We start from the raw sequence: 57,671 nt of genomic DNA, 5'->3' as shown, positions 1-57,671 counted from the left end.
GTTCCACCAATCATTCCTAATTCTTTCATTTAGCTAACTACTCCTAAAATGACACTGAACCAATATAACCATGCCTCTGGCGGTAATTCATATAACCTCCGTTTACTTAATATCGCTAATAAACCGGCGCTGTATCACAAGCACAAGGTAGCCAAACGTAACGGCATTTTGGCAGTCAAATTTATTGTCTTGTTTTATACCATCATATATTATCGTACGGAAATGCCGTACATATTGAGGTCGCTATGGATACTGTAAGTGTAAATCAATTTAGAGATAAGCTGAAAAGCTTTGTAGAACAAGTTACTACAAACCACGAACCGCTAAAAGTTACACGTCGAGCAGGTGAAGACTTTATTGTAATGAGCGCCGACGACTGGGAAAGAGAGCAAGAAACTCTTTACGTTTTGCAAAACTCTAGCTTAATGCAACAAATTGCTGAATCGGCTGGCACACACGCAAATAGTTCAGGTTATACCCCAACCAATGAGGAAATGGATGAGATCACTGGTATTTGAAGGCAGAACCTGGGAAACATACGAAGAACTGCGCGAAAAAGATAAAAAGCTGCATAAGGCGTTATGTAAGTTATTAAAAGAAATGCTTCGTAATCACCCAAGCCAAGGAACAGGTAAACCGGAACAGTTACGGCACAATCTCACTGGATTTTGGTCTCGACGCATTTCTCATAAAGATCGATTAATTTACAAATTTGATGATAAATCGATCTACATTTTTGCCATTGGTGGGCACTACGATGATCGCTAACTAAAATGGTCACCTAACGGTTATGAGAGTTGCGCTGCTTTTCAAGCCAACCACTTATATTTTTTTACAAATGAGTCAGAATAGTTTGCTTCGCAATGAACTTCTGTGACTGAATATAGGAGGATTAGGGCTTATCTTTAGATGTACTCAATACACTAATTATTGCAATATATAGTTGGGGCCAAAAGGGATAGAATTATGAATTGGAATCAGCGTTATTGGTTAATCGAGTTACTTGCTTATTGGGAAGGAAAAATTAACTCTATTCCAATAAATGACGCTCTATTCAAGCAACTTGAAGATCACATGAAAACGCATGGTCGATTCTTCGATTGCATCAAATCTTTCAGAAAATACTTAAAGACCACCAGTATAAAATTACCTCAAGGACAGTCTTCACATGTTCTAAGGCATAGCTTCGCAAGCCATTTCATGATGAACGGTGGAAACATACTGACATTACAAAAAATTCTTGAACACTCAACGATTATAATGACAATGAGGTATGCTCATCTTGCTCCCGAACACCTTAATGAAGCAGTTAAGCTAAACCCATTAAATGACCTCTAAAATACACCGATTGAAGATACTTTTATTTTTTGCAAAAAAAATATCACGCTCTAGTATGATGTTTATAAAACTATAGTACCTTAACACTATGAATGTTCTTGATGAGTAAAAGGAATTAAATAATGAACCTAAGAAAAGCTATTGTGCATGAGCTAGTAAAAGAACAACACCAAGATATCCAAGAATCTAGACTAGCTAACGATTTATTGCCAATAGACAATATCAAAGTACAAAATTTTGCTAAAAAAATTATCGATATATATGGAAAGCGCCAGAACTCAGCTCAATATGGTGTTTTTAACTCACTTGAACGGCCCAGTAGCTTCGGTCAATTTTTTAATGATTTATCTGAAAATATCGAAGATCTTAGTGACTTAAAATTTATCGAATTAACAGAATTCATCATGGGAAGATTATGGGAACTTGCTTCAGACTCTACACCTGCCAGTGGCGGATATATAGTTTTCTTAGAATATGAAGTTGATGCAATTATCTTTCTCTTAGTTGCAATGGTAAAAAAGACTGATGGAATGAACATAGATGATGAGCTTCACATAGAAAGTCTAGAATACATTGACTTGGCTAAGCTGACTCAAGCACTCAAAATAAACACGGTAAGATTCAGAGAATTTCTTGTTGCAGATGAAGTTGAAAAAAGTGAAATAACTTATCTTAGTTTCGTTAGCCCCAGAAACAACGTATCCACTGCTGGCTATTTCGTTACCGCTCTTGGATGTGATAAAGGTCCTTCATCTGCAAAAGCTGCCGAATCCTTGTTCACAGCTTCAGATGAATTCTTCAGAACAAACCCTCTAATTGCTGATAACGCAGATGAAATGCATAGCGCGTTATTAGAATATGTAATCAGTTGCTCTAGAGCTGATGGTGGAAACGTTCGCTTATCCGAGGTAGAAAATATAGCTCGAAGGTTTGTTCCTGCTGAAGATCAGGAGATATCAGATACAACACTTAATGATTACATTACATTTCTGAATAACGAAGACAATAGAGTTCCAGTCGAATTTCCTGTCAATAAAAAAATAGCAGATAAATATTCTCATATCAGTTATAAAGATGACGACTATCAAATTTCAATCAAACGAGATTTAGTATCAAAAGATGAGCAGGCTGCCGTTTACCTAACGGAAGATGGCAAAGTTATTTTTAATCGTCCCCCTCAAGAGCTTGTAATAATTCTGGAGCAAGCTTTAAATGAGTAACACAAAAAAGATTTTTCTCACTCTTCTGACAGCTCTAAAAATAACGAACCAAAATAGAGCTTCCCTAGAAGCTCCCAAGGAAATTGAACTCAAAGATATCCTAAATTGTATTTTCACATACGGAAGTGAGTTGAGGATTAAAATTGAGGATATTCTAATTAATGAAAAAAGCTTAAAAGTTCCGATGAGTGCTTATGGCGGTTTTATTGAAAAGAATATACAGAACATATGTGAGAGAGCAACCTCATCTGATATCTCCATTAATATCAGCTACAGTTTTGATAGTAGTGGGGGAATATTTACAACAGTTAATGAGTTTTACGATTTAATAGCTAAAGCCAAAAAACCTAAAGTCCCTAATAACTTTTATATTTTAGATCGTCATACTGGTAGGGTTGGGGAAGACTCTAATGATGACAAGTTTATTAACGCTCTAAATAAGTTTGTTGATTTTATTAACTACTTTTCGAATCTAGCACACTATTACGATGAAAAAAGCTCTCAAAATATCAAAAAGTTAATCTTTATATCAGAAAGAGATAAGCCAATTGAGGTTGAAGTATCGCTTGATGAGGAAATCATAGAGAGAATGCACTCTATAGACCTTTCCCTACTCAAAGAGTTGTGTGAAGAACAACAAGCGGCTTTGAAATTGAAAGAAAAGAGAGCTGTATTTTATAGCAGTTTAAGTGAGTTTTGTGGAAACTACTCTCCATCATCGGTCTTAAACAAAATAACTTCTGAGTGGATTATATTTGAAAATCTCTTTCTTAATAATTTTTCAGCATACCTTAACGATTTCAAATTAGATAAGTTGAAAAAAGAGCTAGCAGAATCTGAGCTGACTTTTTCTTCTAGTATCTCTGATGTCATCAACGACTCTGTAACAAAGCTTCTTGCAATTTCAGCATCTATTGCTGCTATCGCCTTGTTAAGAAGATTTTCGTTCCCAAACTTCGATGAAGGAAAATGGTTAGCTATAGTTAGTATATTGGTCTTCATACTAGGTCTGGGATTTGGCTCTTGGCTTGTCTATAGAATTATTTTAGCTCAACAAGATAAGCTCGAATCAGTAGAGAACGCTAAAAATATGTTATTCAGTGTTTTAAGAAACAAAGAACGCCAAGTTTCAGAACTAGCAAGAACAGAACTCTCTTCTGTGATCAACTCTTTGGACACTAAATTAGATAATGCTCGTAGATCGCTATCTTTATTTTCTAGGTTATCTTTCCTTCCAGTATTTATTTATGTATTGGCGCTAATGTTTGCTTACGGTGGCCCGCATATTTCTGGTAATAACGATACTGCACAATTAGAAACGCATAAAGAAAGCACTAAAAATAACTAAAGAAAAATGAGTGTAGTCGAAAAGTAGTCATTTTCTATCTAAAATAGACAGCAAATAAAATAAAACATATATAAATCAAGTTCTTGAATATTAATAAATGGCACGCCCGAGAGGATTCGAACCTCCGGCCTTCGCCTCCGGAGGGCGACGCTCTATCCAGCTGAGCTACGGGCGCATGACTGTGGCTAAGGTGTAAAAAAGCCAAGTAAGAAATGAAGTGCGTATTCTAAAGGAAATTCGTCAGGATTCCAGTGCTTAATGGCGCTTTCGCTTGAATCGGCTGAACTTTCTAAGCTTTGATTTGTCTTTAAGGCTAAGCATTTAGCTTAACTAGGATACGTCTATCAAGGTAACATTTTTTGCTCACTGCTCCCCTCTGTTATGCTAAGCCAATTCTTACCTTTAGGTGACCTGACAATTATGCGCACTCGTTTTCTTTCACACCTTGCTTGGCCGCTGATAGCTATAAGTTTTGCCTTCACTAATAACGCCCTAGCAGAGCGCAGCGGTGAGCAGGTGGTAAATACTTTTTGTGTCGCTTGTCACATTAGTGGTGTGGCGGGGGCGCCTCGTATTGGTAATAAAGCCGATTGGCAACCAAGGGAAAACAAAGACTTAACGGAACTATTAGCAAGCGTAACCAACGGCTTAAATGCTATGCCCGCCAAAGGCTTATGTGCTAATTGTACCGAGCAAGAGTTAGAAAACGCCGTGCGTTATATGCAGGAAAAAGCCTCTCAGTAACAAGGCGTATCTGAAGAAAAACCCATGACTCTCTATTCAGATCATCATGGGTTTTACAAACCGGCCTTAAATTGAAAAGGCGAAGATCAAAACTAAGCCAAGCATCAAGTACACAACGCGTTTTATCTTAGCTAACGGCGCAATTAGCGCCATCGAGATAAAGTAAAGCGCAAGCGCTATCTTAAATGCTGCCAAAATCGCGAGCAAAGGGTTTTCCGCTAAATCCAATAACGACGGGTTACTAACCATAGCCAGCGGAATAAGGTACAAGCCCACACCTAGCATCATGGCGACACCCGCTACCTTCAGCCAGTTCTCCTTCACCATCCCTGCGGCAATAAATACGCTGCCACAAACCGGCGGCGTGATGGTAGACAACAGAGCAAACCAAAACACAAACAAGTGTGCTTGTAATGGCGAAAGGCCAAGTTGTGACAGAGCAGGCCCAGCAACAGAAATACAAATCACATAGGCCGCCGTAGTGGGTACTTCCATACCCAGAATGAGGCATGCTACCGCAGTTAATAAGATGGCCAACCAAAGCATTCCGGAAGAACCGGCAATGATTAGAGAGGTAATTTTCACCCCTAGTCCAGTTATCGACAACACACCCACAACAATCGATGCGCAAAGGATAATAGAGGCGATCATAGCAATCTGCTTGCCTGCATTGGTGCCTACATCTTCAATGCGGCTAAGAATTTCTGCCTTTCCTGACAAGCCCTTAGGGTTAAACAAGAGTAAAAACGCCGCACCAAAAATAGCAATACTGGCAGCGAATTGTGGTGTATAGGCAGGCCCGAACATGCCCCATAGCAAGAGTGCGAAGGGCACCATAAAGAAGCTACAAGTAATCAACAACTGACGAGCACTAGGTCGTTGATCTTTACTTACCGCTTTTAGGTCGTAACGTAGCGCAAAAGCGTCTATCCCAACCCACACCGCCCAGAAGTACAAGATTGCCGGTAAAATTGCGGCAAACATAATGCTTTGATAAGGAATACCCGTAAGTTCCACCATCACAAACGCGCCCGCGCCCATGAGCGGAGGCATAATTTGCCCACCTGAAGAAGCAACCGCTTCGGTGGCGCCTGCTAAAGATCTGGGATAACCCAATTTGGTCATGGCCGGTAAGGTAATGGCGCCTGTGGAAGCCACGTTAGCCGAAGCTGACCCAGAAATAGAACCAAATAAAGCAGAGGAAATAACTGACACTTTCGCCGCGCCACCTTTTAAACGCCCTGCAGCGGTGACCGCGAGATTCATAAAGCCTTGGCCCGCTTCACCGGCATTTAGCATGGCGCCGAATATCACGAAGATAGCGACAATACTGACTGAGACACCCGTTAATTTCCCCCAAATACCGCCTTCGGCAATAGTTAAGGTTCCTAAGAAGCTACCAATAGGTAAGGATGGGTGGCCAAATTCACCCGGTATATGCTGGCCAAACAAACCATAGGCCAGCGCTAGCGCGGCCACCATAGGCAAAGGCCAACCAATACAACGTCTCGCCATTTCTAACACACACAAAAGCAAGATCGCTGCTATCCACAGCTGGTACTCTTGGCTGATATAACCATATTGATCCCCGAGCACATCAGCATTGTAAGCCACCCAAAGCGTCGCCAGTAAACCTAACAGGGTAAACACATAGCCGGTATAACGCTGCCATGGGGTATTGCTTAAAAAGATGAAAGCCCAAGGCAAAGCTAACGCCATATGCAAAGGTCGGCTAACAAGGTTGGGAACCAAGCCAGAAAAGATTAACGTTAGATGGAAAATAATGCTTACAAAGCCAAAAGCGGCCCAAAAGTACTTATTAGGCATGAAAAATCGCCTGTCAAAATGAGTGAGAAGAAAAACGAGAATACTGAAATATGGTCTGAATAGAGTCTGACGTTATCTCGCCAGACTCTATTCCATAACGCTAACAGGCAATAAAATTATTGCTGTTCTGCGCTCAATGTCACACCCATTTCACGATAATATTTCGCAGCGCCTGGGTGAACTTTGCCATTTATATTGCTTAACATGTCTGTAGAAACGCCTTTCCACCAAGGGGAAGTGTCCGACATGGCCTGCTTTTGCCCCCAAAATGCTTTGGTAAGTGCATAAGCCGTCGCCTCGTCCATAGCGCTACTTGTGTAGGCCACAACAGGTAAAGATGTGGTGGTAATGTCTTGTTGCTGGCCTGTGTAAGTGCCGGCGGGAATGACTAACTTAGTACGCTTAGTCTGGGCGATTTGCTCATCCGACAAAGACAACACTTTTACCCCTGTTCCCGCGGCAGCTTCAATCACGTTAGGTGCAGGGAAAGAGCCTGCGGTCACAAAGCCATCAATTTGGCCATTTTTCAATGCCGATACAGCATTAGAAAGCTCGACTTTAGATAAATTGATCTTGCCCTCTAAACCAAACATCTCAATGTATTTTGCGCCTTCATTGGCACCAAACGAGCCTTTACCTAACAGAATGTCTTTACCTTCCATCTGCTCAAAGCTTTCAATACCGCTTTTATCGGATACAACAAAATGCATGGTTAACGATGGGATAGGGAAAAGCGCACGAATTTCGTCGAACTTAGGGTTGTTTCGGCCCTTAAACATCGCCTTACCGCTTTGCGCTAAGCCAACTAAGGCTGGCGGAGTGGTAAAAACATAATTCGCCCCACGAAAAGCCGATTCCATCACGTTTTGTACAGAGCCTTGGCTTTCTTCTACGGTAAGAATCAGTTCACTGTTGGTGTCTTTTTTAACTGCTTGGGCAATCTCAACCGCCATCTGATAATAAGATGAACTGGTCTTAGCGGACTTATAAGTGATTTGTGTTTGTGCAAAGCCTAGCTGAGAGACAGACAAACCAATTGCGGCACTGAGTAATACTTTAGATAGTTTCATTGGGGCGATTCTCTGGTGGTTTATTATTGTTTCCTCTGCAAATTTTACCAAGATCTGAAGAGTAATGTACATTTTTGTAACACAAACAATAAGATTCGCCTTACTCAACTCCATTCTTTTCAACTAATCATTCAACATGGCTTTCAAGGCAGATAAGGAGGCTTTGCCGCGCTCTTTTTTAACGCTTTCGGTTTCATCGCCACGGCCTTCCCAAACCAGATCTTCTTCTGGCAGTTCGTCTAGAAAACGGCTCGGCAGGCAGTCGATCTCTTCCCCATATTGGCGGCGTTTGGCGGCAAGGGTAATGCAAAGGGTGCGTTTTGCGCGGGTAATGCCCACGTAGGCAAGGCGCCTTTCTTCTTCTATGTCGTCGTTTTCGATGCTGTTACGGTGAGGTAGCAGTTCTTCTTCACAGCCGATCAAAAATACGTGTGGGTATTCCAGCCCTTTCGAGGCATGAAGCGTCAGTAGCTGAACCTTGTCTTCATCTTCCTCTTCTTCTTGTCGCTCTAGCATGTCGATCAATAACAACTTGCTGATGGCTTGATCGAGGCCTGCTGTCTCGTCTTCTTCCCAGGCGGATTCCATCATGCGCTGGATAGACTCCAATAGGAAACGGACGTTTTCAATACGGCGTTCGGCCGCTTTAGCCGAAGCGGTTTGCTCCTGAATCCAACCGTAATAATCCATATCGTGGATCATTTGCTCGATCACAGGCACAGGGGAAGCGCCTTCTAAACGCTGGCGTAGGTTAGACATCCAGCGTTCGAAATCTTGTAAGCTTTTTAACGAACGGCCCGAAACGGTTTCTTCGAGCTCTTTGTAGCCCGCCGCTTCAAATAAGCTCACGCCACGCTCGGTCGCAAGGTTTCCAACTTTCTCTAACGTGGCTGGGCCAATTTCACGACGGGGTAAATTCACGATACGTAAGAAGGCGTTATCGTCCGCTGGGTTCACCAATAAACGCAGATAGCCCATCAGATCTTTGATTTCGGCCCGCGAGAAGAAAGAGGTGCCGCCATTCATTTTGTAAGGAATACGGTAGGCCTGCAGTTTAATTTCGAGCAAGCGCGCCTGATGGTTACCTCGATATAAGATGGCAAAATCACGGTAAGGAATATCATGGCGCAAATGGCGGGATTGAATTTCCGCCGCCACCCGTTCCGACTCGGCATCTTCATTTCGAGTCACCATGACACGAATCGGATCCCCCACACCTAGATCACTCCATAGGGCCTTGTCGTAGACGTGGGGGTTATTGGCAATCAAGGTGTTAGCAGCTTTTAGGATGGTTTTTGTGGAGCGATAGTTTTGCTCCAGTTTGACCATTTTTAAATTCGGGTAATCGGTCGACAGGCGTTCAAGGTTTTCTGGGCGCGCGCCACGCCAAGCGTAGATGGACTGGTCATCGTCTCCTACTAGGGTAAAGCAACGTCGAAAGCCCGCTAACAAGCGGATCAGTTCGTATTGGCTGGCGTTGGTATCCTGACACTCATCCACCAGCAAATAACGCACGCGATTTTGCCAACGATCTCGCAGCGCTTCATCGGCCATTAATAGGCTTACTGGCAAGAGAATTAAGTCATCAAAATCCACCGCATTATAGGCACGTAAATAACGCTGGTATTGGCTATACACCTGAGCAGCCAACAGGAACTCTTCCGTATCGGCGTTCACCATGGCTTCGTTCGGCGTAGTTAAATCGTTCTTCCAATTGGAGATGGTGTTCTGACAAAAGTTCGCCGCATCGACCTGTTCATTAAATTCTTTGTCTAGTATCTCTTTCACCAAGGCTAGCGAGTCTTGCGAATCAAATAGGGTAAAGCCCTCTTTTAATCCTGCTCGATGGTATTCCTTGCGTAGAATGCGTAAGCCTAAGTTATGGAAAGTCGAAATACTCAGACCACGACTTTCGGATTTCGACAGCATGCCCACTACCCGCTCTTTCATTTCACGAGCAGCTTTGTTGGTAAAGGTTACGGCAATGATGCTACTAGCCTTAAAACCACAGGTTTGGATCAGATAGGCGATTTTCGTCGTAATTACACTGGTTTTCCCTGAACCTGCCCCAGCCAACACCAACAAAGGACCATCAATTTGCTTGACGGCATCCAGCTGACGATCGTTAAGGCTCTTGAGGCGATGAGTGATGGATAATTGCGGCTCAGACATAAATAACTCGAATCAAAAAGAAGATAATAATTAGACGCCAAGTGTACCCGAGATACCCAAGGCTCGCACAATTTCCCGATCAAAAGCACAAAAAAAAGAGCAATGCTGAATTCTGCATTGCTCTTCCTAACAACTCGACAAGTTTTCTTAACGCCTATCTGCTAAGGGCAGACAAGCTTTGCTGATTACTCTGTGTCCCTGTCTTTCGCTGCAAGGGGCTTGCGGCTCCAATAACTGGCCAGTAACGAACCAGAAATATTATGCCAAACACTAAAGATACTTCCTGGCAGTGCTGCCATTGGAGTGAAGAACTTAATGGCTAGGGCTGCGGCCAAACCTGAGTTTTGCAGACCCACTTCAAAGGCAATAGTGCGGCATACGCGCGCATCAAAGCCAAGCAAGTAAGTGACCCAGTAGCCAAGCAACAAACCAATCGCATTATGCAGAACGACGGCAGCAACAACGATCAAGCCAACTTCAACCAGCTTAGAAGAACTTAACGCCACCACGATAGCGATGATCAAGACAATGGCGAACATAGAAACGTACGGTAGCACAGGCTCGGCCTTACGAATCACATTACCAAAGAAGGTGTTAATCAATACACCTGCCGCAACAGGCAATAAGACAATTTTGAATAAACTCATCAGCATGGAGGCCACTGGCACATCAACACTCTGACCAATCATCAAGGACACAAGGAAAGGTGTAAGTACCACACCTAGCAAGGTCGAAATCGCAGTCATGGAAATAGACAAGGCGGTATCACCTTTCGCCAAATAACACATAACATTCGAAGACGTACCGCCCGCCACACTGCCCACCAGCAGCATACCGACGGTGAGCTCCGTGTTAAAACCAAAGCTTAGTGCCACAGCAAAAGCAGCAATCGGCATCACCATGAATTGCAGTAAAACCCCAACCACAACCGCTTTACGGTTATGCAAAACTTGCTTGAAATCTTTTGGACTCAAGGTAAGCCCCATCGCCAGCATAATGACGGTTAACAGGGGAACAATATAGGATTTTAGCCCTACGAATAAATCAGGCTGAAAAAATGCTGCAACAGAAAGTAATAACGCCCATAAAGGGAATAGCTGAATAACCATAAATTAACACTCCATAAATGCGCTTGTTGTGCTTCTCATTGTCACAACGAACAAACGCGCAATAATTCATTATTATTAATTCCCATAACGCCATTCACTATGGCGGCTAAAAGTGAAAACTTGACAAAAGATAGGCACTTAAAAAATGGGAGATGAATTGTAACGAAATGTTAATTTTTAAAATAGTCTAAATGAAATAATTACTGGCAGGTTAATGGAACACCAAGCCTATAACAGAGAAATGACGTAAAAATGATTGTATATGGGAGAGCTTTTTTCTAAAAAGACAAAAACACCGCCACACCGTACTCATCTGAAGTATTTTTTGGCTCATACCAGCCTCCGCGACTGTTATAGGTAACTTGAGATTTTTCAATGTTCCAATGACGATAGAAAGGGTTTACTACAATTGCGCCTCCTTGGGCAGAAAGCGGTTTTTCAAACTCAAGAGAAAAGCGATAACCATGACCATAATTTTGCTCTAGCTCCACATCGCTATAGCCAGAAATAGTGCCTAAATAAGAGGTATTCCTCCCATAAAAAAAGTTATCGTATTCGGCACGACCGTTTACACGCCAGTCACTGCTGTTCAGCCGATTTTTAAACTCTATCCCAATAGGAACATAATAATAAATCTGTTTTCTTTCATAGCCATAATGCCCGGTGGAAGAAACAAGTCCGCTTGAGTCATCGTTTAGGTTTCGATATCCAAAGCCAATGAAAATAGTCAACAATTTGGCTTCATCAAGCAAAACACTACGTCCGAGCAACCCGCGAGTTTCCAAAAATGTATTCGGTATACCGTCTATTCTTCCAGAGCCGTTATAATCCATTTTGCCATCTGCATAGTCCACTTCTAGGCTCATCATGGCTAGGCTCTCATAGAGCGTGATTCGTCCAGCTAACCCACTGAGACTGCCCTTCTCTTTCATAAAGCCAGGTTCTTCATACTCAATATTAGAGATATATGGCCCAAGCCTAAACTCCAAACTTCCTACGGCCGCCCATAAAGGCATGCTTAAGCATAAAGTTAAACTGGTGATTAGTATCCGATGCAGGGCATTTAAGCGTTGATACATAAAAACTAAACCTATCCTTGTAATGCGTTGGATGTGCATTTTCTATGAAACAGCATTTAATTTGCACTTTACTACGTATTTAGGCTGATATGTAGTGAAATAATTAAAGAGCATCCGTGTGATTTAATTCATTCCTCATAAAGTATTAAAAATACTTGATATTCAATTCTTTAAGAATAGTAAATGCTACTCAGCTATCTGACTGGGATAAAATCTTCTCCATTTTACGATAACTCAAAGATTCCATTAAATGCTCACGGCAAACAGGTCTGGCATTTAAATCTGCTAAAGTTAATGCTACTTTTAATACTCGATGGTAAGCACGGGCAGAGAGTTTCAAAGACTCTAACGCTTGCTGCATGAATTGTTTGTCTTCATAACTTAAAGCACAGATGCTTTCTAGCTGTCGGCCACCTAGTTGTGAATTCAAAAAACCTTGCCGCTCCCTTTGCCTAGCAACGGCCAACTCAACCCGAGCACGAATCGACTCACTGCTCTCGCCTACCTCCTTTTCATCCACCAGCACTTTAGATGGTAATGGCGGTACTTCCACATGCAGATCGATACGATCCAAAAATGGGGCAGAGAGCTTTTTTAAATACTTTTGGCTGGCACTGGATTGGTAGTATTCCATCCCGCCGCTGTAAGCCTCATTACTAGCATTCATCGCCGCGACCAACTGAAAGCGAGCTGGGTAACTAACTTGCCCTCTGGCTCGGGACAAATGTACTTCGCCACTTTCTAACGGCTCCCGCAATACTTCCAAAACCTTACGATCAAACTCTGGCAACTCATCTAAAAACAAAACCCCACAATGGGCCAAAGACGCTTCCCCCGGTTTAGGAATCGAGCCGCCCCCTACCAAGGCAGCGGCGGAACAAGAATGATGAGGTGATCGAAATGGCCGCTCGGACCAATGCCAATCGAAGCCCATTTTACGGCCAGCAACCGATTGAACTGAGGCAACGGCCAAGGCTTCTTGTTCCGTCATTTTGGGCATAATACTGGGCAATCGAGAAGCCAACATTGTCTTGCCTGTTCCAGCAGGCCCAACAAACAAAAGGTTGTGACCACCCGCTGCCGCGACTTCCAATGCTCGACGAGCCTGATATTGGCCTTTCACGTCCTGCATGTCTTTGTGAAGCGCCCCCTCTAAGACATCATTGCTAGACTCGCACATAGGCAGATTGGCTTGTTTTAATAAATGGGCGGTCACTTGGGTCAAGTGGGAAGCGTGAAGCGCATCACTGTCTACCAGTGCGGCTTCTCTTTGATTACCACTGGGTAAAATTAATTGTCGTCTAGATTGATGGCTGGCAATGGCCGAAGGCAGTAGCCCCGACACACCACGAATATCCCCAGATAAAGCCAGCTCACCAATAAACTCGAAGGCTCTTAGGTTAATATCACCCAGCTGACCTGAGGCCGCTAAAATACTGATCGCAATAGCAAGGTCGTAGCGGCCACCTTCTTTGGGAAGGTCTGCAGGGGCAAGGTTTATCGTGACCCGCTGGGTAGGAAATTCGAAATGACTATTAATGATGGCGCTGCGCACGCGATCTTTCGATTCTCGTACCGCAGCTTCAGGCAACCCCACTATGTTTAGTGCTGGAAGGCCATTTGAAATGTGGGTTTCTACTGTAACAAGCGGGGCAACAACACCCACTCTTGCTCGACTATATAAGATCGCTAAGCCCATGATCACTCCTTGATCAGAGAGATAAAGACCTTAGTATAGTCAGCCTAACAGGATTTATTTATCCAATTCACTCAAACGTGCTTCAAGCGCTACTAGACGCTCACGGTACTTTTTCAACATGGCTGCCTGCACTTCAAACTCTTCGCGGGTAACCAAATCCATTTTTGATAAGGTGTTTTGCGCCACTTGATGCAATTGCGCTTGTATCTCTTCTTTAGGCAATTTACCCAAGGTATCAGCCGCTTGCTCCAACCCCGTGCCGAGCTGTTTAATAAATTGATCTATCATCTGGCATAGCTCCCCAACTTTATCTTTTAAAAAGGCAGCTTATTGAAGCTGCCTAACCTTTTCTCACGCTAGTATAAGAGCCTAAATCCTTGCTGTCTCGGGGAATATTCTATCAGTGGTTTTTCCGCTGCACTAAATAGGACCTCAAGACTGAACAAGAATTTTCCATCGCATCAAAAATGTGCAAAAAAACATTTCACTTAAGCCCCTAAAGACTAACTCACCCACCATAGAGCACAATAAAAAAGTCAATTAAGGATAAAAAATACCAATATTAATCAATTACTTACATATTAACATTACAAAAAATTGACAGTATCGCTCCAAATGAGTGCGCAATATTAGCCATTCACCCCAAGATGCCGCACTAAATAAAGACAATCGCACTATTTATTCATTCGTCCCACAGCAAACACGCAGAATGCCTAGTGTTCAAAGATATGGCACGCATATTGAATAAAGGATTCTACCTGCAATACATAAGACATAACGAAAACTAGACTGACTTTAACAGGAGACAGTGGGTATGAAACTTATAACAGCCATCATCAAGCCATTTAAACTCGATGATGTTCGAGAAGCACTTTCTGAGATCGGTGTACAAGGTATTACCGTTACGGAAGTTAAAGGTTTCGGACGTCAGAAAGGCCACACAGAACTATACCGCGGTGCGGAATACGTTGTGGATTTCTTACCTAAAGTAAAAATCGAACTAGCCATTGCAGACGACATGAGCGATCAAGTGGTTGAGGCTATTACTAGTGCCGCAAACACAGGCAAAATTGGCGACGGTAAAATCTTTATCGTTAACCTTGAACAGGCGGTTCGTATTCGTACCGGCGAAACAGGTGTAGAAGCCGTTTAATAACGACTCGAATCTTACAAGCCTTTAGGGGGGCAAAACATGCAAGATCAAATTTTTCACTTACAATATGCCATGGACACATTCTACTTCCTAGTATGTGGCGCACTGGTTATGTGGATGGCAGCCGGCTTCGCAATGCTAGAAGCAGGTCTTGTTCGTTCTAAGAACACAACTGAAATCCTAACGAAAAACGTCGCTTTGTTCGCGATTTCCTGCATCATGTACCTAGTATGTGGTTACTCAATTATGTACGGCGGCACTTGGTTCCTAACAGGTATTCAAGATGTTGACGTTGCTTCTACTCTAGGTGATTTCGCTGGCCGTGAAGACGGTTTCGAAGGCGGATCTATCTACTCTGGCGCTTCTGACTTCTTCTTCCAAGTAGTATTCGTTGCGACAGCTATGTCTATCGTATCTGGTGCTGTTGCTGAGCGTATGAAGCTTTGGGCTTTCCTAGCATTCGCTGTTGTAATGACTGGTGTTATCTACCCACTAGAAGGTTCTTGGACTTGGGGTGGCGCGGATGTATTCGGTATGTTCAACCTAGGCGACCTTGGTTTCTCTGACTTCGCAGGTTCTGGTATCGTTCACATGGCCGGTGCTGCTGCAGCCCTTGCTGGTGTACTTGTACTAGGCGCTCGTAAAGGCAAATACGGTCCTAACGGTGAAGTACGTGCGATTCCTGGTGCTAACCTACCACTTGCTACACTAGGTACATTCATCCTTTGGATGGGCTGGTTCGGCTTTAACGGTGGTTCTGTATTGAAACTTGGCGATATCGCTAACGCGAACTCTGTTGCTATGGTTTTCCTAAACACTAACGCTGCGGCAGCAGGTGGTGCAATTGCAGCACTTATCCTAGCACGCATCTTGTTTGGTAAAGCTGACTTAACAATGCTGTTGAACGGTGCACTTGCTGGTCTTGTTGCTATCACAGCTGAGCCTTCTACTCCGACTGCACTAGGTGCAACACTAATCGGTGCTGTAGGTGGTCTAATCGTAGTTATCTCTATCTTGACTCTTGATAAACTGAAAATCGATGATCCAGTGGGCGCTATCTCTGTTCACGGTGTTGTTGGTCTTTGGGGTCTTCTAGCAGTTCCTCTAACAAACGATGGTGCTTCTTTCTCTGGCCAAATCGCCGGTGCAATCACTATCTTTGTATGGGTATTCGCTGCCAGCCTTGTGACTTGGTTGATCATTAAAGCCATCATGGGTGTACGTGTATCTGAAGAAGAAGAGTACGAAGGTGTTGATATCTCTGAATGTGGTATGGAAGCATACCCAGAATTCAAGAAGTAAAATCTTCGACCTTACTTTATAAGCTCAAACTTAGCTTATAACATCAAAACCCTCGCCTCGGCGGGGGTTTTGTTTTTCTAGCCTTGTTGCAAGTTTTACTTCGTTTTCTATAGAGACAAGGTATCATTCTAAGCCATGAAAAGACGCGAGCCGTTGCAAAGTAAATGATTGCACAGGCTCCACCGTCGCAACCTATACTGCCTAAATTGGAAACAACTTAAAGAGAGCAAGATGGCTAAAGCAAAAACTGCCTTTGTCTGCAACGAGTGCGGAGCAGACTACGCCAAATGGCAAGGCCAATGCCAAGCATGTAAAGCGTGGAACTCCCTCAGCGAGATCCGCTTAACCTCCAGCAAAACCTCGGCACGCGTTTCCGCTACCCAAGACCCTAGATATCAAGGCTACGCTGGCGCCACCACAGGCATACAAGATTTATCCGATGTGGACCTAGGTGATGTGCCACGTTTTAGCTCTGGCGCCAGTGAATTTGACCGCGTACTGGGCGGTGGCCTAGTCCCCGGCGGCGTGGTGTTAATTGGTGGTCACCCAGGGGCAGGTAAAAGTACCCTACTACTGCAGACCATGTGTTGGTTAGCGCAACAACAAGCAGCGCTCTATGTGACCGGGGAAGAATCGCTACAGCAAGTAGCCATGCGAGCTCAACGCTTAGGGCTTCCGGCACAAAACCTAAAAATGCTCTCGGAAACCAATGTTGAAGCCATCCTCAACATTGCTCAGCAAGTGAAGCCAAAGGTTATGGTTATTGACTCGATTCAGGTAATGCACCTTGATGGTATCGAATCCGCACCGGGCAGTGTTTCCCAAGTGCGCGAAAGCGCTGCCGTGCTGACCCGCTTCGCAAAACAAACCCAAACAGCCGTACTGTTAGTCGGCCATGTCACCAAAGATGGCTCCCTTGCAGGTCCAAAAGTTCTAGAACACATGGTGGACTGCTCTGTGCTGTTAGAAGGCTCGGAAGATTCACGTTTTCGTACCCTTAGAGGTATGAAAAACCGTTTTGGCGCCATTAACGAGCTGGGTGTTTTCGCCATGTTGGAAAATGGTCTAAAAGAGGTGAAAAACCCTAGTTCAATCTTCTTGAATCGCAGTAATCATCCTGCGGCTGGTAGCTTGGTAATGGTGGTTTGGGAAGGTACTCGCCCACTACTCGTAGAGTTACAAGCCCTAGTAGACGACTCTGCGTTAGGCAACCCCCGTCGGGTCACGGTTGGTTTTGACCACAACCGACTCGCCATGCTGTTAGCTGTTCTCCACAAGCACGGTGGCTTACTCACCTCGGATCAAGATGTTTATCTAAACGTCGTGGGTGGGGTAAAAGTTTTAGAGACCAGTGCCGACCTTGCAGCCATTGCGGCAGTGGTATCGAGTTTTCGAGATCAAATCCTTCCTCACGATTTAGTGGTATTGGGTGAGGTGGGGCTATCTGGCGAGATTCGCCCTGTGCCTTCAGGTCAGGAGCGTATTAGCGAAGCGGCCAAACATGGTTTTACCCGTGCGGTGGTTCCCAAGGCTAATTGCCCTAAAAAGCCCATCGAAGGCATGACAGTGATAGGTGTTGATCGATTGTCCGAAGCATTGGAACAAATATTCGGCTAGGGCTTGTTGATGGCTAATTCTGCTGGGAGGTGAGGGTCGAAAACAAATCGGCAATTGGCTCATCTTCCATACCATAAGGCAATGCCTTATCAGAATTGGCCTCTAGTCTAGCTTGGCGGGCTTTTAACAGTCGAGCTTTACGCTGCTTACAAAGATCCAGCACATGGTGTTTGTCTTCGTTACTTAAAGAAAACCAGTGAAACCTCTCTTCACGGCTGCGCAAGCAACCTTTGCAAAATCCTTTAGCACTGTTTTCACATACGCTAACGCAGGGGTTCTCTATGCTAAATAGCTCAATCTGCTGCATGCTTCCCCCTCCGGTGTAATAACACAGTTAATGTGTAGCCATTTGAAAGTCGTACACTTCTTCCGGTGATAAGAAATAAATGCGACTTGCTGGAGCGGCACTTAACGAGAACCAATAAAAGGATTCTGGTATCCCCATTTCCAAGTAGAAGTTCACATAAGTGGCATGTATTGGATCCGCCATATTTAGCTCCGAAGCCTTCACGCCACTGCCGTCCGTCCAAGCATGAATACCAACCCCTGCCCCAGCGCCAATCGTCCGTTCTACACCGCCTAAAAACAGATCCACACCGCCAGATAATACATACCCTGTGTGGGCAATATGAGTATTTAACCCTAGCTGACGAATAAGTCTTGCGCCATCCATCGTTGCTTGCTGATCAATAGAGCCTGGGATATCCACCAGCACCAAATCGGTAACATTTGGATTTTGTCGAATAAAGTCCTTCAGTGTGGTCACTAAATTGCTGTCTAGCACCCCAGACAAAAAAGCCATGTTATTGTTCACGCCTATGGTCAGGGTACCTTCGTACTCGCTGGTATCCGCGGGTTTGGAGTTCGTAGATTGGCAGCCAACTAGAGTCAACACAGCCATGACCAAGGAAATTTTGAACAGACCTATATAGCTCATACTAAGTACTTCAAGCAATGAATGGGAAAATTTTCTTTGATGAATAAATAGTAGAGTAAATTACTAGGCCATACCATAGCCGAGGGCAGGAAAAAAAATGACCACGACTAATGTTTAGCCGTGGTCATCGAATGGCTTCCTCCCCTGTCAGCAAGGAAGAAAACGTCTGGGACTAGGATGGGAAGGAGAAGTGGCTGCCTTCTCGCAGATCCGCGGAAGGCCAGCGCTGAGTGATGGTTTTACGCTTAGTGTAAAAACGCACAGCATCTGGGCCATAGGCGTGCAGATCACCAAATAATGAGCGTTTCCAACCACCAAAGCTGTGATACGCCACGGGCACTGGCAGCGGTACGTTAATACCTACCATGCCTACTTCGATGTGATCGGAGAAGTATCGAGCCGCTTCGCCATCACGGGTAAAGATACAAGTACCATTGCCGTATTCGTGATCATTGATCAGCTGCATCGCCTCATCCATGGTGTTCGCACGAATCACTTGCAGAACAGGACCAAAGATTTCTTGCTGGTAGCTGTCCATGTCTTTCGTGACGCCATCAATCAATGTCGCCCCGACAAAGAAGCCATCTTCGAAGCCCGTCACTTTTGGTTGACGACCATCTACTACAACGGTGGCTCCTTGAGCTTCAGCACTATCGATAAAGCCGACCACTTTTTGCTGATGCTCTTTAGTGATCACAGGACCAAAGTCATTATCTTTATCGGTATGTTCGCCAACTTTAAGAGGTTGCATGGCAGCAGACATTTTTTCAATTAGGGCATCACCCGCTTCTTGACCAACCGCCACGGCCACAGAAAGCGCCATACAACGTTCACCAGAAGAGCCAAAGGCAGCACCTAATAGCTGGCTAACAACGTTATCCATGTCTGCGTCTGGCATAACAATGGCGTGATTTTTCGCCCCACCAAGTGCCTGACAACGCTTACCGTTGGCGCTGGCTTTGCTATAAATGTATTCCGCAATCGGGGTAGAACCCACAAAGCTTACCGCTTTCACTGTTGGGCTCTCTAGTAGGGTGTCTACGGCTTCTTTATCACCATTTACTACGTTAAAAACGCCATCAGGCAAACCCGCTTCTTTCAGCAACTCGGCTAAAAACAATGCCGTACTTGGGTCTCTTTCAGAAGGTTTTAAAACAAACGTATTGCCACAAACGATGGCCATAGGAAACATCCACAGTGGCACCATGGCAGGGAAGTTAAATGGCGTTATGCCCGCCACAACCCCTAGTGGTTGGAATTCACTCCAAGAATCGATATTTGGCCCAACGTTTTTACTAAACTCGCCTTTAAGCAATTCCGGGGCACAGCAAGCGTATTCAACATTTTCGATACCACGCTGTAGCTCGCCTGCCGCATCGTGACAGATTTTACCGTGCTCAGCGCCGATCAATTCGATAATACGGTCGGCATGTTCTTCCAGTAGGCTTTTGTAGCGAAACATAACCCGCGCTCGCTTCAAGGCCGGTGTGTTACGCCACTCAGGGTAAGCCGCTTGTGCAACCTCAATCGCCTCTTCAACCGTAGCCCGAGGGGCAATGGCGACTTGCTTTGCCACCTGGCCTGTTGCTGGATTGAACACATCTTGTGTGCGTGTTGCCTGTGCAGATAACTGACCGCCAATCCAATGTCCGATGGTTTCCATATGCGCTCCTACTCAATGCTGTGAAACTTGCTAATTGTTCAAGTTGAATGTTTTAAATGAATCATTGTTGACAGACTATGCCCATAGAAATAGATTAGTAAAAGACGATTTTATTAATTCTTAGTTAATCATTTAGTTAACTATAAAAATATCTAATGTAATTGCTTAGGCAAGTTGGGAAAAACCACCATGAAAGAATTTAAAAGCCAAGTCAGTGATGCAGACCTACGTATTCTCAGGATCTTTAAAACGGTCGTTGAATGTGGCGGTTTCTCAGCAGCTGAAGTTGAGCTCAACATAAGCCGTGCCGCCATTAGCATTGCTATTTCAGATTTAGAAACGCGACTGGGCTTTCGTCTCTGCCAGCGTGGGCGCTCGGGCTTCTCCCTGAGCAATGAAGGCAGCCAGGTGTATGAGCACACCCTACAGTTACTTTCATCCATAGAAGACTTCCGTACACAAATCAATGCCTTACACCAAAACCTACAGGGTGAACTCAACATTGGCATTACCGACAACCTAGTAACGCTGCCCTACACTCGTATCACCAAGACGCTCGCAGCACTCAAAGACAAAGGGCCAAATGTTAAAATCAATATCCGCATGATCCCACCGAACGAAGTGGAACGTGGCGTACTCGACGGCAAGTTGCACATAGGTATTGTGCCGAATCTCAAAATTCTACACGGATTAGATTACCAGCCCCTTTATGAAGAACGCTCGCAATTATATTGCAGTGATATGCACCCCTTGTTTACTGAAAACGACGCGCTACAAAAAAGTCATCTAAAAGACTTTGATGCAGTATTGCCCGCTTATGCACAAACCCCTGAGATAAAAGCCCAGCATCAACCCCTCACCTCAACCGCGACCGCCACCGACCGAGAAGGCATTGCGTTTCTTATCCTGACAGGTCGTTACATTGGCTTTTTACCTGATCACGTAGCGGAACGCTGGGTGCGTGATGGCCGCATGCGCAGTGTGCTGCCCGACGAATGTCATTACGTCACTCAGTTCTCTACTATTACTCGTAAGGGCGCTCGTCCGAACTTGGTTCTAGAGACTTTTTTAAGCGAATTAGAGAGCACCAGCACACACCTCGACAGTCATTAAACCGATAGCATTGCATGATAATCGAACAAGATATAAACAAATTACATATCAGTCATATATGTATTAAAATTTATATCTTTCTCTAAGAGATATAAAATAACGGCATTGCCAATTTTATATCTAATACGGAGTCATCAATGAATCGCCTTTCAGGTAAAACACGCCTATTCGGTGCAATGTTGCTCACCACGGTTGCCTTAGTAGGTTGCTCTGGAGAAGAGGATGCCCAAACCCAAACCACAGAAGAGATTGTCCGCCCTGTCAAACTACTGACCATCGAAGCGACAAATGCCGTGAATATTCGTCGCTTTCCTGCTGAGCTACAAGCCAGCGAAGAAGCTGATTTAGCTTTTCGTGTAGGCGGTCAGATTATCAAATTAGATGCGATCTCGGGTCAACGAGTGAAGAAAGGCCAGTTGTTGGCAACCCTAGACCCAACCGATTACCAACTCCAAGTGGAATTAGCAGAAGCCAACCAACAGTTGGCTCAAGCCCAGTTTGAACGTATTCAAACCATGCTCAAACAGAACGCCGCGACCCGCTCCCAGTTTGATAGCGCGAAAGCAAACCTAGACCAATCCAACAACGCGCTACAAACGGCTCGCAACCAGCTTAAATACACTAAGGTTTATGCGCCTTTTAGTGGTGTTATTGCCTCTGTCGATACCGAAAACTTCCAATATGTCAGTGCTACTCAGAAGCTAATGCACATTCAAGATATTGATAACCTTGAAGTGAGTTTTCAAATTCCTGAAAACCTAGTGGCCAGCATTCGCTCAACCAAATCTGGCTATACCCCACAAGTTACGATTGATGTTGCACCAGAAGATGTTCTTTATGGGAAATATAAGGAACATAAAACAACACCAGATGTGAGTACGAAAGCTTACGATGTCACCCTTAGCTTGTTGCGTACCGGCCAAAGCCAGCACACTTTATTACCCGGTATGACCGCCAACGTAGACATTGATCTTGAGCAGCTACTGGGTAGCGTTAAACACTTCACTGTCCCTGTTGAAGCGGTACTGCGCCAAGAAAACACCACTACTGGCGAAGCAGAAAGCGCGGTTTGGGTGTATAACAAAGCCACTCAAAAAGTCGAAGCTCGTGCAGTGAAACTGGGTGTTTTACAAGGCAATTCCATTGAGATTGTTGAAGGACTGAAAGTCGGCGATCAAGTGGTAACGGCTGGGGTTCATACCCTGACAGCAAACATGATGGTACGCCCATGGACACGTGAGAGAGGCCTATAATGGATATCGCTGCCTATTTCATTGAACGTAAAGTCACTAGTTGGATGCTTACCCTGATCTTATTGATCGGGGGAGCGATTGCCTTCACCAATTTGGGCCAACTGGAAGACCCTGAGTTCACCATCAAAGACTCATTGATCATTACTACTTACCCAGGAGCATCTCCTGAGCAAGTAGAAGAAGAAGTGACTTACCCGATTGAACAAGAACTACAAAACCTGCCCTATGTGGATAAGATTACTTCCACCTCGAAATCAGGTTACTCTCAAGTTCAACTAACCATTAAAGACAGCTACCGCGCAGCAGAGCTTAAGCAAATCTGGGATGAAGTTCGCAAAAAAATCCGTGATATCGAAGGCGGCTTCCCTAGTGGCGTAAGCTCGCCGCTGGTATTTGATGATTTCGGTGATGTATACGGCGTCATGCTGGCGGTACACGGCGAAGGCTACCCCTATAAAGATCTGGAAAACTACGTTGACTACATTAAGCGCGAGCTAGTGTTGGTGGATGGTATTGCCAAGGTTACCGTAGCGGGTGAACAAAGCGAGCAAGTCACCATTGAAATTTCTCGCTCAAAATTGGCCAATATGGGCATCGCCCCGAGCCAGTTGCAGTCCTTGCTGGCCAATCAAAACAGTGTTTCCAATGCGGGCAGCGTGAAAGTCGGTAGTGAATACATTCGCATTAGCCCAACTGGGGAATTTAAAGATATTTCCGAATTGGAAAACCTGATTGTGGGTACACCAATTGATGGCAACCTCATACGTTTAAGCGATGTGGCAACAGTGAAACGCGAATACGCAGACCCGCAAAGCCATTTAGTAAACTTCAATGGCGCTAAGTCGCTATTGCTTGGGGTGTCTTTCTCTTCAGGTGTGAACGTGGTGAAAATCGGTGCGGATTTGGAAAAACGCATTGAGGAGCTAAAGTATCAGCAACCCGTTGGCATGGAAATGGACGCCATTTACTTCCAATCTAAAGAAGTGGATCGCTCCGTTTCTAACTTCCTGCTAAACCTAGCCGAAGCCGTAGGCATTGTTATCCTAGTGTTATTGGTCTTTATGGGCATTCGCTCTGGTATCTTGATCGGTTTGATCTTGCTACTGACCATATTAGGTACTTTCATTGTGATGGATTACTTCCATATCAATTTGCAACGTATCTCTCTGGGGGGACTCATCATTGCATTGGGGATGCTGGTCGATAACGCCATTGTGGTGACCGAAGGCATACTCATTGGCTTGCAGCGAGGTATGACCAAGTTGCAAGCAGCCAGCTCAGTGGTTAAACAAACCAAGTGGCCTTTGCTAGGCGCGACCATCATCGCGATAACCGCTTTCGCCCCCATTGGCTTGTCTCCTGACGCCGTAGGTGAATTTGTCGGCTCACTGTTTTATGTATTGTTAATCTCTCTATTATTGAGCTGGATTACGGCCATCACCCTAACGCCTTTCTTCTGTGACTTATTCTTCAAAGAAAGCATCGCTCAGGGTACAAGCGATGAAAATGTAGACCCTTACAAGGGCTTCTTATTCACTGGCTACAAATGGCTTTTGGATAAAGCGTTACGTTTTCGTTGGTTGACCGTGATACTACTGTTAGGCAGTTTGATTACCGCAGGTTGGGCTTTCCAATTTGTGAAGCAAGCCTTCTTCCCACCTTCAACGACTCCCATGTTTTACATGGACGTGCAGATGCCAGAAGGCACGCACATTGAAGACACTTATGCGAAAGTGGAACAGATTGAGTCTGAGCTGTTAGGGGATGAGCGTATCGAGTACGTAACCTCGACAACAGGCCAAGGTGCTCTGCGTTTCATGCTGACTTATAACGCCGAGCAAACCAACTCCAGTTATGCTCAATTTATCATTCGTACCACATCAAAAGAGGTGATTCCGGATCTGCTCACCGAGCTTTATCAAAAGATGAAGGAAGGTTACCCAGAGTTGGAAGTGAAGCTGGAAAGACTACAGCTTGGGCCTGCTGGTGGCGCTAAGATCGAAGCCCGTATTAGTGGTCCAGATCCAAAACTCTTGCGTCAATACAGCGCTCAGATCCAAGAGATTTACCGTGCTGATGGTGGCCTTGAGAACATTAAAGATGACTGGCGACAACCGGTTAAAGTGTTACGCCCTATCTTTAATGATGCCCAAGCTCGTCGTTTAGGCATTAGTAAAACCGATCTAGACAATGTGTTATTGACTAACTTCACTGGCTCACAAATTGGTTTATACCGAGAAGGCACAGATCTTTTGCCAATCGTACAAACTGTACCAGCCCACGAACGCGTATCGATTGACCAAATCCGTGACCTGCAGATCTACAGTCCTTCGTCGGGCTCTTATGTAACGCTGTCTACGCTCGTTTCTGGCTTTGAAACCCGTTGGGAAAACCCGATCATAGAGCGTCGTGACCGTAAACGTACCATCACTGTGATGGCAGACCCGAACATTCTTGGCGACGATACCGCTATGGCCGTGTTTAGTCGTATACGTGGTCCAGTGGAAGCCATTGAGCTACCCGCTGGCTACAATTTGGAATGGGGTGGTGAGTACGAAAGCAGTACAGATGCTCAAACGAACATTTTTAAAGCCCTACCAATGGGTTACCTATTTATGTTCATCATTACCATCTTGCTGTTTAACTCTATCCGTGTGCCGCTCACCATTTGGTTCTGTGTACCCTTAGCGTTGGTGGGGGTGTCATCTGGCTTACTTATCATGAACACAGCATTCGGCTTTATGTCGTTGCTTGGTTTCTTAAGTCTGTCGGGGATGATAGTGAAAAATGGCATAGTGCTGGCGGATCAGATTAATTTCGAGCGCGACCAAGGCACCGAGATTTATCAGGCAATCTTTAACTCAGCTGTCAGTCGTGTACGCCCTGTGTGTATGGCGGCAGTCACCACTATCTTAGGCATGGTGCCATTACTCTACGATGCTTTCTTCGAAGGCATGGCAGTGGTGATTTCCTTTGGCCTTGGGTTTGCGACCATTTTGACGCTAATTGCCGTGCCCGTGTTCTACGCTATGTTATTCCGTGTGAAATACAGAAAGCATGCGGAATTCGAATAACGATAAAAACCAACTAACTGCACAAGGTTAGCCTGTTATAAGGAAGGTCTATAGGGCCTTCCTTTTATGTTGTGAGGGAAGTATGAATCTTAACGAGATACTAAAACTGGACATTAAGCTATTGGTGGCTTTCATTACCATTCTGGAAGAAGGTAGTGTGTCTCGTGCCGCGGAGCGATTGGGGGTTACACAACCCGCCTTAAGTAAAAGCTTGCAGCGTTTGCGAGAAACGTTCAAAGATTCACTCTTCACTCGACAGGCTTATGGCTTAAGCCCAACCGCACGGGCTATTGAACTGAGTGACATGATAAAGCCGATACTTAACTCCCTATCGGATCTTATGCACCCTTCTGCCCTCAATTTGGAAACTCTAGATAGAAAGTTTCGAATTAAAGTCAACGAAGGGGATTTAGAAAGCTTCATTGAGCCCCTGTTAGCCGAATTACAATATAAGGCACCAGGTCTTCGACTGTCTTTAAGCAGTAACGATGAGCTGAACTTTGATGATTTACTGTCTGCGCAAACCGACATGAGCATCATGCACGCCAGTGAAACTCCCGGCAATATCCGCTCTAAACTGATTGGCTACATGGATTCCTGCGTGATCTTAAGTGAAACCAACCCGCTGTTTCACCAAAAGGAAGTGACCTTCGAAGATTTGCTCAACCATAGAAGTGTGACCCACCACTTACCGTTAAACTGCATCAACAGTTTATCTGTGACGGCGAACAAGCTTAAGAATCAGGGTTATTGTATTGAACCGACTTTGGAAACCGATAGCTTAATGGTCGCCATGCAAGCGGTGAAACGTGGCATGTCCTTCTTTGCACCGCGCTCCATTGGGGAATTATTCTTAAACGTGATCAGTACAAAACCGAATTTTTATCCGGTAAGGCTGATTCCGATGCCAAAAGAAATTATCGAACTAGATGAGCATGGCGGTAATCGCCCGCTACAGATATGCTGGCATGAACGTTCGAACAATGATCTTGCCCATCGCTGGTTGCGTGAGCGGATCATTTATTTCATGCGTGAGTCACCCTGGATGCAAGTACCAGAATAACTCCCGACTCTAAGAAAGCTTAAGGTGAAACTTAAGCTTTTTCTTTTTCCGCTCTGACCCAATCAAAACGGGGAATACTCTCACCGTTGATCTCAACACTTTCACGGAACATTGACAAAGGTCTTGCCCACCAGCCAAACTCACCGTACAAAGCCTGATAAATCACTAAACTTTCTTCTGTTTCACTGTGTTTTGCAACTCGCTCAACCCAGTACTCTGCCCCTTTATAGTGACGGTAGACCCCTAATTTCATTTCTCTCTCCTGCCGTTTTTATAAAAAACCGACCATTTTCACCTTAAAAGCTAAAATAATGTCGCAATTTAGTAATTCACACTCTTACTAGTCGCTTCACTCTTCAGCCATAATAGACCCATTCCAAATAGCGTCACTGTATTTTTCATAGGGCTGTTTATGTATCTAGTTAGACCTGTTGATTTTGCCGATCTGCCCGCTCTAGAGCGACTTGCTCAGCAAGCAGGCATTGGCTTCACCAATTTTCCAGCCAATCGAGAACGCCTTAACGATAAAATTGCGTCTTCACGCCGCTCTTTTCAAACCGACGTCGTCTTGCCAGGCAACGAATCCTACTTGTTTGTGCTAGAGGATACTAGTAGCAATGAAATAGTCGGAACCTGTGGTATGGAAGCCATGGTAGGAACGGAGACGCCTTTTTACAGCTACCGTATTGATGAAGTCGTTCACGCGTCGCCTCAGCTGCAAATCCATAACCGTATTTCTGCGCTGTTCCTATGCCATGACTACAGTGGCACCAGCCGCCTAATGGCCCTCGTGATGGATAAGGCCCATCAGAATCACGAAGCCATGTCTCTGCTTTCTCGAGCACGCCTATTGTTTATGGCTCGTTACCCTGAACGCTTCACTAAGCGCTGTTTCGTTGAGATCCGCGGTGAAAGTGACAAGCATGGCTATTCCCCTTTCTGGGAAGCGTTAGGCAAACACTTTTTCACCATGGACTTTCAAAAAGCGGACTATTTGTCAGGCATCAGTAATAAGCACTTCATCGCGGATCTGATGCCAAGATACCCAATCTATGTACCGACCCTTCCCGCTGAAGCCCAAGATGTCATCGGTGTTGTCCACGAAGAATCAGGACAAGGCACTGATATTTTATTGGAAGAAGGTTTTGAATTCCGCGGCTATGTGGACATATTTGATGCAGGCCCGACCATCGAGTCCCGCGCTGAGAACCTACGCACGGTTAGCCAACAAAAAACTGGCAAAGCCTTGCTACAGCCATCAGGCACAACGGCCAACAAAAATGCACAAATGCACCTAATCGCAACCGGTCATTTAGAGAATTTTCGTGTCACTGCTGCCTTAGCTGAGCCTCAGGCAGCAGGACTTTCGATTAATCAGGCGACCCAAGAAGGTTTAAATATTTCCTCTGGGAGCCAAGTTCAGTGGGCTATTCTTTAATGGCTAATGACAAACAACCCTTTATTTACTCATCCATCCTGTGGAGGTTTTTCTTATGATGGTAATTCGCCCCATCCAGCAAAGCGATCTAGATTCCCTGTATCGCTTAGCCGAAAAAACAGGCATTGGCTTTACTTCACTAGTAGCCGACACAGACATACTGCAAGCTAAAATTGATGCTGCGATTCGCTCTTTCTCGAAAGAATATGTCAGCAAGCCTGCTAACGAAGACTACTTGATGGTACTCGAAGACACAGAAACCGGTGATGTTGTGGGTACCACAGGCTTACTTGCTGCGGTTGGCTTAGATGAGCCCTTCTACAGCTACCATTTAGGCACCATTACTCATGCATCCCGTGAGTTGGGCGTACACAACATTATGCCAACGCTCATATTGAATAATGACTTCACAGGGGTCAGTGAGATTTGTACGCTCTTCTTAGAAGAAGGCTACCGTCATTCTAAAAATGGCCAGTTGCTCTCGAAATCTCGTTTCATGTTTATGGCTCAATACCCTGAACGCTTCACGGATAAGATCTTCGCCGAAATGCGCGGTGTTTGTGACGAAAATGGCGTTTCTCCGCTTTGGGAAAGTCTTGGTCGTCACTTCTTCTCTATCGATTTTGACCGTGCCGACGAGCTGACTTCCCTAGGCAGCAAGCAGTTCATTGCCGAACTGATGCCAAGCAACCCAGTGTACGTGAACTTGTTATCAGCAGAGGCTAAGGCCGTCTTGGGTCAGGTACACAAAAACACTGTGCCTGCTCGCAGACTGCTAGAGCAAGAAGGCTTCCGCTTTGAAAACTATGTGGATATTTTTGATGGCGGCCCAACCCTTGAAGCCCGCGTACAAGATATTCGTGCGGTACGAGAAAGTCGCTTATATCTCGCCAACATTGGCCAACCTAAGAGCACTGACCAAGGCAACTATTACATTGTTGCCAACACCAAGGTCAAAGATTTCCGCTGTATTTTAATTCAGCGACCAACGGCTCCGAACAGCGCCATTGTGCTTAGCCAAGATGAAGCCGACACCCTGTGTATCGTCAATAAGGACCCTGTACGTATCGTTGAGCTTTCTCCCAATTAATCACCCAATCAAGCAAGGTAACATGATGAAACAAGCAAATTTTATAAATGGACAGTGGTTGATTGGTGAAGGTCAGCTGTCAAAATCTATCGACCCAAGCGATGCGAGCCTAGTATGGCAAGCCAAAAGCGCTTCTACCACTCAGGTCGACCTCGCCATTGACGCAGCTCGCCAAGCCTTTCCTACTTGGGCAAATTTAGCCCTCGAAGAACGCTTAGCAATTATCGACGCCTTCGGTGAGCTACTAAAAGAAAACAGCGAAAATATCGCGCATATCATCAGCCGTGAAACGGGCAAACCTATTTGGGAAACTCGCACAGAAGCCGCTGCTATGGTGGGAAAAATCGCGATTTCTAAACAGGCTTACCATGAGCGTACAGGCGAAAAGAGCACGGCTATGCCCGGCGCTACGGCCCGTTTACGTCACCGTCCTCACGGCGTAGTAGCCGTATTTGGCCCTTACAACTTCCCGGGGCATTTGCCAAACGGACACATAGTTCCGGCCTTAATCGCGGGAAATACCGTGGTCTTCAAGCCCAGTGAACAAGCGCCAGCGACGTCCGATCTTATTATTCAATTATGGCAACAAGCCGGCCTACCTGATGGGGTACTAAACTTAATCCAAGGGGAAAAAGAAACCGGCATCGCCTTGGCAAATCACGCCGGCATTGATGGGCTTTTCTTCACCGGCAGCCCTCAAGTTGGTCACATTTTGCACCAAAGTTTTGCGGGCCATCCGGGTAAAATCCTGGCATTGGAAATGGGCGGCAATAACCCTTTACTTGTCTCTGATAAAATTGCCGATGCCCGTGCCGCGGTGCATGAAATCATTCAGTCAGCCTTTATTTCAGCAGGACAACGCTGTACTTGTGCCCGTCGCTTGTTGATTCCTGCAGGGGAATTTGGCGATAAGTTGCTAGCGGATCTTGTTAGCGCCACCAAAGCCTTAAAAATTGACCGTTTTGACGCTGAAGACGCACCTTTCATGGGGCCTGTCGTGTCTGCCGCAGCAGCCGACGGCCTGATAGAAGCCTATCAAAATCTTGTTTCGCTTGGTGCTGAGCCAGTGTTACCAATGCAGCGCGGTGAAGCGAACACAGGCTTTGTAACACCCGCCATTGTGGATGCCACCAAGATGCTTGATCAGCTTCCAGACCAAGAATACTTTGGCCCAATCTTAACCGTCATTCGCTATAGTGATATGTCCCAAGCCATGACCATCGCCAACAACACCAAGTTTGGCTTATCGGCGGGTATCTTGTCGGACGAAATCAGCGAATACGAGTGGTTCTTACAACATAGCCGTGCTGGCATCATTAACTGGAACCGTCAAACTACTGGCGCATCCAGTGCAGCACCTTTCGGTGGTACAGGGGCGAGTGGTAACCACAGAGCAAGTGCTTACTACGCGGCTGACTACTGCGCTTACCCTGTTGCCAGCATTGAAGCTGACAGCTTAAGCATGCCAGAGAAGCTACTACCTGGGCTAAGTTTATAGCCTAGGTCCGCGTTTCGCGGTATCGCCAGCCCCAGATTAGACGAGTTTAGAGGTATTTATGAAAACCATGGCAGAAGCCAATTTTGACGGCTTAGTGGGTCCTACTCACAACTACAGTGGCCTTTCCTATGGAAATGTGGCTTCACTTAACAATTCGGCGCGAGCCTCCAACCCTAAAGCCGCGGCTAAGCAGGGTTTGGTGAAAATGAAAGCGCTAGCTGATATGGGGTTTGTCCAAGGTGTTCTAGCCCCCCATGAACGCCCTCATATACCTTCTTTACGACGTTTAGGCTTTACCGGTAGCGATGAGAGCATTCTTGCTAAAGCCGCTCAGCAAGCGCCTAAGATCCTCGCTGCTGTGTCTTCTGCTTCGTGTATGTGGACAGCCAATGCAGCAACAGTCTCCCCCAGTGCTGACACTCAAGATGGCCGAGTCCATTTTACTCCTGCCAACTTGGTGAATAAATTCCACCGCTCGATTGAACATGAAACCACTGGCGCTATTTTGCGTGCGACCTTTAGAGACAGTGACTACTTTGCTCACCACTCAGCTCTACCAGGCGTCGAGCATTTTGGTGACGAAGGGGCTGCCAACCATACCCGTTTCTGTGATGGCTATGGTCAAGCAGGCATTGAGTTCTTTGTTTATGGGATGGAAGCCTTTAATACCCAAGCACCAAGACCACAGAAATTTCCCGCTCGACACACCCTAGAAGCTTCTCAAGCGGTGGCTCGAAGCCATGGCCTTAATGAAAGCCAAGTTGTCTACGCACAACAAAACCCAGAGGTTATCGATGCCGGGGTGTTTCATAACGATGTTATCGCGGTCGGTAATGGCAATGCGCATTTCTACCATCAAGAAGCCTTTCTTGATACGGCAAAAATGAAGCAGGATTTATTAGCAGCTTGGGGGGATCGTCAGAACGAATTCCACCTTATTGAAGTGCCTAGCCAAGCGGTTTCAGTGGATGACTGCATCCACTCATACTTGTTTAATAGCCAGCTTTTAAGCCGTGGCGACAACGACATGGTGTTGATCGTACCGGGAGAATGTGAAAACAACCCTCGCGTCTGGGCTTACTTGAACGAACTCGTTGCTAGCCGAGCACCGATTAATGAAGTCAAAGTGTTCGACCTGAAGCAGAGCATGAGTAATGGCGGCGGCCCTGCCTGCCTACGTTTACGTGTCGCTCTTAGTCCAGAAGAGCAAGCCGCCGTTAACCCAGCCACCTTGATGAACGATCGATTGTTTGAGCGTCTAAATACTTGGGTGGATAAGCATTACCGTGACGAATTATACGAAGCAGATTTAGCCGATCCTAAACTGCTCATAGAAAGCCGTGAAGCGCTGGATGAGTTAACTCAGATCATGAATCTGGGCAGTGTTTACGAGTTCCAAAAGGTCTAAAAAAAAGCCCCAGCACGACATTAAGTCATGCTGGGGCTTATTTATTCAGGGCTTATTTCTAGTTAGAAATGCTCACCATTTTCATAATAGTCCTGCCCCTTAATATCTCGAAACACCACCGTAATATCTTTGCCTACATCCGTTAATGGACGCACTAGGTCTTCAACCGCTTGCACCACTTTGAGTTTTATTTCTGGCCCACGGTCGAACCATAGCATTTCAAAGAATGGATACGCAGGGGAAGCACCGCCCATCACCAAATAAGTGCTGGCTTGGTACTCCAGGGTAAAGTGCGAGTTAGGGGTATCCGTAATGACGGCTAAGCGTTCGATAAGTAAATCCCCTACTGACTCTATATCTTCAAATGGTAATCCACGAACACGTAAATGAGGCATATTAATCCTTAAACAATAAAGGGCATAAACAAAAAAAGGGACTAGGTCCCTTTCTATTTTTGTGACATTAAAATGGCTTAATAGTCATCCACATAATCAAAAGAGTGGGTTTCAATGACCTGACCATCACGGATAATGTCGACGCTCCAAGTGCCATCAAAGCCAGGCATGAGTCGCTTACTAGACCAGACACGCCAGCGGTCGCCACCGATTTCAAAGCCAACATCCGCTTGATCGATACCGTCCAGTTTCCAACGGTGAGTCACCAAACTGCCTGACATGCCACGCAAATCTGTAAAGAAATACACTCGCTGTATTTCGCCGTATTCTACTTTGATTGTGTTACCAATATCGTCAATTGGCTCACGATCTATAACATCACTCGAAAACACAGCACGGGCAACATTAGCGTCTTCTGCCCATGCCTGAGTCACCGCAGACAAGGATAAAGCACACACCACAACAAACTGAACAAGCACTTTCCACATAATCAAATCCTAATACGATTCTCAGTGTTCACAACCTAACAACTTATTCCCAACTTTATCCAGCATAGTGTTTTTTGCTAGAAAAAATAGCCTTATTAACAATAAAACACGATCTTTATTGTACATTAGGTGAACGAAATTAATTGCTAAAAGTTAGCAAGAAACACTTAAGTTACGTATTCAATTTGATGATAGCGATTATTTTCCTTGGCGATCTGCAAGAGGCGTCGAGAAGGTATATTCCATATCCCAAGGGAAGCGAATCCAAGTATCTTGGCTGACTTCAGTGATAAATGTATCGACTAAAGGTTTACCGGCGGGTTTGGCGTAGATGGTCGCAAAATGCGCTTTTGGTAGCATTTCTCGTACTTTCGCTGCGGTACGACCAGTGTCCACCAGATCGTCAATCAAGATGAAGCCTTCGCCGTCACCTTCCACACCTTTCAGTACGTTTAGCTCTCCTTGCTTCATGGCGGCGCCACCTTCTTCTGCGCTGTAACTCACCACACAGATAGTGTCGATTAGACGAATGTCCATTTCACGACACAAAATGGCCGCTGGCACCAAACCACCACGAGTAATGGCAATAATGCCTTTCCAAGGACCCTGCTCCAGTAAACGCCACGATAAAGCGCGGGCGTTGCGGTGTAACTCTTCCCAAGATACTGGAAAATCCTTTGAATACGGGGTCATGTAAAGCTCCTAAGCTTAGTTTTAATAAAGGTATTATCGGAATACTAAAATTTTAGCGGCATTGGTAGGCCGGCTGCAACTAAAGTTACCCGTTCGGTCAATTTTGCCAGTTGTTGGTTCAATAGTCCCGCTTCATCGGCAAAACGACGCGCCATGGCATTCATTGGCATGATGCCCAAGCCCACCTCACTGGACACTAACACTAGTTCCCCTTCAAAATTTGCCACGGCCTCTAACAAAGCGGCTTTTTCAGCAGCAAAACGGGCTTCATCTTCAAGGCAGATAAGGTTTGTCAGCCAAAGAGTTAAACACTCCACCAAAACACTTTGCTGGCCAGCACTTAAGGTATTTAGATGTGCCGCCAAAGCTATGGGTTCTTCTATGAGTTGCCAATGGCTAGGTCGACGATCTTGATGAATGCGCACTCTGGTCGCCATTTCTTCATCCCACACTTGGCTAGTAGCCAGATAACAAACCTCTTGCTCAGTGTCCGCTACGAGTTGCTCCGCATAGGCACTTTTACCACTGCGCACACCTCCTAAAACTAAATGTCTCATGCTAAATCCCGGCCTCCGGCACCTTTTAGTAAACCAATCAGCGCCTTATCCAACGGGCGCATTTCATCCATGGCAGGTAACGCTACGCGAATCCAGCCTTCCCCTAAGCGCACATGAACCCCAACCTGATGCAGCCATGCAAATACCTGTTGGGCATACTCATAGCTTTCTAATTGCCAGGTCGCAAACAAAGGCGTCATGGCATACTCTTGGCTGTCAAAAATCGTATTGAACTTAGGAACTAGGGTTTCCATAAAAGTACGCTGACGTTGCTGTAAAGACTGCAATGCACTCTGCTGCCATGCTTGGTCTGCCAACGCTTTACCGACTATATATAAACTAGGTGTTGCCACCGGCCAAGGGCCTAACAAGTTACATAAAACAGCTTGCCAAGCTTGTGCACAAAAAACAAAGCCGACTCGTGCCCCAGCTAAACCGAAGAACTTACCCACCGAGCGTAAGATGAACAGAGATTTATCCCCTTCATCGACAGAGTCTAAAAAACTTAATTCTGGCTGAGCGTCCACAAAGGCTTCGTCTATTACTAAGTGTCCGGCTTGAGCTTGCGCCTTAGCATGCACGGCTTGCAGATTTTTACGATCGTAACTTTGCCCTGTTGGATTATTGGGGTTAATCACCACCGCCACACTCCAAGTGTTAGATAGTAAATCTTCTAGAGTGTCGTAGAAGCGCACTTCATAGCCCCACTTCCGCCAAGCAAAAGCATGCTCTTGATAGCCAACTTTCGGCACCATCACAATTTGATTTTCTGTTGCCTCGGTCGTTTTTAACAACAAGGGCAACGCTTCGATGATTTGTTGAGAGCCACTGCCGATGGCGACGGGCTTAACACCAAAGTAATCACCGGCTTGAGCCATTAACAAGCTTTGATTTGGCAGTTCCATCCATAAAGTTGAGTCTATTTCAGGAATAGGCCAAGGCTCACGGTTACAGGCGGAAGAAAGGTCCAACCAATTTTGTGCAGTGTCACCGACTTGTTGTTGCCAAGCTACTAGATCACCGCCATGTTTGGGAGGTGTTAAAGTAAGAGACATATAACCAGCCCCCATAAATACACAGATTTATCCACCAGAGAAATGGCCTCTAATAAATGTTTGGGTTGCGGTTTTACCCCTTCGCCCAAAGTGGGACGCGATTCAGTTTTGCCAAAATAAATGGCATCGCCCCCAAGTTCAACACCCAGCGCACCCGCACCGGCAGCCATCACAGGCCCTGCATTTGGGCTTTTCCAGCGCGCCGAAGGACGACGAGCACTGGCTAAAGCTGTACGCCAATGACCACATGCCCCATAGCTATAGACCACCAATCGAGCGGGCAAGTAATTCAACACATCGTCAAAGCGCGCGGCAAACCAGCCAAAGTAGAGGAAGTTTTCATTTTTATAGCCCCACATGGCATCCAGGGTATTGGCCAAGCGATACAGTAAAACCCCAGGAGCGCCTAACATTAAGAACCAGAAAATAGGGGCAAAAATAGCGTCACTGCCATTCTCTAACACTGACTCAATACCAGCCTTGGCGACCTCATCTGCGCTCAAACTTTGGGTATCTCGACTAACAATGCGCGACACAGCCAAACGCGCCTCATCTAAATCGGCACTTTCTAAGGGGGTAGCATTGAGCGGCTTAGCAATGGCTAAACCATGTTCTCGTAAACTTTGCCAGCCAATCGCAAAATACAGCACCAGTACACTCAGTAGGTTTTCCAGCCAAGTTGGCAGGACGGCACAAACATAGGCTAATAGCCACACAGCGGGCACCACAGCAAGCCCCCAAGCTAAGACTCCTGCCCAGCGTTGACGGGCAGAATTTTCCGTTAAAGATAACTGGCAATATTGACGGCACAGATCCACCCAGCGCCCAAAAAAGATCAGTGGATGCCATGACTTTGGCTCGCCACAAAGACGATCAATAAGCAGTGCCAAGATGAGAATCCAACCCGTAGAAGAAATAAAGCCCGTAAGAGCGTCAAAAATAGAGGAGATCATGTTTATAAGTCGTTTTTTCACTTAACAAGCTAATAAGGTAGGGTAGAATTCTAACACCTTATTGATTTAAAACGTGATGATACTGAATGCCAGCTTTTAGTTTAATGGTCCAAGGGACCACTTCCGATGCCGGAAAGAGCACACTGGTGACGGCTCTATGTCGCCTGTTGGTTCGTCGTGGCATAGCCGTTGCCCCTTTCAAACCACAAAACATGGCTCTTAACAGTGCTGTCACGCCCGAAGGAGACGAGATAGGCCGTGCCCAAGCGGTTCAAGCTTACGCAGCAGGCTTAGCCCCCCATGTGGACATGAACCCTATCCTATTGAAGCCCAATACAGATACGGGCGCTCAGGTGATAGTTCATGGCAAAGCGGTAGGCAACATGAACGCTGTGGGCTATCACCAATATAAAAGCATCGCCAAACAAGCGGCGCTGACCTCCTACGAACGTTTGGCGGACCAATACCAAGCGGTCCTCATTGAAGGTGCTGGCAGCCCTGCAGAAATTAATTTACGCGCTCGAGATATCGCCAATATGGGCTTTGCCGAAGCGGTTGATTGCCCAGTTATTATCATTGCAGATATCGACAAAGGGGGCGTATTTGCTCATCTAGTGGGAACACTGGATTTACTCAGTGCTAGCGAGCAACAAAGAGTTATTGGCTTTGTCATCAATCGTTTTCGCGGCGACATTAGCTTGTTGCAATCTGGTCTGGATTGGCTAGAAGAGCGCACCGGCAAGCCTGTTCTAGGTGTACTGCCATTTTTACCCGGCTTTCACCTAGAGTCAGAAGATGCCGTCGCCCATAGCCCAACAAAAGATGATCAGCAAGCCTTGCTGCAAGTGGTCATTCCGATATTACCTCGCACCAGTAACCACACAGATTGGGATGCCTTACGCCTGCACCCTAACGTTCAAGTGACCTTAGTGGGTGCCAATCAAACCATTCCCCCTGCGGATTTAGTCATCTTGCCCGGTAGCAAAAGCGTACAAACTGACCTTGCTTTTTTACGTCAAGCTGGCTGGAGTGAATACCTTGCTAAGCACCTTAGATATGGCGGCAAGGTCATGGGCATTTGCGGTGGTTTCCAAATGCTAGGAGAAAAACTTTCAGACCCTTTAGGCCTTGAAAATAAAGAACTTAACTCGCAAGCAGAGGGCTTTGGTTATATCCCTATGAACACTGTGCTTGAAGCACAAAAGCAACTCAAACAGTGTGGAGGAAAACTTAATATCCAAGGCCAACAAGCCGAATTAAGCGGCTATGAAATACATTGTGGGGTGCCGCACTTTCACCAAGACATACAGACCTTCGCTGAACTCGACAACGGCCATCAGGATGGCTATGTATCTCCAGACGGACAAATCATCGGCACTTACCTCCATGGCGTGTTTGATCACCCAGAAGCGTTACAGACATTGCTAGAATGGGCGGGCGCAACACAGGCAGATCGTTTTGATTATCAAAGCTTTCGTGAGCAAGAAATTGACCGCCTTGCTGACAGTGCCGAAAAACACATGGACATCGATCAACTCATCGCACAATGCCGAGCCTTTGCCGAAGTCTAGCTACTCTCCTTCTTCTCAGTACTTAGAAGAACTGAGCGCCAAAAGTAATTATTACCTTTGGCGCTCACCTCCCCTTACCTTTTTGTAGATCAGCTGTTATAACAGAGGAATGGGACATTTTTGTCCAGATTCTGATTTTCTGCTGAGGAAATTCAAGGCCTAAAGTTGGCATTAATTTTTCATTAGCCCATAAACAATAATAACAATCAGGCAAAACTCTTATGAAGGCTTTTATCCCTTTATGGATCAAACAAATCGGCATTGGTGGGCGTTTATTTCTCGCTTTTGTGTTGATATCTTCAATCACATTACTGGCCAGTGTGCTGGTTACCCACACCTATTTAGACTTAAGTAATCGACTTACGTCTCTTAAACAACAAGATATTCCTGGCCTCGATGCGGCCGCACGCCTTAATGACAAAAGCCGCTTGATTGTAGCGACAGCTCCATTATTGGTAACAGCAGAAGCCAATGCCATTCGTAAAAATGCCATGCAAGAACTGCAAGTTGCCATCCTAGAAATGGACACTCTGATGCGTAATTTACCCGACTATAATCGCTATTTTGTTGAATTAATTACGCAAATTCATAATAGCCTTACTCTGCTGAATCGAAGCGTTGAACAAGGTGAGCAGGTACGAGCACAGATTTATCAGCAAAGTTTACATATCTACCCATCTTTTGAAATTCTAATGGCTGAAATCATGTCCCTTACAAATGCGGAACAGTTGTCATCTATCACTGAACGTTTGTATTACCTCTCTGGATTAATTGAAAAAGTCAGTAATGACACCTCCTTTAATGAGCTTGATTACACATTCTTGCGATTAGAAAAGTTGGGGGGCGAAATACAACAAGCTCTACAAAAACCAACAAGCATTCCTGCCTCATTAGAGACAAAAATCACTCAATTTGTTGCTCTCGGTTCACGCCAAGGTGAGCTATTTAAATTAAAAAATGAAGAGCTGGAACTACGCTACCAGCAAAGCTACTTTCTCAGTAATAGCCAAAACCATATTCAGCAATTAGCAGCGCAAGTTAACCAATATACGAATCAAACCAATGCTAGTATCCGTAGCTCCCTTGATAGCGCCCTACAATTAATGAATATTAGTGTGCGTAATGTGTTGCTGCTTTCCTTAATAAGTTTAACCACCGCTTGCGCTATTTCATGGTTTTACGTTCGCAAAAATGTCCTACAACGCATCTTAGCTCTGCAGAAAAACATGCGGGCTATTGCCAGCTCGCAACTGGAAACAGAGGTGCAAATTATTGGTCGAGATGAAATATCTTCAATGGCCAGAGACTTAAAGTTCTTCCAAGATACCGCTATTAAAGTAGAGCGTACCAACCAACAATTAGCTGCAGAGGTTGAAGAGCGTATTGCGGCAGAAAAGCAGCTAAAGACCACCCAATCAGAACTGGTTCAGGCGGGTAAGCTCGCTGCTTTAGGGCAGTTAAGTGTGGGTATTACCCATGAAATTAATCAGCCTCTTACTGCCATATCAAGCCATATCCATACCGCTAAACGCTATTTAGAAAGGCATCAATTCGACAAAGTGACAGCGAGCTTAAATAAGATCAATCATCTACTGAATAAAACCGCTGGGATTACTCATCACTTAAAAGCCTTTGCTCGTGAAGCAGGAACAGAATGTTATGCGGTTGATTTAAAAAAGGTAATTCAAGAAGCGGTCGATCTAATGCGTCCCCCAATCAATGAGAATAACTGTGAATTGAAGTATCAGCAGCACAATGACTTATGGGTGCTTGCTGAGCCAATACGATTAGAGCAGGTTTTGGTTAATCTACTCAGCAACGCTGTAGACTCCCTAACAGACAGCACTAGTAAAACAATCACGATTAAAACAGAAGTTTTAGAGACTAAAGTGCTCATCCATGTCATAGACACAGGTTGTGGAATCAAAAAAGAGCATTTGAACGAGATTTTCGACCCCTTTTATACCCAAAAAGAGGTTGGTGAAGGCTTAGGTTTAGGCCTGTCCATCAGCTACAACATCATCCAAGATTTTGGTGGCCGCATATTAGTGACCTCTACAGAAGGTGAAGGTAGCTGTTTTTCCCTAGAGTTAAAAAAATACAATAATTAAAAACTTGAGGTTTATATGCTAAGTGATATCTGCATCATGATAGTTGATGATGAACAATCCATTCTTGAGGCATTAACAGAAATGTTAGAACTTGAAGATTTCCATGTTGAAGTTTTCAAACAACCTGACAGAGCGCTGCAATCACTAAGAGAAAATAGCCCTGTGGTTGTACTAAGCGACGTTAAAATGCCCAAAATGGGCGGTTTAAGCCTATTAGCTCAAATACACTCTCTCGATAAAGACATCCCTGTCATTCTGATGAGTGGCCATGGCGATATTCCTATGGCGATTGAGGCCATGAGAGAAGGAGCTTATGACTTCTTGGAAAAGCCCTTAATACCAGATGTGTTAATTCAACAGTTACATAGAGCTATCGAAAAGCGTCAATTAATCTTAGAAAATCGCAAACTTCGCCAGGGATTACAACAGCATCAAGGTATAGAAAGCACAATCATTGGCGATTCAAGCGCCATCCAAGCCATTCGCCAACAAATACTTTCTTTAGCTCAAGCGAATGTAGATACCATCATTTATGGTGACACTGGTTGTGGTAAAGACGTTGTAGCAAGGGCTTTACACGAATACAGTGAAAGAAAAGAGCAACGTTTTATTGCCATTAACTGTGGCGGAATGAGTGAAAGTCTCATCGAAAGCGAATTATTCGGTCATGAAGCAGGCTCTTTTACTGGCGCTAGCAAACGCCATATAGGTAAGATTGAAGCTGCTAATGGCGGAACCTTATTTCTTGATGAAATAGAAACCATGCCTATTTCAGTACAAATAAAACTATTAAGAGTGCTACAAGAACGAGCCATTGAGCGCGTTGGTAGCACAAAAACCATTCCTTTGACCTTAACAGTTATTGCTGCCAGCAAAGAAAATCTCGCACAATTGGGAGATGCAGGCCTCTTTAGAAAAGACCTATTTTACCGTTTAAATGTCGCCAGTTTGACGATTCCACCCTTAAAAGACCGCCCTGAAGACGTATTACCTTTGTTCCACTTTTATGTCTCACAAGGGGCAAAACGCTATCAAAAGCCAGTTACAGAAGCGGATGCAAACACTCTCAATCGACTATTGCAGCATGATTGGCCTGGAAACGTCCGGGAGCTAAAAAATGCCGCTGATCGTTTCGTGCTAGGCATTAGTGAGGCTTCTATCGACTCGATCAAGGCTCAAGATGAAAGTGTTGGCTGCTATGAAGAGCGCATGGAGCAATTTGAAAAGCAATTACTTATTGATGGCCTAAGAGCGACCCAAGGTCAGCTTAATGATGCGGCAGAGCTTCTGAATTTATCCAGAAAAACCCTCTATCGAAAAATGAGAAAACACCAGCTGGATAAGCAAAACTTCAAACTCTCCGACGACTCAGGACAACTTTGACCCATTTACCAATTTTATGAAGACAAAGATGACCCAAAGAAAAGGCCCTCTAATATCTAAAAGCTATAAAGCTTTGATAAATATATATTTTTTATTTTTGGCATCCGCTTTGCTCTAGCCTATTACCCCACAATAGTTGGGCTAACGCATCTCCGTCTACGGAACCTCCCGACCGGTGATAAAAATAAAAAAAATGTGTTGAGGAAAGAATAATGTCTAAAAAAATACTAACAGGACTATTAGTTTCAGGATCTTTGTTGCTAACCAGCATGGCGCAAGCTGCAGATTGTAACCATCGCGGCGTGCTTGATGAAAAGTTCTGTGATGAAAACATGGATCTCGTTGCAGATACACCGAAAGACCCTAGCCAGTGGCGTGACCCAAGCACTCTTGTGTTTACTTATACGCCAGTGGAAGACCCTGCCGTTTATAAAGATGCCTTCCATGAATTCCAAGAATACCTCACCAAAAAAACAGGCAAGAAGGTCATCTACTACACAGTCCATTCTAATGCCGCTGAAGTTGAAGCAATCCGATCTGGCCGTTTACACATTGCTGGCTTTTCAACTGGCCCTACTGGTTACGCTGTTAACTTAGGTGGTTATGTTCCTATCGCAGTCAAAGGCACAGCAGAAGCTTTCCAAGGCTATAACCTAATCATAGTAACCAAGCCTGACAGTGGCATTAAAACGGTTGATGATCTAAAGGGGAAAGTGGTTGCTCACACCTCAGCTTCTTCTAACTCGGGTAACCTTGCACCTCGCGCCTTATTTCCAAACTTAGGCATCACTCCAGATAAAGACTACCAAGTGAAATACTCAGGTAAGCATGATCAATCCATCATGGGTGTACTATCTGGAGATTACGATGCTGCCCCAGTCGCGTCAGACGTATTTAAACGCATGGTTGATGCAGGGCGTATTAAAGCGGAAGACTTCCGTATTATTTATACTAGCCCACGCTTTCCTACTTCTGCATTTGGCTACGCTCATGATTTGAACCCAGAGCTAGTTGAAAAAATTAAAGATGCTTTCTTTACTTTCCGTTTCTCTAAAGAAATGCAAGACACCTTCGGTGGCGCGGATCGATTCTTTCCTATCACTTACAAAGAAGACTGGGCTGTTATTCGTGATATCGCACACGCAACAGGTACAGCGTATACAAAAACTGGTTTACAAAAACTAGCGGAAAAAGAAGCAGAGAAAGCAGCTAAAAAACGAGCAGCAGAACTGGCTAAACAAAACGGTTAGCCGCCTCCCGTAATCCTATTTAACTTTTTTGACCTTAATAAAAGGCTATGTGATGGTGAGAATCACATTGCATAGCCTTGCTCGTCTTTAGGAATTTATTATGCAAACAACTGCACCCAACTCTCTACTTTCCATTCGCGGCTTACACAAGGAATATGTTGCTGGTAACGCGATTTTAAAAGGAATTGATATCGATATAGAAGAACAAGGCATTATCGCCATTATCGGCCCTTCCGGTACGGGTAAAAGTACCTTACTACGCTGTATTAACCGTCTAATCGACCCAACACAAGGACAAATTTTATTAGAGCAAGAAGATTTGTCACAAGCCAGCGGCAAGCAGTTGCGCACATTACGCCGCAAAATCGGCATGGTTTTCCAAGAATACAATTTGGTTGAGCGCTTAACGGTTATAGAAAATGTGTTAACTGGCCGATTAGGTTATATGTCAGCGTGGGATGCTTGGCGCCGAAAATTTTCGCAAGAAGACATAAATACCGCGTTTCAACTATTGGAAGCCGTTGGCCTCGCAGAGCATGCTAAAAAACGAGCTGACAGCTTATCCGGCGGACAGAGGCAGCGTGTGGGTATTGCTAGAGCAGTCATGCAAAACCCTCGACTGCTACTAGCTGACGAACCAACGTCTTCACTAGACCCGAAAACAGCCGTCGAGATCATGGAGCTTCTAGAGCGTTTTGCTGAAGAGAAAAACATGCCTGCTCTCGTCAATATACATGATGTAAACCTAGCACGACGTTATGCAAAACGTATGATAGGCATGAGTAATGGTGTTGTTATTTATGATGGCGCTCCAGAAGGTATTACTGATGATCACCTAAAACAAATTTATGGAGGTGAATCATGGCTCGTTTAACACCCAATAACCAATATGAAGACCCATTCAAAGCAAGTTGGCTGATCCGCTTCGCCTGGCTAAGCGTCGCTGCTTATCTAGCTTACTCGTTCAACGCTATGGGTTTAGAGTGGGAACGAATTCAGCAAGGTCTAGGTCAAGCTGGAATCCTATTGGATCGTATGTTTCCACCTAACTTCTCTCGCTGGGAGCTACTTTTAAGTGGCCTGGCTGAGAGTTTGGAGATTGCGGTGATCGCCAGTATTACAGGTATCGTGCTATCGCTCTTCTTTGGATTATTTTCTGCCCGTAACTTAATGCCAAATTGGATCAGCATACCTATGCGAGGTCTCATCGCTTTATGTCGCACCTTTCATCCCGTGATCATTGCGATTTTGTTTGTTAAAAGTGTCGGATTTGGCGCCCTTGCGGGGATTCTTACTCTCGTTGTTGCCTCCATTGGCTTTATTGCTAAGTTATTTGCAGAAGCGATTGAAGAGATATCTTTAAAGCAAGTAGAGGCTGTACGTGCTACCGGAGCTGGCTTTGTCAGTGTAATTTTGTTCTCTGTCATGCCACAAGTTTTTGCCCGTTTTATAGGTTTTTCTACCTACCAACTCGACTCTAATCTTCGCAACTCCACCATGGTCGGTATTGTGGGTGCCGGAGGACTTGGCGGTACGTTATTTTCGGCGTTTCAACGCTTTGACTATGATTTCGTCGCCGCGATTCTTATCACCATTATTGCGATCATCATGGTGGGCGAGTTTTTATCTAACATTGTGCGCCGTATTTTTAGTTAGGTGTGAAGGAGAGTATTATGCAAACAAGTATTAACCATCATTGGCAGCGATTCACACTTAAACAAAAACTCTCTCGTTACAGTGTGTATTTAGTATTGGTTATCGCGTTAGTACAGTCCGTACAAAACGTGGAAGTCATCCCTGAATTTTTCTATGACGCGCCAGAGCAAATGGCGGATATGTTTAGCCGCATGTGGCCTATGGAGTGGAGTTATTACCCGCTTTCGGTTCATGACGCTATTATCGAAACCTTAAACATCGCAACGATCGGCACCTTGCTAACTCTTATTATCGCTGTTCCACTTGCTTTGATGAATGCCAGCAACATTACTCGCTCAGTTTGGAGCCAATGGATTGCGCGTTTCTTCTTAGTATCCTCCCGATCAGTTAACTCATTGGTTTGGGCGCTACTATTCGTGGCTATCTTTGGACCCGGGGTCATTGCTGGAGTATTAGCCATTGCATTTCGTTCGGTCGGCTTTGTCGGTAAACTTTTAGCGGAGGCATTGGAAGAGGTAAATATGGGATCTGTCGAGGCAATACGCGCAACAGGCGCTTCCCCTACAACCATTCTATTCAAAGGCTATTGGCCGCAAGTATTACCTGCTTTCTTTAGTATTGTGCTCTTTCGCTGGGATATAAATGTTCGTGAATCTGCTGTGCTAGGGCTGGTTGGTGCAGGTGGTATTGGTGTCGTACTCAGTGATTCCATGAACTTATTTCAATGGCAAAGAGTTTCCATTGCCTTGTTGGCTATTTTTGTCGTGGTAATTTTAGCTGAGATTTTAGTGGTGAATATTCGTAAGAAGCTAATATAAATTAAATCTAAAAAGTGATGTTCAATAAAATACGCCGCCAAGAGAGTGACTCATAGCGGCGTATTTATTCTATGGCGACAATAACTTAGCTAGCCGACATATAGGGGTAATCCGTATAGCCTTTGGCGTCCGTTGTGTAGAAAGTCTCTTGGTCTGGCACGTTTAGAGCGTGACCTGCTTTGACTCGTGCTGGAAGGTCTGGATTGGCTAGGAATGCCGTACCAAAAGCCACACTGTCAGCTTGTTTTGCCTGTAGGGTTTGGTTGGCTTCTTCAGCGTTGTAACCCATGTTTACCATAAGGTGGCCTTGGTAAGCTGCACGAGCAACGCTGATCACCTCAGCTTGTTGAAGACCAAAGAAGTCTGCACGCATAACATGCAAATAAGCCAGATCAAATTGGTTAAGATGCGTCGCAAGGTAGCGAACCCACTCAACAGGATTGCTGTCTTTCATGCTGTTAAAGCTGTTTAAAGGCGACAAACGTAAGCCCACTCGACCACTGCCAAACACTTCCGTGACCGCCGCCAATATACGATTCAAGAAACGCGCTCGGTTTTCAAAAGAGCCACCGTACTCATCGGTTCGTTGGTTGCTGCTGTCACGCAGGAACTGGTCAATCAAATAACCGTTCGCACCGTGTACTTCCACCCCATCAAACCCTGCCGCTTTGGCGTTGATCGCACCTTGGCGGAAGTCTTCAACAATCTCATCAATTTCTGCCACAGTAAGCGCATGAGGAAGCGTATAAGGCTTTTTACCTTCTGGTGTATGAGTTTCATCGTCAATGGCAATAGCACTTGGTGCGACGCATGGCTTACCACCATTTAGTAAAGGATGAGCCGCTCTTCCTGCGTGCCATATTTGCAGAAAGACTCGTCCGCCGGCTTGATGCACAGCGTCAGTGGTAAGCTTCCAGCCTTCGATTTGAGCTGAGTTATAAATGCCTGGATCATTGCCAAATGAAGAGGTATTTTCGCTGACCATAGTACATTCCGTAATCAGCAGGCCTGCACTGGCTCTTTGTCCATAATATTCTGCCATCAAAGCATTAGGCTGATGACCCACCGCACGGCCGCGGGTTAAAGGCGCCATGATAAAACGGTTAGGTAGTTGTAAATCCCCTAATGTTGTTGGGGTAAACAAGTTGTTTTCGCTGTTCGACATGAAAAGCTCCTTAATATTCAAATTTTGATACTTAGATCAAAGACTCGGTATATCTTGGGCTGGGCAGAAGAAAAACAATGTAAGAACGAGGATTTAACGGCTAAAGAAAGGACTTTCCTTATTGCTTGTGTTTTCTATGTTTCAGACTTGGTTCGAACGGGCATAAAAAAGCGATTAAGTTGCCTTAATCGCTTTTTAAAAATACTTCCGACTATTTTCCGATTTGAGCGTTACGGATTTTTTCGTCTGTCTTATATTGGCTTAATGCATAAACAGACCAAATCGCCGCTGGAACCCAGCCTATCAGAGTGATCTGTAAAATCAGGCAAATGATGCCGGCAAAAGGTCGGCCTATGGTAAAAAACTGCAGCCAAGGCAAGAGTATCGCTAGTATTAATCTCATCATGTGGTCCTTATTGAGCTATGTGGCTCTCAGTTAATATCTCAACAGTAAAGAGTGCTGGCGATAATCCATGGCACTCTTTTAGATCTGTTGAGTAGGCTACCGAAAAGCTCAGGTAAACGCACAGATAAAATTGCTACATTTTGTGTCTCAACTAGCTTTCAGAATCAGCTAGGGCCTGATCAATATCCGTAGCACTGTGACGTTCTTCTAAGAAAGCATCGCCCCAGCTACGATTCACAATGCGACCGCGCTGCACAGCTGGACGCTGTTCTATCATTTTCGCCCAACGCACCACATTAGTGTAGCTTGCTACATCCAAGAACTCAGCCGCGTCATATAGGTTACCTAATACAAGGTTGCCATACCAAGGCCAGATAGCAATATCGGCAATGGAATATTCATCCCCTGCAAAGTAGGTGTTTTCAGCTAGGTGCTTGTCCAGTACATCCAGTTCACGTTTCACTTCCATAGCAAAACGGTCGATCGGATATTGCATTTTGAAAGGTGCATAATGGTAAAAGTGACCAAAACCACCCCCAAGGTAAGGTGCTGAGCCCATTTGCCAAAATAGCCAGTTACGGCATTCTGTTTTGGCACTGTGATTCTTAGGAATTAAGGCATCAAACTTTTCTGCTAAGTATTGCAAGATCGAGCCAGATTCGAAGACACGGGTTGCAGGGGCCGTACTATGATCCAATAAAGCTGGAATTTTAGAGTTCGGGTTAACCTCAACGAAACCAGAAGAAAACTGATCGCCGTCACCAATTTTAATCATGAAAGCATCGTATTCTGCTTCGCTAAAGCCTAGGCTTAACAGCTCCTCAAGCATAATGGTCACTTTTTGGCCATTAGGGGTTGCAAGAGAATAAAGCTGTAACGGATGCTTGCCTTGAGGCAAGGTTTTATCATGGGTTGAGCCTGAAACAGGGCGATTCAAACTGGCCCACTCACCGCCGTTTTCCGCTTCCCATTTCCAGACCTTTGGTGGTACGTAATCTTGCTGATTGTTGCTGTCAGTTGCCATGAAAATACCCTTTAAATAATTAATTTTGTAAGAAAGTTGCGATGAGCAACGTCAAAGAATCAATACTTGGTTATTTATCTTATATAGGATTGTCTAAGCCGTTTGCAATATGATGACATTAGATCAAATCGCTCTAAGTAAGAAATAAATAGCTCTTTCGTTCATTTTTCCACGATAAGGCTCATAGATATGAAGATCAAAAAAGTATTGCGCTCCTCCTTGGGTTTTGGCCTGCTTTGTAGTGCCAGCCTGTTTGTGAATACCGCACACGCAGAGACCCAAAGTATCATTGTCGCGGGTGGTTGTTTCTGGTGTGTCGAATCCGATTTCGAAAAAGTGCCCGGGGTTCTAAGTGCAGAATCTGGCTACATAGGGGGTTACACCAAAAGCCCAACCTATAGCTCCGTATCGTCAAAAAATACCGGTCATTATGAAGCAGTAAAAATTCTTTTTGATGATAGTCAGGTCTCTCTCACCGAGTTGAGCGACTACTTTTGGAAAACAATTGATCCAACCGACCCAATTGGGCAGTTCTGTGATAAAGGTTCACCTTATAAAACGGCCATGTTTTACCAAGATGATCAGCAAAAAGCCGTATTCGAAGCGTCTCTTGCACAAGTCGAGGCGACTAAGCCTTTCGATGCAGACGTGGTAACAAAGCTTCTGCCTGCCAGCACTTTCTATTCGGCAGAGGAATATCATCAGGATTATTACAAGAAAAACCCTATCCGCTACAACCTATACCGTAGTAGCTGTGGACGTGACAGCAAGATAAAAAGTCTATGGGGTGAAGTGGCGAGTAAAGCCTACCACTAGGAATGGTCTAGCTTACCAAGATAAAAGGTAAGTACCATGATGCCAGCCATCATGGTACTTATTCGGATTAAGCTAAATGCTTGTTGAAGAACTCAACCGTGCGGCTCCAAGACAGTTCCGCTTGGTCTTCCACATAACGAGCGGTAGAGTCGTTATGGAAGCCATGGTTCGCGCCTTTGTAGATATAAGCCGTATAGTCCGCTTTAATCGCTTTCAAGGTCGCTTCGTAATTTGGCCAAGTCGCGTTAACACGCTTATCCAACTCACCAAATTGCAACAACAATGGTGCTTTAATATTTGGAATAAATTCCGCTTTTGCAGGTGTACCGTAATAAGGCACAGCCGCATCGATAAGCTCTGGAGTACGTGCTGCCAGCATGTTGCTCACATAACCACCGAAACAGAAGCCAACAACACCTAGCTTGCCACTGCTCAATTCATGATTTTTCAGGAATTTCGCGGCGTTAATAAAGTCTGTTTCTACTTTCACTTTATCTAGGCTTGCTTGCATGGCACGACCTTCATCATCGTTACCAGGGTAGCCGCCAAGTGTGTGCAGAATATCTGGAGCGAAAGCCACGAAGCCAGCTTTCGCTAAACGACGAGCAACGTCTTTGATGTAAGGATTCAAACCACGGTTTTCATGAACAACTAGCACAACTGGCTTTTTCTCAGCGCCACCTTTTGGCACGACAAGGTAACCTCGACCGCTACCCAATCCATCTGGAGAAGGGAACTCAGCGTAGCTGGCGGTAATTTCAGGGTCATTAAAAGACACCTGTTCTGCCAGTGCGTAATTAGGAATTAGACCACCGGCGACTGCCGCGGAGGTTAGACCAATCGCCGCCAAACGACTTAAAAATGTACGTCGATCGATGTCGCCATGGGCGTACTCGTCGTACCAATCGAAGGCTTCTTGGGGAATGGTTGATGCAGACTCTGTGTTCAAACGCTGAATTGACATGTGCTTATCTCCCGTTAAATGATGGACCTTTTGCTATACGAAAAACGTAACAGCTTGGATCATCATATTAAAAAAAAGTTCAGCTTAGTCCATTCAAAGACGTAAATTTACATTAATTTACTTTAAGTACATGCTTCTAAATGACAGCGAGCACAAGCCACATGGGAATTATGCTCACCAAAAGAGAAAGGTTTTAGGCGTTGGCGTTAATACTCAACGCCATGGCTTCCGCTATTTTAATACCATCGATGGCGGCGGACATTATCCCTCCAGCATAGCCGGCACCTTCCCCTGCTGGGTAAAGGCCTTTGGTATTAATACTTTGTAAGCTTTCACTGTCACGTTTAATGTTGATCGGTGCTGAGGTTCGAGTTTCCACACCAGTCAGCAAAGCGTCTTCGAAAGCAAAACCACGAATCTTTTTATTAAACTCTGGGATAGCTTCACGAATCGCTTCAATACAAAAATCCGGTAAGGCGTCAGAAAGGTCCGTTAACTTGATGCCCGGCTTGAAAGATGGAATCACGCTACCTAACTCAGCTGGTGTTTCGCCACGTAGAAAACCACCAACCGTCTGCGCAGGGGCGTCGTAATTACTTCCGCCCATCACATAAGCATGACTTTCCAGCTTGCGCTGAAACTCGATGCCCGCCAAGGGGCCTCCTGGGTAATCTGAGGGATCAATACCCACCACAATGGCGCTGTTTGCATTGCGCTCATTACGAGAATATTGGCTCATACCGTTGGTCACAACACGATTCTCTTCTGATGTCGCGGCGACGACTGTCCCTCCTGGACACATACAGAAACTGTACACTGAACGGCCATTTTTACAGTGGTGTACAAGTTTATAATCCGCCGCCCCTAGAATTTCGTTACCCGCATTCGGACCAAAGCGCGCTTGGTCAATCACAGATTGCTCATGCTCGATTCGAAAGCCCACCGAGAAAGGCTTGGCTTCAATATACACGCCTTTGTTGTGAAGCATTTCAAAGGTATCACGGGCACTGTGACCAATCGCTAAGGCAATATGTTTGGATACGATGCGCTCGCCATCCGCCAAGGTCACCCCAGTAATTTGTCCGTCTTCAATGTGCAAATCGTCCACTCGAGCACTAAAGCGTATTTCGCCCCCGAGCGCTAAGATCTCGGCGCGCATTTTTTCGACCATGGCCACCAGCTTAAAAGTACCGATATGGGGTTTGCTCACATAAAGGATTTCTTCTGGCGCCCCCGCAGCAACAAACTCTTCCAATACCTTGCGTCCGTATTGCTTAGGGTCTTTTACCTGACTGTATAGCTTGCCGTCCGAAAACGTCCCAGCGCCCCCTTCACCAAACTGTACATTTGATTCGGTGTTAAGAATCTTTTTACGCCAGAAACCAAAGGTATCTTTAGTACGTTCACGCACTTCCTTACCTCGTTCTAGCACAATAGGCTTGTAACCCATCTGGGCTAATACCAAAGCCGCTAATAGCCCACAAGGGCCAAAGCCTATTACTACCGGGCGCTCTGTTAAGGTAACCGGCGCTTGCGCTACAGGGTGGTAATTTAAATCTGGCGTTTTCTTAATTTGCTGATGATCTGCGAATTTCTCTAATAATGCCTCTTCCATGTTGGTTTCTACATCGAGTGTGTAAATCAACATGATTTTGCTCTTCTTACGAGCATCATAGCCACGACGGAAAACCGTAAAATCCACCAATTGCTCAGCACTAATTTCAAGCTGGCTTAAAACCGCTTGCTGTAACGCTTGGTCATCATGGTCGAGAGGAAGTTGTAGATTAGAAATTCGTATCATAAGAGTCTTTATTTTCGCTAGGACGGAGAAAAGTTAATGGCGTGCATAATACGCTATTTTTCCCGAAATATCTGCTGGCTAAATACGCCTATTGGCTAATACATGAGCAGATTTTTCAGCATATAGTGATAGATATAAGCACCGTTAGAGGTGTTCAATCTAATTTAAACGGGCATATTGTGCTTAGTGAAATATCCAAGCCTATTTTTTGACTCGCGAGCGTATCCGGTGCAATTAGCCAAAGCAAAGAAATACCAAAAGATAATCAGTATCTGTCATTTCATGCATAAAAAGACGTAACAAGCTATGCTAACATCTGCTTTGACAGGATGTGGGTGTTGCTATCTTCATCCTAAGCTCAATTTTTCACTTATTATTTAGCAGAAAGGAAATGCCATGATTACTACCGTGCCTAACGTTGTTTTTAAAACTCGCGTTCGCAATGAAGAGCTGGGTGGACCAAACCCATTCGAGTGGAAAGATGTTTCTTCTGATGACCTTTTTAAAGGTAAAAACGTAGTCGTTTTCTCTTTGCCAGGGGCTTTCACGCCAACTTGCTCCACTTCTCACTTGCCTCGCTACGAAGAGCTATACAGTGAATTTAAAGCACAGGGCGTAGACGCTGTTATCTGTGTGTCCGTAAACGATGCATTTGTTATGTACCAGTGGGGCAAGAGCCAAAACGCTAAAAACGTTTTCTTACTACCAGACGGCAACGGTGACTTCACTCGTCAAATGGGCATGCTAGTTAAGAAAGAAAACCTAGGTTTCGGTATGCGCAGCTGGCGTTACGCTATGCACGTTGAGAACGGCACCATCAAGAAAATGTTCTCTGAAGCTGGCTACCAAGACGATGCGCCAGCCGATCCTTTTGAAGTGTCTGATGCAGACACTATGCTGAACTACCTAAAAGCACGTTAATTCAACGATTGCTAAGCGGTATTTCATCAGCAGACCCACCCTATGGTGGGTCTGCTTTTTTATGCCTATAAAAAGGCTCGTTTGGGAGAAAGTGCCTTTAATAAAGCAGCGTCTTTGCCTACCATGGCGTCCATCAGCAGTGCTGCCGTTGTCGGGCCAAGTGTAAAACCTTGATGCCCATGACCAAAGTGGAACCACATGCCTTTATGACGTGGCGCCTCCCCTACCATAGGCAGCATATCTGGCATACAAGGGCGAGCGCCATACCATTGGGGTTCACTTACCCTTTCTTCTAATGCCAACATATCACTCAAAGCATTCACCCCATAATCTAACTGGCGAGTGTCGATTGGGGCATCCAATGACACTAAAGATGCTCCCGTTGTCACTCGAATCCCTTGTTTCATGGGGGCTGCTAGCACACCGTTCGCCGCATCGAGAAACGGTCTTTTTAACGTCTTCGAAGATTGATAATGCCCATGATAGCCACGTTTATAAATCATCGGGATGTTATAGCCAAAACGCTTCAATAGCTCTGGTGACCAAGGGCCAAGAGCAACCACCACTTGCTCAGCCTGAATCTTTCCCGACATAGTATTAACACTCCAACCATTAGGCTGTGGCTGCAAAGAGTCGGCCTCTCCGGTAAGAATTTCTCCTCCACGTTCTACAAACAACTGACTGTAGGCTTGCGTTAATTCGCCCGGAGAAGCACAGGTCCAGCTTTGGGTGAAGTGCACCACGCCCGCTGGTGTTTGTAATAATGCAGGCTCTTCCGCTTGATAGTCTTTACCCCCTAAGACTCTTGACGTCACACCGTATTGACGGGCGAATCTCTGGGCTCGCTGCGCCGCTTCATCAAACTCTTTTTCCTCTCTAAAAAGTAACGCATAGCCATCTTGCTTGATGAGAGATTGGCTATTAGACGCTTCAATGAGGGGTTGATGATCCCCTGTACTTCTAAAGGTGAGCTGCGTGTAGAGGTTGGAAATGGCCTGATGTCGGCTGGCTGAAGAATGTCGAAAATACGACCACAAAGCAGGTGCCATTTTCAGCACCCCAGAAGCCGTCCAAGTGACATGATTGGTCAAGCCAAACATGAAGTTGGCCAGTGTCGGGAAATCACGGGGCAAAGCATAAGGCTCCGCCGCTTCGGCCTGTATAATGCCCGCATTACCATAACTGGTTTCTTGACCAGGGGATAGCTTATCCACCAAGGCCACCTTATGACCTTGAGCTTGTAAAGCCAAGGCAGTGCTGACGCCTACCATTCCAGCACCTAACACAATAAAATCAGCCACAACCACTCCCTATTCTTTCATCAAAATATGACGCAACATAATGCGTCAACTAAACACCTAGCGCCGCTTCTTGTAACGCGGTGAGCATGTCTTGAATCATTCGATTGCCCAGCGCTTGTTTTTTATAAACCACTCCGATTTCTCTCTCGAACCCTAGCTCCCCTAAGGGGATCTCTTGGATATTCGGCCCCCAATCTAGGTACTCATCGGTTTGCGGCACCATACCAATGCCCACTCCCAGCTCCACCAGTTTCACCAAGGCGCTGATTTCATCTACTTCACATTTTTCATTGACGTTAATTTGAGCACGCTGGAGCCAGCGATCCACCTGACGACCACCAAAAGAAGTGCGGTCATAACGGATAAATGGCAGACCTGTTAAAGCGCTTTGCCAGTCTTTCACTTCAAAAGTTTTCGGCGCAATTAATCGAAAAGGCTGTCGAATGAGTGGCCGCCAAGCAAGGTCAGGCAAGAGGTTAAAAGTTGGCAAAATAATGATGGCTAAATCCAATTCCCCCGCATCTACTTTATCGAACAGATCCATAGACACTCCCGGCAACACCCGTGAATGGCAGTTAACATGTTGTTGGTGAAAGCTCGCCAAGGCACTGGGTAAAATACAACGCTGAATCGTTGTAATGGCGCCCATGGTCAGCACCTGCTTGTTATCTTCCAAACGACTACTGGTGCCTAGCTGATGATAGCGTTCAATAATTTCCTTAGCTTGATCAAGCACCCCAAGACCAGTCTGGTTTAACTGGGCGGTTCTGCCAACTCGCTCGAAAAGCTGCAAACCAAGCTCTTGTTCAAGCCGTTGTATTTGTGCGCTGACCGCTGCTTGGGTTAAACCAATCTTATTCCCCGCTGCGGCAAAGGTGCCTTCACTTGCCACGGCTAATAAGGTTTTCAGCTCTTTAATCATAAAAATATTCTATCAATAAAAACAATATACATTGATATTATTGTTGTTAATTGCCAATTACAATCTTTCTATTCTCAAAAGAAAAAGACAGAGGCACTTATGAGCGTTCAACCTTTTCACCTAGCCATTCCCGTATACGATGTTCCACTGGCGCGCGCGTTTTACCGTGATGTATTTGCGCTAGAAGAAGGCCGCAGTTCAGAGACTTGGGTCGATTTTAATTTCTTTGGTCATCAGTTAGTGATTCATCATCACCCAAAAACGCCTGGCCAAGAGCAGGCAACCACTAACCCGGTAGATGGTCATGATGTGCCTGTGCCGCACTTTGGTGTTGTGCTAACTTGGCCTCAATGGGAAAACCTAGCGGAGCGCTTAAAAGCTCAGGATACAAAATTTGTAATCGAGCCTTACATTCGATTTAAAGGACAAGTTGGTGAGCAAGCCACCATGTTTTTGCTAGACCCTTGCGGTAACGCGTTAGAGTTCAAAGCCTTTAAAGATATGGGACAGCTGTTTACAAAGTGACTTTTATAGAGGCCTGACTTGAGTAAAATGCCAAAAATGCACACTTAGGTAAGCAATTTGTAAATAGTAATTATTTTAGGTTTGATTGTTTTCTAACCAGACATTTAGGTTTATAGTGTTGCCTTAGCTTTTCGTAAATTATCAGGTTAGCAATGATGGAATATAACTTCGAGCAGTTCGTGGATGAGCTCGATGCGGCCCAAAAAGCTCATTTCACATGGACGTATCGTGTTCTAAGATGCGCGGTATTGCACTCTTTACCGGGAGAGGATGCCCTGCGCGAAGACACCCACCAAAGATGCAGTTTTGGGCGTTTCCTCATTGAACAAGAAGCATTGTTTATTGCAATTGATGAAGACAAAACTTACGACCTAATTCATCAGCATAAAACCATGCATGATGCCATTCGTAAGATTTTTCAGTGCATTTGTGCGGGCGCCCCCGGCAAAGAAGAAGACCTAGATGAGTTCGAGAAAGCTCAACAAGGTTTACTAGACCATCTAGCCTACTTTAAAACTCAAGCACTATATTGCACTACCCCTACCGATGCGCTCACCAAGCTGCCTTTGCGCCAACGCCTAGATCTCGACTTTAAAGCCCGCTCCTCAAGCTTACCGGCAGATAATTCGTTAGTGGTGATGCTAGTAGATGTGGACAGGTTTAAATGGGTCAACGACCAATACGGGCACAATATTGGTGACCAACTGCTGCAGCATTTAATTTCTATCATCACTCCCATGCTGCGGGCGAATGACAAAATTTATCGCTATGGTGGCGAAGAGTTCGTCATTCTTATGCATCCCGAGCATGAAAACGACACTTGTTTTAATGCCGCTGAACGTATTCGAGAAATAGTCGCCCTAGCACCAATTACCATAGCCAATGGCATCTCCATCCCCCTAACGATCACCATAGGTTGCGCTAAGGTTATGCCAGATGAAACCCTAAAATCGGCCATTGATCGAGCGGACAAAGCCATGTACCAAGGCAAGGTTAGCGGTCGTAATTGCTGTATCGAAGCACCCACGCCTCATTAAAAAAATGGTTGGGATAACAAATCCTTTACCCAACCATTAAAACTTACCTATCTAAACAACGACCTCTAGGTTCATCACCTTCATAAAGCACAATATCCGAATGCAAAAACTCAGCCGCCTGAGCAGAGCCTCGCACTTTCACTTCACTGCGGGCAAGCATTTCCGCTTCATAGTCATTTAGAACACTTTGCCTAATGCCCACTTCTCGCCAGTTTGAATATGGCCCACAACCTTGATAAAGGCTTCTCGCCAAACTTAACGCATCCAACAAAGCTTGATTGGCCCCTTGTCCCTTAAAAGGACTCATTGGGTGGGCCGCATCCCCGATTAAAGTGGTATGAACACCTTGCTGCAACCATTGCGGCTGTAACATAGAACGATCGTACACTGGATAACCTGAGACCAACGAAGCATCGGTGGCTTTCATAATGGTCGGGATGGGATCATGCCACTGGGTTCGACGACACGCTTCTGCTTTTAATGCCTGCGCGCCTTGCTGACTTAGCAGCTTTGCTTCGTCCTCATGCAAAGGGAAACTCAACTGCCACATCACCGAATCCGCCGTAAACGGCATCATGTAAATTCGCTCGTTACCATTGGCCGTTTGAAATACCGTCGCGCCGTCCAATAGCTCATGCTGTAAGCCATTTAAATTCGCTAACGGACAAATACCTAAAATCACCATGCAGCCTAGATAGCGCAAGGGGGCTAAGTCTTCTGGCACCAACTGCTGGCGGACTACGCTGCGAATACCATCGGCTCCCACTAATAAATCTGCTTTAGCTGTTTGTACTTGACCATTCACTAGGAAATCCAGCTCAACGCCACCATCTTGTTGACGAGTCTCCAACAACTGATACCCCCAACTTACTTGGTCATCACCGCCCAGCTGCTCCAACAAAGCGGCGCGTAATGACTGACGAGCTATGTGTATATTGGTACGCTTAGGGGTCGATGCGTTTTCCCCAGCCAACCACTTACGCATGCCCCACTCACCCAGCACCTTGCCTTGCGTGTTGTGCACCACATGGCGGGTGGAAACAACGCCATCAGGTAAATCAAACAGACCAAAACCTTCGATTGCTTTACTGGCTTGCTGCAACGTCAATCCATAACCTTGCGATCGCGCCGCAAAGCCATCATCACGTTCATAAAGAGTGAAAGGAATACCACGATGACGACAAGCAACGGCTAAAGCTACACCACCGATACCACCTCCAATAATCGCCACATGGGGTAAATTTTCGCGATCAGGCTCCAACCATTGCTGCGCAGACACAAGGCCAGACCCAGAGCAATCGACACAATCATCCAGATGCCCTTTCGGGCGCTCGGGCGGCTCGCCGATCGAGCCTGCCTTCTCAAACTCGGCCAGTGCTTTTAAGTAACTTAAACGCACCTTTTTACGCACCCGACGGCTGCGCTTACCTCGCCCTTGGCATTTTGAACAAGGCGCCCAAACTGCTGCTTTATTTTCCGCTGTCATTAATACACATCTACCAAATTAGAAATAACCTACCATTTCGCCATATTAGCTTGTTCCACCCACAAGCACTATTTCACATTTGTATTTACACCGATACATTAAGGCTTGAGCCACTCAAACAGAGCAATAAAAATGGGCTTGAGTATCTTTATTTGCGC

Annotated in this window: 54 protein-coding genes and 1 tRNA gene (1 of these 55 cut by a window edge); 28 read left to right on the top strand and 27 right to left on the bottom strand. The window is 45.3% G+C overall.

Annotated features, from left to right (window positions below; genetic code table 11):
• Nucleotides 1–29 carry the 5' end (the start) of an aspartate/glutamate racemase family protein gene (locus ACUM5Y_RS10235; RefSeq protein ID WP_445976779.1) on the bottom strand. It extends 670 nt beyond the left edge of the window, so the window shows 29 of its 699 coding nt (coding positions 1–29); the start codon lies at nt 27–29; its stop codon lies off the left edge, out of view.
• A gap of 216 nt (nt 30–245) precedes the next feature.
• On the opposite strand from ACUM5Y_RS10235, the gene ACUM5Y_RS10230 reads away from it, so the two are divergent.
• The 5 genes from ACUM5Y_RS10230 (at nt 246) to ACUM5Y_RS10210 (ending at nt 3,906) form a co-directional block, all read left to right on the top strand.
• Nucleotides 246–518 (top strand): type II toxin-antitoxin system Phd/YefM family antitoxin, encoded by a 273-nt coding sequence (locus ACUM5Y_RS10230; RefSeq protein ID WP_445976778.1) that lies wholly within the window; start codon nt 246–248, stop codon nt 516–518.
• Entirely contained in the window at nt 499–768 is a 270-nt protein-coding gene (locus ACUM5Y_RS10225; RefSeq protein WP_445976777.1) for a Txe/YoeB family addiction module toxin, read from the top strand. Before ACUM5Y_RS10230 ends, ACUM5Y_RS10225 begins: the two co-directional genes overlap by 20 nt.
• Nucleotides 769–966: 198 nt before the next feature.
• Complete coding sequence (locus ACUM5Y_RS10220; RefSeq protein WP_445976776.1) at nt 967–1,338, top strand: tyrosine-type recombinase/integrase; 372 nt, start codon at nt 967–969, stop codon at nt 1,336–1,338.
• A 122-nt stretch (nt 1,339–1,460) separates the two neighbouring features.
• Entirely contained in the window at nt 1,461–2,558 is a 1,098-nt protein-coding gene (locus tag ACUM5Y_RS10215; protein WP_445976775.1) for a nucleoid-associated protein, read from the top strand.
• Nucleotides 2,551–3,906, top strand: a complete 1,356-nt coding sequence (locus ACUM5Y_RS10210; protein WP_445976774.1) for a hypothetical protein — start codon at nt 2,551–2,553, stop codon at nt 3,904–3,906. Before ACUM5Y_RS10215 ends, ACUM5Y_RS10210 begins: the two co-directional genes overlap by 8 nt.
• A gap of 98 nt (nt 3,907–4,004) precedes the next feature.
• On the opposite strand, the gene ACUM5Y_RS10205 is transcribed toward ACUM5Y_RS10210, so the two are convergent.
• Nucleotides 4,005–4,081 (bottom strand) — tRNA-Arg (locus ACUM5Y_RS10205).
• Between the two features lie 245 nt (nt 4,082–4,326).
• On the opposite strand from ACUM5Y_RS10205, the gene ACUM5Y_RS10200 reads away from it, so the two are divergent.
• Entirely contained in the window at nt 4,327–4,650 is a 324-nt protein-coding gene (locus ACUM5Y_RS10200; RefSeq protein ID WP_445976773.1) for a c-type cytochrome, read from the top strand.
• A gap of 66 nt (nt 4,651–4,716) precedes the next feature.
• On the opposite strand, the gene ACUM5Y_RS10195 is transcribed toward ACUM5Y_RS10200, so the two are convergent.
• The 7 genes from ACUM5Y_RS10195 to ACUM5Y_RS10165 all read right to left on the bottom strand — a co-directional run bounded on the left by ACUM5Y_RS10195 (nt 4,717) and on the right by ACUM5Y_RS10165 (nt 13,894).
• On the bottom strand, nt 4,717–6,477 hold the full coding sequence (locus ACUM5Y_RS10195; RefSeq protein ID WP_445976772.1) for a TRAP transporter permease: 1,761 nt from the start codon (nt 6,475–6,477) through the stop codon (nt 4,717–4,719).
• 116 nt (nt 6,478–6,593) lie between these two features.
• On the bottom strand, nt 6,594–7,547 hold the full coding sequence (locus ACUM5Y_RS10190) for a TAXI family TRAP transporter solute-binding subunit (RefSeq protein ID WP_445976771.1): 954 nt from the start codon (nt 7,545–7,547) through the stop codon (nt 6,594–6,596).
• A gap of 123 nt (nt 7,548–7,670) precedes the next feature.
• Nucleotides 7,671–9,719: a DNA helicase Rep gene (rep, locus tag ACUM5Y_RS10185; protein ID WP_445976770.1), complete on the bottom strand. Its 2,049-nt coding sequence runs from the start codon at nt 9,717–9,719 to the stop codon at nt 7,671–7,673.
• 185 nt (nt 9,720–9,904) lie between these two features.
• Entirely contained in the window at nt 9,905–10,828 is a 924-nt protein-coding gene (locus ACUM5Y_RS10180; protein WP_445976769.1) for a bile acid:sodium symporter family protein, read from the bottom strand.
• Nucleotides 10,829–11,106: 278 nt separating this feature from the next.
• Complete coding sequence (locus ACUM5Y_RS10175; protein ID WP_445976768.1) at nt 11,107–11,907, bottom strand: hypothetical protein; 801 nt, start codon at nt 11,905–11,907, stop codon at nt 11,107–11,109.
• A 190-nt stretch (nt 11,908–12,097) separates the two neighbouring features.
• Nucleotides 12,098–13,606: a YifB family Mg chelatase-like AAA ATPase gene (locus ACUM5Y_RS10170; protein WP_445976767.1), complete on the bottom strand. Its 1,509-nt coding sequence runs from the start codon at nt 13,604–13,606 to the stop codon at nt 12,098–12,100.
• 54 nt (nt 13,607–13,660) lie between these two features.
• Nucleotides 13,661–13,894: an accessory factor UbiK family protein gene (locus tag ACUM5Y_RS10165; RefSeq protein WP_445976766.1), complete on the bottom strand. Its 234-nt coding sequence runs from the start codon at nt 13,892–13,894 to the stop codon at nt 13,661–13,663.
• 526 nt (nt 13,895–14,420) lie between these two features.
• Here ACUM5Y_RS10165 and glnK point away from each other — a divergent pair.
• From glnK to radA, 3 genes are all read left to right on the top strand, one after another.
• Nucleotides 14,421–14,759: a P-II family nitrogen regulator gene (gene glnK / locus ACUM5Y_RS10160; protein ID WP_445976765.1), complete on the top strand. Its 339-nt coding sequence runs from the start codon at nt 14,421–14,423 to the stop codon at nt 14,757–14,759.
• Between the two features lie 39 nt (nt 14,760–14,798).
• The gene (gene amtB, locus ACUM5Y_RS10155) at nt 14,799–16,061 is read left to right on the top strand and encodes an ammonium transporter AmtB (protein WP_445976764.1); all 1,263 of its coding nucleotides are present in this window, start codon (nt 14,799–14,801) and stop codon (nt 16,059–16,061) included.
• Nucleotides 16,062–16,292: 231 nt separating this feature from the next.
• Entirely contained in the window at nt 16,293–17,678 is a 1,386-nt protein-coding gene (gene radA, locus ACUM5Y_RS10150) for a DNA repair protein RadA (RefSeq protein WP_445976763.1), read from the top strand.
• A gap of 13 nt (nt 17,679–17,691) precedes the next feature.
• Here radA and ACUM5Y_RS10145 read toward each other — a convergent pair whose 3' ends face one another.
• From ACUM5Y_RS10145 to ACUM5Y_RS10135, 3 genes are all read right to left on the bottom strand, one after another.
• The gene (locus ACUM5Y_RS10145; protein ID WP_445976762.1) at nt 17,692–17,985 is read right to left on the bottom strand and encodes a DUF1289 domain-containing protein; all 294 of its coding nucleotides are present in this window, start codon (nt 17,983–17,985) and stop codon (nt 17,692–17,694) included.
• A gap of 27 nt (nt 17,986–18,012) precedes the next feature.
• Entirely contained in the window at nt 18,013–18,615 is a 603-nt protein-coding gene (locus ACUM5Y_RS10140) for a COG3904 family protein (RefSeq protein WP_445976761.1), read from the bottom strand.
• A gap of 172 nt (nt 18,616–18,787) precedes the next feature.
• On the bottom strand, nt 18,788–20,278 hold the full coding sequence (locus ACUM5Y_RS10135; protein WP_445976760.1) for a CoA-acylating methylmalonate-semialdehyde dehydrogenase: 1,491 nt from the start codon (nt 20,276–20,278) through the stop codon (nt 18,788–18,790).
• Nucleotides 20,279–20,467: 189 nt separating this feature from the next.
• Here ACUM5Y_RS10135 and ACUM5Y_RS10130 point away from each other — a divergent pair, with 189 nt between their 5' ends.
• The 4 genes from ACUM5Y_RS10130 (at nt 20,468) to ACUM5Y_RS10115 (ending at nt 26,781) form a co-directional block, all read left to right on the top strand.
• Nucleotides 20,468–21,391, top strand: a complete 924-nt coding sequence (locus ACUM5Y_RS10130) for a LysR family transcriptional regulator (protein ID WP_445976759.1) — start codon at nt 20,468–20,470, stop codon at nt 21,389–21,391.
• Between the two features lie 137 nt (nt 21,392–21,528).
• Nucleotides 21,529–22,644 (top strand): efflux RND transporter periplasmic adaptor subunit, encoded by a 1,116-nt coding sequence (locus ACUM5Y_RS10125; RefSeq protein ID WP_445976758.1) that lies wholly within the window; start codon nt 21,529–21,531, stop codon nt 22,642–22,644.
• Entirely contained in the window at nt 22,644–25,718 is a 3,075-nt protein-coding gene (locus tag ACUM5Y_RS10120; RefSeq protein ID WP_445976757.1) for an efflux RND transporter permease subunit, read from the top strand. The genes ACUM5Y_RS10125 and ACUM5Y_RS10120 overlap by 1 nt, the downstream gene beginning before the upstream one ends.
• An 82-nt stretch (nt 25,719–25,800) precedes the next feature.
• On the top strand, nt 25,801–26,781 hold the full coding sequence (locus ACUM5Y_RS10115; protein WP_445976756.1) for a LysR family transcriptional regulator: 981 nt from the start codon (nt 25,801–25,803) through the stop codon (nt 26,779–26,781).
• A gap of 31 nt (nt 26,782–26,812) precedes the next feature.
• Here ACUM5Y_RS10115 and ACUM5Y_RS10110 read toward each other — a convergent pair whose 3' ends face one another.
• Nucleotides 26,813–27,034 carry a DUF1653 domain-containing protein gene (locus tag ACUM5Y_RS10110; RefSeq protein WP_445976755.1) on the bottom strand — a complete coding sequence of 74 codons (222 nt, stop codon included), beginning with the start codon at nt 27,032–27,034 and terminating at the stop codon, nt 26,813–26,815.
• Nucleotides 27,035–27,193: 159 nt separating this feature from the next.
• Here ACUM5Y_RS10110 and astA (ACUM5Y_RS10105) point away from each other — a divergent pair, with 159 nt between their 5' ends.
• Genes astA (ACUM5Y_RS10105) through astB form a run of 4 tightly spaced genes read left to right on the top strand, consistent with a single transcriptional unit; the run spans nt 27,194 to nt 32,215 of the window.
• Entirely contained in the window at nt 27,194–28,219 is a 1,026-nt protein-coding gene (gene astA, locus ACUM5Y_RS10105; protein WP_445976754.1) for an arginine N-succinyltransferase, read from the top strand.
• A 55-nt stretch (nt 28,220–28,274) separates the two neighbouring features.
• A complete protein-coding gene (gene astA, locus ACUM5Y_RS10100) occupies nt 28,275–29,309 on the top strand; it encodes an arginine N-succinyltransferase (RefSeq protein ID WP_445976753.1) in 1,035 nt (344 codons plus the stop codon).
• A gap of 25 nt (nt 29,310–29,334) precedes the next feature.
• Nucleotides 29,335–30,807, top strand: a complete 1,473-nt coding sequence (astD, locus tag ACUM5Y_RS10095) for a succinylglutamate-semialdehyde dehydrogenase (RefSeq protein ID WP_445976885.1) — start codon at nt 29,335–29,337, stop codon at nt 30,805–30,807.
• 58 nt (nt 30,808–30,865) lie between these two features.
• Nucleotides 30,866–32,215: an N-succinylarginine dihydrolase gene (astB, locus tag ACUM5Y_RS10090; RefSeq protein WP_445976752.1), complete on the top strand. Its 1,350-nt coding sequence runs from the start codon at nt 30,866–30,868 to the stop codon at nt 32,213–32,215.
• A gap of 62 nt (nt 32,216–32,277) precedes the next feature.
• Here the strand turns inward: astB and ACUM5Y_RS10085 are convergent, their stop codons facing one another.
• The 6 genes from ACUM5Y_RS10085 to cbiB form a co-directional block, all read right to left on the bottom strand.
• Entirely contained in the window at nt 32,278–32,610 is a 333-nt protein-coding gene (locus ACUM5Y_RS10085; protein WP_445976751.1) for a DUF1904 family protein, read from the bottom strand.
• A gap of 77 nt (nt 32,611–32,687) precedes the next feature.
• Nucleotides 32,688–33,098, bottom strand: coding sequence for a DUF2914 domain-containing protein (locus ACUM5Y_RS10080; RefSeq protein ID WP_445976750.1), 411 nt, complete (start codon nt 33,096–33,098; stop codon nt 32,688–32,690).
• A gap of 198 nt (nt 33,099–33,296) precedes the next feature.
• Nucleotides 33,297–33,791 (bottom strand): xanthine phosphoribosyltransferase, encoded by a 495-nt coding sequence (gene gpt, locus ACUM5Y_RS10075; protein ID WP_445976749.1) that lies wholly within the window; start codon nt 33,789–33,791, stop codon nt 33,297–33,299.
• 44 nt (nt 33,792–33,835) lie between these two features.
• On the bottom strand, nt 33,836–34,348 hold the full coding sequence (cobU, locus tag ACUM5Y_RS10070) for a bifunctional adenosylcobinamide kinase/adenosylcobinamide-phosphate guanylyltransferase (protein ID WP_445976748.1): 513 nt from the start codon (nt 34,346–34,348) through the stop codon (nt 33,836–33,838).
• Nucleotides 34,345–35,403, bottom strand: a complete 1,059-nt coding sequence (locus tag ACUM5Y_RS10065) for an aminotransferase class I/II-fold pyridoxal phosphate-dependent enzyme (RefSeq protein WP_445976747.1) — start codon at nt 35,401–35,403, stop codon at nt 34,345–34,347. Before ACUM5Y_RS10065 ends, cobU begins: the two co-directional genes overlap by 4 nt.
• Complete coding sequence (cbiB, locus tag ACUM5Y_RS10060) at nt 35,388–36,356, bottom strand: adenosylcobinamide-phosphate synthase CbiB (protein WP_445976746.1); 969 nt, start codon at nt 36,354–36,356, stop codon at nt 35,388–35,390. The genes ACUM5Y_RS10065 and cbiB overlap by 16 nt, the downstream gene beginning before the upstream one ends.
• Nucleotides 36,357–36,442: 86 nt before the next feature.
• Here cbiB and ACUM5Y_RS10055 point away from each other — a divergent pair, with 86 nt between their 5' ends.
• The 7 genes from ACUM5Y_RS10055 (at nt 36,443) to phnE (ACUM5Y_RS10025) (ending at nt 45,145) form a co-directional block, all read left to right on the top strand.
• Nucleotides 36,443–37,927: a cobyric acid synthase gene (locus tag ACUM5Y_RS10055; RefSeq protein WP_445976745.1), complete on the top strand. Its 1,485-nt coding sequence runs from the start codon at nt 36,443–36,445 to the stop codon at nt 37,925–37,927.
• A 221-nt stretch (nt 37,928–38,148) separates the two neighbouring features.
• Nucleotides 38,149–40,038, top strand: coding sequence for an ATP-binding protein (locus tag ACUM5Y_RS10050; RefSeq protein ID WP_445976744.1), 1,890 nt, complete (start codon nt 38,149–38,151; stop codon nt 40,036–40,038).
• Between the two features lie 15 nt (nt 40,039–40,053).
• A complete protein-coding gene (locus ACUM5Y_RS10045) occupies nt 40,054–41,421 on the top strand; it encodes a sigma-54-dependent transcriptional regulator (RefSeq protein WP_445976743.1) in 1,368 nt (455 codons plus the stop codon).
• A gap of 212 nt (nt 41,422–41,633) precedes the next feature.
• Complete coding sequence (gene phnD, locus ACUM5Y_RS10040; protein WP_445976742.1) at nt 41,634–42,671, top strand: phosphate/phosphite/phosphonate ABC transporter substrate-binding protein; 1,038 nt, start codon at nt 41,634–41,636, stop codon at nt 42,669–42,671.
• Between the two features lie 100 nt (nt 42,672–42,771).
• Nucleotides 42,772–43,545, top strand: coding sequence for a phosphonate ABC transporter ATP-binding protein (gene phnC, locus ACUM5Y_RS10035; protein WP_445976741.1), 774 nt, complete (start codon nt 42,772–42,774; stop codon nt 43,543–43,545).
• Nucleotides 43,533–44,327 carry a phosphonate ABC transporter, permease protein PhnE gene (phnE, locus tag ACUM5Y_RS10030; protein WP_445976740.1) on the top strand — a complete coding sequence of 265 codons (795 nt, stop codon included), beginning with the start codon at nt 43,533–43,535 and terminating at the stop codon, nt 44,325–44,327. The genes phnC and phnE (ACUM5Y_RS10030) overlap by 13 nt, the downstream gene beginning before the upstream one ends.
• A 17-nt stretch (nt 44,328–44,344) precedes the next feature.
• Nucleotides 44,345–45,145, top strand: a complete 801-nt coding sequence (phnE, locus tag ACUM5Y_RS10025) for a phosphonate ABC transporter, permease protein PhnE (protein ID WP_445976739.1) — start codon at nt 44,345–44,347, stop codon at nt 45,143–45,145.
• A gap of 85 nt (nt 45,146–45,230) precedes the next feature.
• Here the strand turns inward: phnE (ACUM5Y_RS10025) and ACUM5Y_RS10020 are convergent, their stop codons facing one another.
• From ACUM5Y_RS10020 to yghU, 3 genes are all read right to left on the bottom strand, one after another.
• Nucleotides 45,231–46,310, bottom strand: a complete 1,080-nt coding sequence (locus ACUM5Y_RS10020; RefSeq protein WP_445976738.1) for an alkene reductase — start codon at nt 46,308–46,310, stop codon at nt 45,231–45,233.
• A gap of 211 nt (nt 46,311–46,521) precedes the next feature.
• Nucleotides 46,522–46,716, bottom strand: a complete 195-nt coding sequence (locus ACUM5Y_RS10015; RefSeq protein ID WP_445976737.1) for a YqaE/Pmp3 family membrane protein — start codon at nt 46,714–46,716, stop codon at nt 46,522–46,524.
• Nucleotides 46,717–46,867: 151 nt separating this feature from the next.
• Nucleotides 46,868–47,740 carry a glutathione-dependent disulfide-bond oxidoreductase gene (yghU, locus tag ACUM5Y_RS10010; RefSeq protein WP_445976736.1) on the bottom strand — a complete coding sequence of 291 codons (873 nt, stop codon included), beginning with the start codon at nt 47,738–47,740 and terminating at the stop codon, nt 46,868–46,870.
• Between the two features lie 189 nt (nt 47,741–47,929).
• Here yghU and msrA point away from each other — a divergent pair, with 189 nt between their 5' ends.
• Nucleotides 47,930–48,556 carry a peptide-methionine (S)-S-oxide reductase MsrA gene (msrA, locus tag ACUM5Y_RS10005; RefSeq protein WP_445976735.1) on the top strand — a complete coding sequence of 209 codons (627 nt, stop codon included), beginning with the start codon at nt 47,930–47,932 and terminating at the stop codon, nt 48,554–48,556.
• Nucleotides 48,557–48,623: 67 nt separating this feature from the next.
• On the opposite strand, the gene ACUM5Y_RS10000 is transcribed toward msrA, so the two are convergent.
• A complete protein-coding gene (locus ACUM5Y_RS10000) occupies nt 48,624–49,520 on the bottom strand; it encodes a dienelactone hydrolase family protein (protein WP_445976734.1) in 897 nt (298 codons plus the stop codon).
• A 193-nt stretch (nt 49,521–49,713) separates the two neighbouring features.
• On the bottom strand, nt 49,714–51,321 hold the full coding sequence (locus tag ACUM5Y_RS09995) for an NAD(P)/FAD-dependent oxidoreductase (RefSeq protein ID WP_445976733.1): 1,608 nt from the start codon (nt 51,319–51,321) through the stop codon (nt 49,714–49,716).
• Between the two features lie 396 nt (nt 51,322–51,717).
• Between ACUM5Y_RS09995 and ACUM5Y_RS09990 the strand changes: the two genes are divergently transcribed.
• A complete protein-coding gene (locus ACUM5Y_RS09990; RefSeq protein WP_445976732.1) occupies nt 51,718–52,242 on the top strand; it encodes a peroxiredoxin in 525 nt (174 codons plus the stop codon).
• Between the two features lie 65 nt (nt 52,243–52,307).
• On the opposite strand, the gene ACUM5Y_RS09985 is transcribed toward ACUM5Y_RS09990, so the two are convergent.
• On the bottom strand, nt 52,308–53,543 hold the full coding sequence (locus tag ACUM5Y_RS09985; RefSeq protein WP_445976731.1) for an NAD(P)/FAD-dependent oxidoreductase: 1,236 nt from the start codon (nt 53,541–53,543) through the stop codon (nt 52,308–52,310).
• A gap of 49 nt (nt 53,544–53,592) precedes the next feature.
• A complete protein-coding gene (locus ACUM5Y_RS09980; protein ID WP_445976730.1) occupies nt 53,593–54,465 on the bottom strand; it encodes a LysR family transcriptional regulator in 873 nt (290 codons plus the stop codon).
• Nucleotides 54,466–54,564: 99 nt separating this feature from the next.
• Here ACUM5Y_RS09980 and ACUM5Y_RS09975 point away from each other — a divergent pair, with 99 nt between their 5' ends.
• Together ACUM5Y_RS09975 and ACUM5Y_RS09970 are read left to right on the top strand one after the other, a co-directional pair.
• Nucleotides 54,565–54,990: a VOC family protein gene (locus tag ACUM5Y_RS09975; protein ID WP_445976729.1), complete on the top strand. Its 426-nt coding sequence runs from the start codon at nt 54,565–54,567 to the stop codon at nt 54,988–54,990.
• A 152-nt stretch (nt 54,991–55,142) separates the two neighbouring features.
• Nucleotides 55,143–56,027, top strand: coding sequence for a diguanylate cyclase domain-containing protein (locus tag ACUM5Y_RS09970; RefSeq protein WP_445976728.1), 885 nt, complete (start codon nt 55,143–55,145; stop codon nt 56,025–56,027).
• 43 nt (nt 56,028–56,070) lie between these two features.
• On the opposite strand, the gene ACUM5Y_RS09965 is transcribed toward ACUM5Y_RS09970, so the two are convergent.
• Entirely contained in the window at nt 56,071–57,513 is a 1,443-nt protein-coding gene (locus ACUM5Y_RS09965) for an FAD-dependent oxidoreductase (protein WP_445976727.1), read from the bottom strand.
• Between the last annotated feature and the right edge of the window lie 158 nt (nt 57,514–57,671).

The sequence above is a fragment of the Marinomonas dokdonensis genome, from assembly GCF_052747885.1.
The sequence above is the reverse complement of the archived record's forward strand: the minus strand, read 5'-3'. Positions and strand labels throughout refer to the sequence as shown.

Excerpts from the sequence above, each read along its gene's own strand:
- ACUM5Y_RS10200 (WP_445976773.1), top strand. The coding sequence starts at position 4,327 with ATGCGCACTCGTTTTCTTTCACACCTTGCTTGGCCGCTGATAGCTATA.
- amtB (WP_445976764.1), top strand. The coding sequence starts at position 14,799 with ATGCAAGATCAAATTTTTCACTTACAATATGCCATGGACACATTCTAC.
- phnD (WP_445976742.1), top strand. The coding sequence starts at position 41,634 with ATGTCTAAAAAAATACTAACAGGACTATTAGTTTCAGGATCTTTGTTG.
- ACUM5Y_RS10180 (WP_445976769.1), bottom strand. The coding sequence starts at position 10,828 with ATGGTTATTCAGCTATTCCCTTTATGGGCGTTATTACTTTCTGTTGCA.
- ACUM5Y_RS10190 (WP_445976771.1), bottom strand. The coding sequence starts at position 7,547 with ATGAAACTATCTAAAGTATTACTCAGTGCCGCAATTGGTTTGTCTGTC.
- phnE (WP_445976739.1), top strand. The coding sequence starts at position 44,345 with ATGCAAACAAGTATTAACCATCATTGGCAGCGATTCACACTTAAACAA.
- glnK (WP_445976765.1), top strand. The coding sequence starts at position 14,421 with ATGAAACTTATAACAGCCATCATCAAGCCATTTAAACTCGATGATGTT.
- ACUM5Y_RS09995 (WP_445976733.1), bottom strand. The coding sequence starts at position 51,321 with ATGATACGAATTTCTAATCTACAACTTCCTCTCGACCATGATGACCAA.
- msrA (WP_445976735.1), top strand. The coding sequence starts at position 47,930 with ATGAAGATCAAAAAAGTATTGCGCTCCTCCTTGGGTTTTGGCCTGCTT.
- ACUM5Y_RS10085 (WP_445976751.1), bottom strand. The coding sequence starts at position 32,610 with ATGCCTCATTTACGTGTTCGTGGATTACCATTTGAAGATATAGAGTCA.
- ACUM5Y_RS10170 (WP_445976767.1), bottom strand. The coding sequence starts at position 13,606 with ATGGGCTTAGCGATCTTATATAGTCGAGCAAGAGTGGGTGTTGTTGCC.
- ACUM5Y_RS09965 (WP_445976727.1), bottom strand. The coding sequence starts at position 57,513 with ATGACAGCGGAAAATAAAGCAGCAGTTTGGGCGCCTTGTTCAAAATGC.
- ACUM5Y_RS10220 (WP_445976776.1), top strand. The coding sequence starts at position 967 with ATGAATTGGAATCAGCGTTATTGGTTAATCGAGTTACTTGCTTATTGG.
- ACUM5Y_RS10215 (WP_445976775.1), top strand. The coding sequence starts at position 1,461 with ATGAACCTAAGAAAAGCTATTGTGCATGAGCTAGTAAAAGAACAACAC.
- ACUM5Y_RS10020 (WP_445976738.1), bottom strand. The coding sequence starts at position 46,310 with ATGTCGAACAGCGAAAACAACTTGTTTACCCCAACAACATTAGGGGAT.
- ACUM5Y_RS09970 (WP_445976728.1), top strand. The coding sequence starts at position 55,143 with ATGATGGAATATAACTTCGAGCAGTTCGTGGATGAGCTCGATGCGGCC.
- ACUM5Y_RS09990 (WP_445976732.1), top strand. The coding sequence starts at position 51,718 with ATGATTACTACCGTGCCTAACGTTGTTTTTAAAACTCGCGTTCGCAAT.
- cobU (WP_445976748.1), bottom strand. The coding sequence starts at position 34,348 with ATGAGACATTTAGTTTTAGGAGGTGTGCGCAGTGGTAAAAGTGCCTAT.
- ACUM5Y_RS10210 (WP_445976774.1), top strand. The coding sequence starts at position 2,551 with ATGAGTAACACAAAAAAGATTTTTCTCACTCTTCTGACAGCTCTAAAA.
- ACUM5Y_RS10135 (WP_445976760.1), bottom strand. The coding sequence starts at position 20,278 with ATGGAAACCATCGGACATTGGATTGGCGGTCAGTTATCTGCACAGGCA.
- ACUM5Y_RS10065 (WP_445976747.1), bottom strand. The coding sequence starts at position 35,403 with ATGTCTCTTACTTTAACACCTCCCAAACATGGCGGTGATCTAGTAGCT.
- ACUM5Y_RS10145 (WP_445976762.1), bottom strand. The coding sequence starts at position 17,985 with ATGCAGCAGATTGAGCTATTTAGCATAGAGAACCCCTGCGTTAGCGTA.
- radA (WP_445976763.1), top strand. The coding sequence starts at position 16,293 with ATGGCTAAAGCAAAAACTGCCTTTGTCTGCAACGAGTGCGGAGCAGAC.
- ACUM5Y_RS10055 (WP_445976745.1), top strand. The coding sequence starts at position 36,443 with ATGCCAGCTTTTAGTTTAATGGTCCAAGGGACCACTTCCGATGCCGGA.
- ACUM5Y_RS09975 (WP_445976729.1), top strand. The coding sequence starts at position 54,565 with ATGAGCGTTCAACCTTTTCACCTAGCCATTCCCGTATACGATGTTCCA.
- ACUM5Y_RS10165 (WP_445976766.1), bottom strand. The coding sequence starts at position 13,894 with ATGATAGATCAATTTATTAAACAGCTCGGCACGGGGTTGGAGCAAGCG.
- astA (WP_445976754.1), top strand. The coding sequence starts at position 27,194 with ATGTATCTAGTTAGACCTGTTGATTTTGCCGATCTGCCCGCTCTAGAG.
- ACUM5Y_RS10015 (WP_445976737.1), bottom strand. The coding sequence starts at position 46,716 with ATGATGAGATTAATACTAGCGATACTCTTGCCTTGGCTGCAGTTTTTT.
- ACUM5Y_RS10045 (WP_445976743.1), top strand. The coding sequence starts at position 40,054 with ATGCTAAGTGATATCTGCATCATGATAGTTGATGATGAACAATCCATT.
- astA (WP_445976753.1), top strand. The coding sequence starts at position 28,275 with ATGATGGTAATTCGCCCCATCCAGCAAAGCGATCTAGATTCCCTGTAT.
- ACUM5Y_RS10080 (WP_445976750.1), bottom strand. The coding sequence starts at position 33,098 with ATGTGGAAAGTGCTTGTTCAGTTTGTTGTGGTGTGTGCTTTATCCTTG.
- gpt (WP_445976749.1), bottom strand. The coding sequence starts at position 33,791 with ATGACCCCGTATTCAAAGGATTTTCCAGTATCTTGGGAAGAGTTACAC.
- ACUM5Y_RS10110 (WP_445976755.1), bottom strand. The coding sequence starts at position 27,034 with ATGAAATTAGGGGTCTACCGTCACTATAAAGGGGCAGAGTACTGGGTT.
- astD (WP_445976885.1), top strand. The coding sequence starts at position 29,335 with ATGAAACAAGCAAATTTTATAAATGGACAGTGGTTGATTGGTGAAGGT.
- ACUM5Y_RS10120 (WP_445976757.1), top strand. The coding sequence starts at position 22,644 with ATGGATATCGCTGCCTATTTCATTGAACGTAAAGTCACTAGTTGGATG.
- rep (WP_445976770.1), bottom strand. The coding sequence starts at position 9,719 with ATGTCTGAGCCGCAATTATCCATCACTCATCGCCTCAAGAGCCTTAAC.
- ACUM5Y_RS10230 (WP_445976778.1), top strand. The coding sequence starts at position 246 with ATGGATACTGTAAGTGTAAATCAATTTAGAGATAAGCTGAAAAGCTTT.
- ACUM5Y_RS10115 (WP_445976756.1), top strand. The coding sequence starts at position 25,801 with ATGAATCTTAACGAGATACTAAAACTGGACATTAAGCTATTGGTGGCT.
- yghU (WP_445976736.1), bottom strand. The coding sequence starts at position 47,740 with ATGGCAACTGACAGCAACAATCAGCAAGATTACGTACCACCAAAGGTC.
- ACUM5Y_RS10195 (WP_445976772.1), bottom strand. The coding sequence starts at position 6,477 with ATGCCTAATAAGTACTTTTGGGCCGCTTTTGGCTTTGTAAGCATTATT.
- cbiB (WP_445976746.1), bottom strand. The coding sequence starts at position 36,356 with ATGATCTCCTCTATTTTTGACGCTCTTACGGGCTTTATTTCTTCTACG.
- phnE (WP_445976740.1), top strand. The coding sequence starts at position 43,533 with ATGGCTCGTTTAACACCCAATAACCAATATGAAGACCCATTCAAAGCA.
- ACUM5Y_RS10175 (WP_445976768.1), bottom strand. The coding sequence starts at position 11,907 with ATGTATCAACGCTTAAATGCCCTGCATCGGATACTAATCACCAGTTTA.
- ACUM5Y_RS10050 (WP_445976744.1), top strand. The coding sequence starts at position 38,149 with ATGAAGGCTTTTATCCCTTTATGGATCAAACAAATCGGCATTGGTGGG.
- astB (WP_445976752.1), top strand. The coding sequence starts at position 30,866 with ATGAAAACCATGGCAGAAGCCAATTTTGACGGCTTAGTGGGTCCTACT.
- ACUM5Y_RS10225 (WP_445976777.1), top strand. The coding sequence starts at position 499 with ATGAGATCACTGGTATTTGAAGGCAGAACCTGGGAAACATACGAAGAA.
- ACUM5Y_RS10125 (WP_445976758.1), top strand. The coding sequence starts at position 21,529 with ATGAATCGCCTTTCAGGTAAAACACGCCTATTCGGTGCAATGTTGCTC.
- ACUM5Y_RS10130 (WP_445976759.1), top strand. The coding sequence starts at position 20,468 with ATGAAAGAATTTAAAAGCCAAGTCAGTGATGCAGACCTACGTATTCTC.
- ACUM5Y_RS10140 (WP_445976761.1), bottom strand. The coding sequence starts at position 18,615 with ATGAGCTATATAGGTCTGTTCAAAATTTCCTTGGTCATGGCTGTGTTG.
- ACUM5Y_RS10000 (WP_445976734.1), bottom strand. The coding sequence starts at position 49,520 with ATGTCAATTCAGCGTTTGAACACAGAGTCTGCATCAACCATTCCCCAA.
- phnC (WP_445976741.1), top strand. The coding sequence starts at position 42,772 with ATGCAAACAACTGCACCCAACTCTCTACTTTCCATTCGCGGCTTACAC.
- ACUM5Y_RS09980 (WP_445976730.1), bottom strand. The coding sequence starts at position 54,465 with ATGATTAAAGAGCTGAAAACCTTATTAGCCGTGGCAAGTGAAGGCACC.